Origin of the sequence: Sphingobium sp. Ant17 (assembly GCF_000588875.1) — a bacterium.
Taxonomy (GTDB): Bacteria; Pseudomonadota; Alphaproteobacteria; order Sphingomonadales; family Sphingomonadaceae; genus Sphingobium.
In genome coordinates this window covers 1-57,671 of sequence record NZ_JEMV01000025.1, presented here as the reverse complement: position 1 = coordinate 57,671, position 57,671 = coordinate 1, and the positions used below count along the sequence as shown (strand labels likewise).

At 61.5% G+C, this 57,671-nt stretch carries 44 protein-coding genes and 3 pseudogenes (1 of these 47 running past the window's edge); 21 read left to right on the top strand and 26 right to left on the bottom strand.

Annotated elements, in window-relative coordinates:
- The 7 genes and pseudogenes from BF95_RS12740 to BF95_RS29195 all read right to left on the bottom strand — a co-directional run.
- A protein-coding gene (locus tag BF95_RS12740) for an NAD(P)/FAD-dependent oxidoreductase (RefSeq protein ID WP_043151758.1) crosses the window boundary here: on the bottom strand, positions 1-243 show its start. 1,035 nt of this gene lie to the left of the window's left edge; 243 of the gene's 1,278 nt are visible here — the first part of the coding sequence; it begins with the start codon at positions 241-243; its stop codon lies beyond the left edge, outside the window.
- 10 nt (positions 244-253) lie between these two features.
- A complete protein-coding gene (locus tag BF95_RS12735; RefSeq protein WP_051520004.1) occupies positions 254-1,156 on the bottom strand; it encodes a GNAT family N-acetyltransferase in 903 nt (300 codons plus the stop codon).
- Positions 1,138-1,356 carry a hypothetical protein gene (locus tag BF95_RS30705; protein ID WP_327195457.1) on the bottom strand — a complete coding sequence of 73 codons (219 nt, stop codon included), beginning with the start codon at positions 1,354-1,356 and terminating at the stop codon, positions 1,138-1,140. Before BF95_RS30705 ends, BF95_RS12735 begins: the two co-directional genes overlap by 19 nt.
- Before the next feature lie 32 nt (positions 1,357-1,388).
- Positions 1,389-2,354: a DUF1624 domain-containing protein gene (locus BF95_RS12730; protein WP_327195456.1), complete on the bottom strand. Its 966-nt coding sequence runs from the start codon at positions 2,352-2,354 to the stop codon at positions 1,389-1,391.
- 25 nt (positions 2,355-2,379) lie between these two features.
- The gene (locus tag BF95_RS12725) at positions 2,380-2,796 is read right to left on the bottom strand and encodes a RidA family protein (RefSeq protein WP_051520003.1); all 417 of its coding nucleotides are present in this window, start codon (positions 2,794-2,796) and stop codon (positions 2,380-2,382) included.
- A complete protein-coding gene (locus tag BF95_RS29200; protein WP_235209733.1) occupies positions 2,790-3,200 on the bottom strand; it encodes a hypothetical protein in 411 nt (136 codons plus the stop codon). The genes BF95_RS12725 and BF95_RS29200 overlap by 7 nt, the downstream gene beginning before the upstream one ends.
- Before the next feature lie 66 nt (positions 3,201-3,266).
- Positions 3,267-3,871, bottom strand: a pseudogene (locus BF95_RS29195) (alanine racemase); the annotation flags it as partial.
- 200 nt (positions 3,872-4,071) lie between these two features.
- Between BF95_RS29195 and BF95_RS12715 the strand changes: the two are divergent.
- A complete protein-coding gene (locus tag BF95_RS12715) occupies positions 4,072-4,989 on the top strand; it encodes a LysR family transcriptional regulator (protein WP_043151756.1) in 918 nt (305 codons plus the stop codon).
- Between the two features lie 268 nt (positions 4,990-5,257).
- Here the strand turns inward: BF95_RS12715 and BF95_RS12710 are convergent, their stop codons facing one another.
- The gene (locus BF95_RS12710; RefSeq protein ID WP_161774296.1) at positions 5,258-6,292 is read right to left on the bottom strand and encodes a LacI family DNA-binding transcriptional regulator; all 1,035 of its coding nucleotides are present in this window, start codon (positions 6,290-6,292) and stop codon (positions 5,258-5,260) included.
- Between the two features lie 260 nt (positions 6,293-6,552).
- Here BF95_RS12710 and BF95_RS29190 point away from each other — a divergent pair, with 260 nt between their 5' ends.
- The 9 genes and pseudogenes from BF95_RS29190 (at position 6,553) to BF95_RS12675 (ending at position 18,277) form a co-directional block, all read left to right on the top strand.
- The gene (locus BF95_RS29190; RefSeq protein ID WP_235209731.1) at positions 6,553-7,110 is read left to right on the top strand and encodes a TonB-dependent receptor plug domain-containing protein; all 558 of its coding nucleotides are present in this window, start codon (positions 6,553-6,555) and stop codon (positions 7,108-7,110) included.
- Complete coding sequence (locus BF95_RS12705) at positions 7,026-8,942, top strand: TonB-dependent receptor (RefSeq protein ID WP_235209730.1); 1,917 nt, start codon at positions 7,026-7,028, stop codon at positions 8,940-8,942. The genes BF95_RS29190 and BF95_RS12705 overlap by 85 nt, the downstream gene beginning before the upstream one ends.
- Before the next feature lie 73 nt (positions 8,943-9,015).
- Positions 9,016-10,710: an arylsulfatase gene (locus BF95_RS12700; protein ID WP_235209729.1), complete on the top strand. Its 1,695-nt coding sequence runs from the start codon at positions 9,016-9,018 to the stop codon at positions 10,708-10,710.
- Positions 10,707-12,416, top strand: coding sequence for a glycoside hydrolase family 3 protein (locus tag BF95_RS12695; RefSeq protein WP_051520000.1), 1,710 nt, complete (start codon positions 10,707-10,709; stop codon positions 12,414-12,416). Before BF95_RS12700 ends, BF95_RS12695 begins: the two co-directional genes overlap by 4 nt.
- A gap of 430 nt (positions 12,417-12,846) precedes the next feature.
- Positions 12,847-13,622: pseudogene (locus BF95_RS31055) on the top strand (glycoside hydrolase family 3 N-terminal domain-containing protein); the annotation flags it as partial.
- A 48-nt stretch (positions 13,623-13,670) separates the two neighbouring features.
- Positions 13,671-14,333: a glycoside hydrolase family 3 C-terminal domain-containing protein gene (locus BF95_RS31050; RefSeq protein WP_443018364.1), complete on the top strand. Its 663-nt coding sequence runs from the start codon at positions 13,671-13,673 to the stop codon at positions 14,331-14,333.
- Positions 14,334-14,341: 8 nt separating this feature from the next.
- A complete protein-coding gene (locus BF95_RS12685) occupies positions 14,342-15,274 on the top strand; it encodes a formylglycine-generating enzyme family protein (protein WP_043151781.1) in 933 nt (310 codons plus the stop codon).
- Positions 15,271-16,911 carry a sulfatase family protein gene (locus tag BF95_RS12680; RefSeq protein WP_043151755.1) on the top strand — a complete coding sequence of 547 codons (1,641 nt, stop codon included), beginning with the start codon at positions 15,271-15,273 and terminating at the stop codon, positions 16,909-16,911. The genes BF95_RS12685 and BF95_RS12680 overlap by 4 nt, the downstream gene beginning before the upstream one ends.
- A 91-nt stretch (positions 16,912-17,002) precedes the next feature.
- On the top strand, positions 17,003-18,277 hold the full coding sequence (locus BF95_RS12675) for an MFS transporter (protein ID WP_051519999.1): 1,275 nt from the start codon (positions 17,003-17,005) through the stop codon (positions 18,275-18,277).
- A 25-nt stretch (positions 18,278-18,302) separates the two neighbouring features.
- On the opposite strand, the gene BF95_RS29175 is transcribed toward BF95_RS12675, so the two are convergent.
- Positions 18,303-19,445 carry a GGDEF domain-containing protein gene (locus BF95_RS29175; RefSeq protein WP_235209726.1) on the bottom strand — a complete coding sequence of 381 codons (1,143 nt, stop codon included), beginning with the start codon at positions 19,443-19,445 and terminating at the stop codon, positions 18,303-18,305.
- 228 nt (positions 19,446-19,673) lie between these two features.
- Here BF95_RS29175 and BF95_RS12665 point away from each other — a divergent pair, with 228 nt between their 5' ends.
- The gene (locus tag BF95_RS12665) at positions 19,674-20,069 is read left to right on the top strand and encodes a hypothetical protein (protein WP_043151778.1); all 396 of its coding nucleotides are present in this window, start codon (positions 19,674-19,676) and stop codon (positions 20,067-20,069) included.
- Between the two features lie 142 nt (positions 20,070-20,211).
- Here the strand turns inward: BF95_RS12665 and BF95_RS12660 are convergent, their stop codons facing one another.
- The 8 genes from BF95_RS12660 to BF95_RS12625 form a co-directional block, all read right to left on the bottom strand.
- Positions 20,212-21,402, bottom strand: a complete 1,191-nt coding sequence (locus BF95_RS12660; RefSeq protein WP_043151754.1) for an MFS transporter — start codon at positions 21,400-21,402, stop codon at positions 20,212-20,214.
- A 12-nt stretch (positions 21,403-21,414) separates the two neighbouring features.
- Entirely contained in the window at positions 21,415-21,948 is a 534-nt protein-coding gene (locus BF95_RS12655) for a DUF3237 domain-containing protein (protein ID WP_051519998.1), read from the bottom strand.
- A gap of 54 nt (positions 21,949-22,002) precedes the next feature.
- A complete protein-coding gene (locus BF95_RS12650; protein WP_043151753.1) occupies positions 22,003-24,372 on the bottom strand; it encodes a TonB-dependent receptor in 2,370 nt (789 codons plus the stop codon).
- Between the two features lie 73 nt (positions 24,373-24,445).
- Positions 24,446-25,696 (bottom strand): SGNH/GDSL hydrolase family protein, encoded by a 1,251-nt coding sequence (locus BF95_RS12645; RefSeq protein WP_161774294.1) that lies wholly within the window; start codon positions 25,694-25,696, stop codon positions 24,446-24,448.
- Entirely contained in the window at positions 25,681-27,432 is a 1,752-nt protein-coding gene (locus BF95_RS12640; RefSeq protein WP_051519996.1) for a tannase/feruloyl esterase family alpha/beta hydrolase, read from the bottom strand. Before BF95_RS12640 ends, BF95_RS12645 begins: the two co-directional genes overlap by 16 nt.
- Complete coding sequence (locus BF95_RS12635; protein WP_081764151.1) at positions 27,429-28,343, bottom strand: ROK family protein; 915 nt, start codon at positions 28,341-28,343, stop codon at positions 27,429-27,431. The genes BF95_RS12640 and BF95_RS12635 overlap by 4 nt, the downstream gene beginning before the upstream one ends.
- On the bottom strand, positions 28,331-29,455 hold the full coding sequence (locus BF95_RS12630) for a glycoside hydrolase family 68 protein (protein WP_043151752.1): 1,125 nt from the start codon (positions 29,453-29,455) through the stop codon (positions 28,331-28,333). Before BF95_RS12630 ends, BF95_RS12635 begins: the two co-directional genes overlap by 13 nt.
- 321 nt (positions 29,456-29,776) lie before the next feature.
- The gene (locus tag BF95_RS12625) at positions 29,777-30,781 is read right to left on the bottom strand and encodes a LacI family DNA-binding transcriptional regulator (RefSeq protein WP_043151772.1); all 1,005 of its coding nucleotides are present in this window, start codon (positions 30,779-30,781) and stop codon (positions 29,777-29,779) included.
- Between the two features lie 238 nt (positions 30,782-31,019).
- On the opposite strand from BF95_RS12625, the gene BF95_RS12620 reads away from it, so the two are divergent.
- Entirely contained in the window at positions 31,020-32,414 is a 1,395-nt protein-coding gene (locus tag BF95_RS12620; protein ID WP_235209725.1) for an MFS transporter, read from the top strand.
- A 10-nt stretch (positions 32,415-32,424) separates the two neighbouring features.
- On the opposite strand, the gene BF95_RS29170 is transcribed toward BF95_RS12620, so the two are convergent.
- The 3 genes and pseudogenes from BF95_RS29170 to BF95_RS12605 all read right to left on the bottom strand — a co-directional run bounded on the left by BF95_RS29170 (position 32,425) and on the right by BF95_RS12605 (position 37,109).
- Positions 32,425-33,414, bottom strand: coding sequence for a nuclease (locus BF95_RS29170; RefSeq protein ID WP_235209724.1), 990 nt, complete (start codon positions 33,412-33,414; stop codon positions 32,425-32,427).
- Between the two features lie 16 nt (positions 33,415-33,430).
- Positions 33,431-34,609, bottom strand: coding sequence for a YdcF family protein (locus tag BF95_RS12610; protein ID WP_043151751.1), 1,179 nt, complete (start codon positions 34,607-34,609; stop codon positions 33,431-33,433).
- Positions 34,609-37,109, bottom strand: a pseudogene (locus BF95_RS12605) (TonB-dependent receptor). The gene BF95_RS12610 and the pseudogene BF95_RS12605 overlap by 1 nt, the downstream one beginning before the upstream one ends.
- Positions 37,110-37,244: 135 nt before the next feature.
- On the opposite strand from BF95_RS12605, the gene BF95_RS12600 reads away from it, so the two are divergent.
- Positions 37,245-38,357, top strand: coding sequence for an ROK family transcriptional regulator (locus BF95_RS12600; protein ID WP_043151750.1), 1,113 nt, complete (start codon positions 37,245-37,247; stop codon positions 38,355-38,357).
- Positions 38,358-38,462: 105 nt separating this feature from the next.
- A complete protein-coding gene (locus BF95_RS25635; protein WP_081764150.1) occupies positions 38,463-40,916 on the top strand; it encodes an MHYT domain-containing protein in 2,454 nt (817 codons plus the stop codon).
- Positions 40,917-40,937: 21 nt separating this feature from the next.
- Here BF95_RS25635 and BF95_RS12590 read toward each other — a convergent pair whose 3' ends face one another.
- The 4 genes from BF95_RS12590 to BF95_RS12575 form a co-directional block, all read right to left on the bottom strand.
- Positions 40,938-42,572 carry a response regulator gene (locus tag BF95_RS12590; RefSeq protein WP_200866958.1) on the bottom strand — a complete coding sequence of 545 codons (1,635 nt, stop codon included), beginning with the start codon at positions 42,570-42,572 and terminating at the stop codon, positions 40,938-40,940.
- A gap of 49 nt (positions 42,573-42,621) precedes the next feature.
- Positions 42,622-44,130 (bottom strand): ATPase domain-containing protein, encoded by a 1,509-nt coding sequence (locus BF95_RS12585; RefSeq protein ID WP_043151769.1) that lies wholly within the window; start codon positions 44,128-44,130, stop codon positions 42,622-42,624.
- 116 nt (positions 44,131-44,246) lie between these two features.
- On the bottom strand, positions 44,247-45,059 hold the full coding sequence (locus BF95_RS12580) for a DUF1206 domain-containing protein (RefSeq protein WP_051519994.1): 813 nt from the start codon (positions 45,057-45,059) through the stop codon (positions 44,247-44,249).
- Positions 45,060-45,145: 86 nt separating this feature from the next.
- Positions 45,146-45,916, bottom strand: coding sequence for an N-formylglutamate amidohydrolase (locus BF95_RS12575; protein WP_043151749.1), 771 nt, complete (start codon positions 45,914-45,916; stop codon positions 45,146-45,148).
- Positions 45,917-45,930: 14 nt separating this feature from the next.
- On the opposite strand from BF95_RS12575, the gene BF95_RS12570 reads away from it, so the two are divergent.
- The 4 genes from BF95_RS12570 (at position 45,931) to BF95_RS12555 (ending at position 50,635) form a co-directional block, all read left to right on the top strand.
- Entirely contained in the window at positions 45,931-46,860 is a 930-nt protein-coding gene (locus tag BF95_RS12570) for a transglutaminase family protein (RefSeq protein ID WP_043151748.1), read from the top strand.
- A 15-nt stretch (positions 46,861-46,875) separates the two neighbouring features.
- On the top strand, positions 46,876-47,691 hold the full coding sequence (locus BF95_RS12565) for a transglutaminase-like domain-containing protein (RefSeq protein ID WP_043151747.1): 816 nt from the start codon (positions 46,876-46,878) through the stop codon (positions 47,689-47,691).
- 111 nt (positions 47,692-47,802) lie between these two features.
- Positions 47,803-49,689, top strand: a complete 1,887-nt coding sequence (gene htpG / locus BF95_RS12560; RefSeq protein WP_043151766.1) for a molecular chaperone HtpG — start codon at positions 47,803-47,805, stop codon at positions 49,687-49,689.
- Between the two features lie 64 nt (positions 49,690-49,753).
- The gene (locus BF95_RS12555; RefSeq protein WP_043151765.1) at positions 49,754-50,635 is read left to right on the top strand and encodes a Rossmann-like and DUF2520 domain-containing protein; all 882 of its coding nucleotides are present in this window, start codon (positions 49,754-49,756) and stop codon (positions 50,633-50,635) included.
- Between the two features lie 31 nt (positions 50,636-50,666).
- Here BF95_RS12555 and BF95_RS12550 read toward each other — a convergent pair whose 3' ends face one another.
- Entirely contained in the window at positions 50,667-51,521 is an 855-nt protein-coding gene (locus BF95_RS12550) for an alpha/beta fold hydrolase (protein WP_043151746.1), read from the bottom strand.
- 2 nt (positions 51,522-51,523) lie between these two features.
- Positions 51,524-52,369 (bottom strand): SDR family NAD(P)-dependent oxidoreductase, encoded by an 846-nt coding sequence (locus BF95_RS12545; RefSeq protein ID WP_152542702.1) that lies wholly within the window; start codon positions 52,367-52,369, stop codon positions 51,524-51,526.
- Between the two features lie 169 nt (positions 52,370-52,538).
- On the opposite strand from BF95_RS12545, the gene BF95_RS12540 reads away from it, so the two are divergent.
- The 3 genes from BF95_RS12540 to BF95_RS12530 all read left to right on the top strand — a co-directional run bounded on the left by BF95_RS12540 (position 52,539) and on the right by BF95_RS12530 (position 57,625).
- Positions 52,539-54,254 (top strand): flavin-containing monooxygenase, encoded by a 1,716-nt coding sequence (locus BF95_RS12540; protein WP_235209722.1) that lies wholly within the window; start codon positions 52,539-52,541, stop codon positions 54,252-54,254.
- Between the two features lie 213 nt (positions 54,255-54,467).
- On the top strand, positions 54,468-55,844 hold the full coding sequence (locus tag BF95_RS12535) for an aromatic ring-hydroxylating oxygenase subunit alpha (RefSeq protein ID WP_043151744.1): 1,377 nt from the start codon (positions 54,468-54,470) through the stop codon (positions 55,842-55,844).
- Positions 55,841-57,625: a thiamine pyrophosphate-binding protein gene (locus BF95_RS12530; protein WP_043151743.1), complete on the top strand. Its 1,785-nt coding sequence runs from the start codon at positions 55,841-55,843 to the stop codon at positions 57,623-57,625. The genes BF95_RS12535 and BF95_RS12530 overlap by 4 nt, the downstream gene beginning before the upstream one ends.
- Positions 57,626-57,671: the final 46 nt, after the last annotated feature.

Here is a 57,671-nt window from a genome sequence, read left to right as displayed (position 1 = left end):
GCCGGCATAATCCTGTGCAAAGCCATTATTGCACATTCCGCCATTGCGCCCGGATGCGCATCCGCCTAGCTGCCCGGCTTCCAGCAAGACGACGCGCGCGCCTTTCTTGGCGAGCGCAATCGAAGCGGAAAGGCCGGTAAAGCCACCGCCTACTACCGCCACATCATAGTCGCCTTCGACCGGTCCATTTTCCGTACCCAGGAAGGTAGGCGCCGTATCGTGCCAATAGGGGGTAAGTTTCATGAGATTTGCCTCAACCGAAAGACTGGCTTGCAAGACCATAGATACGGGCTTGTCCTGCCGCAGGAGGGCGCTGCCCCCGGATCATGGTGGTGACGTGGCCGACTTCCGGCAGGCCCTGCGCCGTTAGCCAGTCGCCAAGGCCGCTGTCGCCGGTGGTATCGACGCGCAGGAATCCGCCTGGCTTTTCTACCATGAAATGACGAATCAGCGATTGGGCATCGCCTGCCGTTGCCGCGACGACAGGCCCGACTGCATGGCCCAAACCAAAGGGGCGACACATTGCGAACCCTTCAATTGAGCCATTACGTTCGATGACTGCAGAGGTGCCAATGCGGTTGAACGATTCGATTAATCTAGTCCGCTCTGCGCCGAAGGCCTGCTCATCCATCTTGGCGATTGCGGGCAGGTCGCCTGCTCGCATATTCCGCACAGGTCCGACCGGGAACGCGGAGAGCACGTCAGGCAATTGGGCCTGATGCTGATGAACGGTGCTGATATCGCTGAACCCGAAGCTTTCGTAGAGGCGATGTCCCTCTTCCGTCGAGTTCAGCAGAAGCGCGCGGTCGCCAGTCGCTTCAAGCATATTTTCCATCAATGCCCGTCCCAGCCCACGGCCCTGCATGGCGGGTGACACGATGATGATTCCACAAGTGGCGAAGGCATCGCCGTAGGACCACCAGAGCGTGGAGGCCACAATCTGGCCATCCACCTCCGCGAGCAGACCCTGACCGAGTTCGAGGGCGAGGCTCCAGTCGTCCCGGCAGTAGGGCCAATGTACCGCCTGCGACAGCGACAGCGCACCGTCGAGATCGCGATCCGTACCCGTCATCGGCCGCACCAGTACGGAAGAGAAGGTGGAAATCGCTCTATCCTTGCTCTGAGCCGTGACGTCGTTCACAAATATCGCAGCCATTTTTTGTCCCTATGGTCGCGCTTATACTGGGCGAACCATTTGGATGGGTAATAGAGCGGCAGGATCAGGGCGACAGACCAGATCCAGACCCAGCCAAACCATTCGACACCGAATGACGGGCCATGGTTCGGCCCCCAGATCAACAGCGCGCCATTATAAAGAGTGCGCAGAACATAAATGTGCAAGATGTAGTAGAACATGGGCGCGCTTCCCAACGCTGCGAGCCATGCCGTCACCTTGCCGTCGTTACGCATTTCGTAAAAGGCAGCAGCACAGCGCCCAGACCTAAAGTAGGTAGCAGGAACAGCAATGAGGGCGGATATTTGGTGAGCGCCAGGAAACTCATCACCGTGCGTACCGTGTCGTCGGTGTAGAACCATGGCTTGTCGCCGTATAGATTAGAGAAGCGCAGCGCGAAGAAGCCCAGAATGAAGGCGAGACCAAGGGTCATAAGACGCCGCCGCCGTTCGGCGGGATCGACGTTCGATGCGAACCAAGGACCGATAGCGTGCCCGAGCAGGATCACCCCGATCCACGGCAGGACCGGATAGGTTGTCTTGGCAACGAAGCCCGCCCCCAGATCAATCGCAGCGCGCTGATGCAGCATCGCCCAAGGCGCAAAGAAGCTGTCGCCAGGCTGAAGAATGATGGAGTCGAGCAGATTGTGGCCGAAAAGGATCACGAGGCCGATGGCAAGCCGTACCCGCGACGGCAGATGTATCAGCCCTGCCAGAACGATCATACAGATGCCGATGGTCCAGATGACCTGCAACCAAAAGATCTTGGGCGGGAAAGTCGTCGACCAAGCAAAGGTGATGAGGGTGACATCCACCACCATCAGGAACAGGCCGCGTTTGATCAGGAATAGCGACGTTTCCGTTTTGCTATGCGTCTGGCCGAAAAGCCATGCGGACAATCCCGTCAAGGCCACGAAGACCGGCGCGCAGATTTGGCTGGTTAACCGCGTGAAGAAAAGCGCGGGATCGACCGTCAGGGCGTTCATCGGGTCTGTGACCTGATGATGAAGGAACCAGGTTTCCCGCACATGGTCGATCAGCATGATGATCATCACCAATCCACGCAGTGCATCAATCGCGAGCAAACGGGTTTTGGCTTTGGCTTGAGCGACCGGTTGCGACAGCGCCTTGGCGGGCGTTCGTCCACTAAATGTTGCGGTTGCCATGGGCGCTTCCTTCACATCGAGTTAAATCAGGCCTGAGAGATCAGCCTGCACAAGCGGCAATGGCGTCAATCTCGACAAGATAGCCGTAATGCAGATGCGGTACGGGGACGACCGACCGGGCCGGGTGAATGTCGCCCAGCATATCGGCATATACCGCATTGAAGCGAGGCCAGTTTTCTATGCCTACGATATAGACGGTCACCTTGAGGAGGTTCTCGACTGAACTGCCAGCCGCCTGCGCGACGGCAAGCATGTTGCGGATCGCGAGGCGCGCCTGATCGTCAAAATCCGCTTCCGGACGGTGGGTGCCATCAGGCTCGATCGGCAACTGGCCGGAGATGTAAGCCAGCCCCGCATGTTTGATGGCCTGCGAATAATGCCCCCCCGCAGCAGGGGCGTTCGCGGTGGTGACCGGTATCGGGGCCGCGCCGGTCGCATTGATTTCCTTCATCACCATCCTCCGAAGCGAGGCCAGACGGCCTCGATCTTGTCGCTTTGCCCCCGAACGACATGATAGCTGTCATGCTGCGCGCCCGTTGCGCAGGCATGGTTGGGCAGAATGCGCAAACGCGTGCCGATCGGCATCTCCGGGAGCGCTGCCGTCGAACCGGGCCGAACCGTGATGATGCCATGCTCCTGGTTTGCTTCGGATAGAATTAGATCGTTCAGAGGCTGGCCGTCTATATCACAGACCAGGCCATAGCCCTGATCGACCGCTTGTTTGGCGGTGCCACGATCGCGCGACATCGCCATCCATCCGGCATCGATCAGTATCCAGCCCTTGTCCGGCTGGTGTCCGATCACGGTGCCCAGCACGGAAACAGCGATATCTTCGATAGCGCAAACCCCGATCCCGGCCATGACCAGATCGAAAAAAACGAACACGCCTGCGCGCACCTCCGTCACGCCGTCCAGCGCTTCGGCGAAATGCGCAGTCGGCGTGGACCCGACACTAACGACCGGACACACGAAGCCGGCTTCCCGCAAAAGAGTAGCAGCCTGAACCGCGGCGGCGCGCTCGCCCTCAGCCGCTGCGCGTATCGCGTCGTCGTCGGTCGCGCTGTAGCTGGCACCCGCATGGGTCAGCACCCCGCGTAGATTGCCACCATTTTCCAGCGCTTGGGCGATGGCGACAAGGAGCGCGCGATCGCCGGGCAGGACGCCCGACCGATGGCCGTCGCAATCGATCTCGATCAGGGCGGAATGATGTCGCCCGCCTGACGCGAGGCTTCAGCGACAGCGTGTGCCTGCTCGACGGTGTCCAGCGTGACCGAAAGATCGACGCCCGATGCGCGAAGGGCGAGAACCCGGTCGATCTTATCAGGGGAAATGCCTACGGCATAAGTCAGGTCGGTCACTCCGGCTAGGGCGAACTGCTCGGCCTCCTTCAGCGTCGAAACCGTCGCCGGCCCGGCGGGAGAAGTCATGACCCGCCGCGCCGCATCGACGGACTTCGCCGTTTTAAGATGTGGCCGCAACTGCACGCCGAGCCGGTCCAGTCGCCCACGCAGCCGCGCAACATTGCTATCCATGCGATCCTGATCAAGGATGAGGCAAGGGGTGCCGACATCCTTGAGCGTTGGGCTGCCGACATCGGCGGCATATCGGGTCATTTCATCCAGCAAGGCTGATTCCGTTTCACTCTTTAGGGGCGTGACAGAGCAGCTAGTCTATGGAAAGTGCACCAGTCTTCAATTAATCAATTCGTCATTTTAAATTAAGGTGAATATTAATGCTTTCGAGCGAGGATTTCCTTTTCTTTGGGGTCATTGCCAGGTCGGGCTCATTGGCGGACGCGTCCCGTCGGCTCAATGTTTCGGCACCGGCCGTGACCCAGCGACTGAAAGCGCTCGAACGGCGGGTCGGTGTGCGGTTGATCGATCGCTCGTTGCGCGGGCTCACCCTGACGGATGAAGGCGAACTCTTGGCGGCCGAAGGCGCGGCGATCGTCGATGCGATCGAACAGCTTGACGAGCGACTGGGCCGAAGATCGACCACGGTCAGAGGAAAGTTGAGGATTGCGGCACCCTATGGCTTCGGCCGGGAATTTGTCGCGGCTGCCGTGAGTGAATTTGTCCAGCTTTATCCAGAAGCCACGGTGGCGCTTGAATTGTCGGACCATCCAGCGTCGCTATCATCCGACAGTTGGGATGTGGTCATCCATATCGGGGCGCTGAATTCAACTAACAGGCTGGTCACGACGTTGGCGCCCAACCGTCGCATCGTCTGCGCATCGCCGACCTACCTTCAGGACAATCCTGCTATCAAAAAGCCTGAAGATTTACAGCATTGCCGCTGTTTGGCATTGAGAGAAAATGATGAAGACGTCACGCTGTGGCGTTTTTCCCGGCCAAAGTGCAGCCCAGAAACGATCCGGATAAAGCCTTTCATGTCGACAAACGACGGCGCCATCATGCGAAGTTGGGCGCTTGCGGGATTGGGTGTGATCATGCGATCGGAATGGGACCTTGCCGATGACTTGGCGTCTGGCAGCCTTGTGCAGATTTTGTCCGATTGGCGGGCGCCTGATGCGGACGTGGTGGCTTTGCTGAGTGCGCGCGATGGCCGCAGTCGGCGCATCACGGCGTTCCTCGAAATCATGCGAGGGCATCTTCATCCTGTGCCATGGCGAGTGCCTGCACAATCCTGACAGTACATCTTCTTGTAAAATCTATAATAATCTAACAACATGCGTGAGCGCGGACTGGTAGGAGACTGTCAGTTCCGCATCTTCCCAATGCCTAGAAACGACAAGAACTGCCTTGCGAACGCCTATAATTGGTGGCGGATCGCCACCATACTTTCATAAGCATCTCGAACTGTCGTCGAAACGGTGCTTCCGTAAAAGGCCACGGCCCACCGCTCTGACTGAAAAAATAAGTCGCGAGCCGCATGCAAACAATCCTTGCAGGCGCTGCCTATCCCTGCGGTGGTGCAGTCGATTCCCGGATGGCAAGCATATAGTCAAGATGCGTCGTGCTCTTGGCCGGAGCGGCACCACCCCGTGCCAGCATGATGCCCAAGGTTGCCGCTTCCGAAGCGATCCTCGCTCCGGGATGGCGCACGGTCGTGAGGGCAGGCCAGATCTTGACCGCGATCGGGGTATCGTCGAACCCTGCGACTGACAGATCATGCGGGATATCAAGCCCCTGACGATGCGCCAGCGATGTGACCGCAGCCGCCACATCGTCATTGCTGGCGAAAATGGCGGTGGGCCGGACGGCCAGGCCAAGCAAGGTCTTGGCGGCATCCAGACCGGAGTCAAAACTCATGTCGCCATCGACAACCAGTTCGGGCCTTATGGCAATCCCGGCGTCGCGTAGCGCAGCCATATAGCCATCCCGCCGTGTCCGGCTGATCAAATGATGCTCGGCCCCGCGAATAAAGCCAATATCCTTGTGCCCCAGGCTGATGAGGTAGCGCGTCATGTCGCGCGCCGCGGCGAAATCATCGATGCGGATACAATATTCGTCGCGCAGGTCATCCCCAGGTGACAAGGCGATGATCGGCACCGGAGTATCGCGCGTCAAGCCATGGCTATTGGCGATCTCGCAATAGGGCGGGGCGATCAGGATGGCATTGGCCCCATTGCTAAGCAGGGTCCGAATGCCTTCGGCCACTTCGCTGGCATCGCCCACTTCCAAAGGCTGCAACAATAATTGTGCGCCCATGCGATTGGTCGTTTCCAGGCTGCCGATCAAAATTGAGCTGAGAAACGCATTTTCGATATTGCGATACATCAGGCCGATACGGGTCATGCCGGACCCAGCCAGCGATTTCGCCGCCGGATTGAGGGAATAGTTGAGCGTCTTGACGGCATCCATCACCGCTTGTCGTGTGCTTTCGCGCACCTTGTGCCGGTTGTTGAGCACATTCGACACGCTCATCGGCGACACGCCTGCGAGGTCGGCCACGGTCTTGATGGTGATCGTCTTGGTCGGCCGTCTGGTCATCGTCTTTCCATACCCATGACCTTCCATAGCTTAACGCGCTTGCCCTTCAATCCTTGAATTGCATAGCCGGATGCACCCTGTGGTGAAAATGCGACAGGCGCGCCCAGAATAAAATGTAGCGCTACATTTTTGTTTGACTCAGGCGACGGGACGGAACATGTACCGCTACAACATCAGTGGGCGCTTCGGGTCGCACAGTCCATTCCAATTCGTTCGCAAGTGTCGGAAATCAATCCGACTGGTATAAAAGGGGAGGTACTATGAAAGCTTCTAAGGTCACTCAGCGTCTGTCCGGCTCGTCCATGATCGGGCTGATCGCGACGCTCGCCGCCGCCCATCTGGCGCCAGCCTATGCTCAGGATGCGGCGACCGCCGCAGTCGAGGGCAATAACGCCAGCACCGACATCGTCGTCACTGCGCAAAAGCGCGCCGAGCGGCTTCAGGATGTCCCCCTCGCGGTCACCGCCGTGTCGGCCGACACGCTATCCAACCGTCAGATCAATGATAGCGCCTCGCTGGTGCAGGCCGTGCCATCGCTGACGTTCCAGCAAGGCGCAACGCCGACCAACAGCAGCTTCCGCATCCGCGGCATCGGCACCGCCCTGTTCGGTCAGGGCGTAGAGGCTTCCGTGTCCACGGTCGTCGATGGTGTCGTCGCTGTGCGCCAGACGCAGGGTTTTACCGACCTTGCGGACATTGAGCGCATCGAAGTGTTGCGCGGCCCGCAGGCACGTTGTTCGGCAAGAATGCTACCGCCGGCGTCATCAGCGTCACGACCGCGCGTCCGTCGCGCGAATTTGAAGGCCGAGGCGAAGTGACCATCGCCGAGCATGACGAATATCGTGCTCGTGGCACCGTGTCCGGCCCGATCAGCGACACGCTGCGCGCCCGCGTCACTGGTTTCTACAATGATGTGCGCGGCGTCGCCCGCAACATCGCCACCGACAGCTGGGATAATGGCTCCAAATCGTGGGGCGTTCGCGGCAAGCTGGAATGGGACGCGACAGAAAATCTCAACCTGTTGTTTACAGGCGAATATCGCAAGACCGACGCCGACTGTTGCGCCTCGACCTGGATCGCGATCAACAACCCCAATCTTCAGACGCTGGTTGGCCCAATCAACGCCACCCGCAACAACCGCACCCTCAATGACGAGACGGTAACCTATTCCAATAGCGAGCAGCAGACCTATTCGCTGCAGGCCGACTGGGATCTGGGCGCGGCGACAATCACCTCGATCACGGCCTATCAGAAATATGATCTGGAAGTGAACCAGCCGATTGAGCGCATCAACAGCACCGTGCCGCTCTTTGTCGGTGCTACCGCAGCCTATGCTGACTGGAGCCGCAATAGCGGCATCGTCGATCTGAGTGCGTTCAGCCAGGAACTGCGCATCGCCAATAACGACAGCGGCGACTTCAACTATGTCGCGGGCGTCTTCTACATGCACTCCGACATCAAGCGGCCGTTCGACCGGCGTCGCGCGCGCTGTACGGCTGGCACCTTTGGCCAGCCCTGCGCGCCTGGCAACACCATCTACCAGTCTTCGGCGAGCAATATTCGTCTGAAGCAGGACAGCGTTGCTGCCTTTGGTCAGGTCGAATATCGTATTGTCGGTGGCCTGAAGGCGATCGGTGGCCTGCGCGTACAATATGAAAAGGGTACCAATAGCGGCAGCCGTATTTCGCCCCTCGTTCCGGGTGACGCGGTCCTGCCGGGCAACGCGCCCGTCAGCGGCTCGATCACGGCCGACGACACGGCCGTCACCGGCAAAGCGGGCCTGCAATATGAATTCAGCCGCGACGCGCAGGTTTATGCCAGTTATACCCGTGGCTATAAGGGTCTCGGATATGAAATGGAGATCGGAGCCAATCTCGCCAATCAAAGCGTGCTTGAGCCCGAGCACGTCAACGCCTATGAAATCGGCTTCAAGGGCCGCACGTCAGATGGCGTCTTGAGCGTCAGCACCGCGCTGTTCCTGGCAGATTACTCCAACCTTCAGGTTCAGGCCAATCGGTCGGACCTAGCCGCCGGTGTGGTGCAGTTCGTTTCGACCAATGCAGGCAAATCACAGACCAAGGGTTTTGAAATCGAAGCAACCGTGCGTCCCGATGACAATTTCAGCCTGACGGGCGCCGTGACCTATTCGGATGCCACCATCGACATTGATGGCCTCAACTGTCCGCAGCAGTTCAACGCTGGCGCTCCGGTTCTGTCGGGCATGCCCACGAACATCTGCTATCGCTCCGCGCCGGGTGTCACGCCAACCCAGAATCTGCGTGGCGCGACGCTGCCGGTCAGCCCACGTTGGAAGATCAGCTTCGCCCCCCGCTATGAAGCGGATATCGCAGGGACGGACTTTGCCGGCTTCGCGCAGGTTGGCGTCAATTTCCAGAGCGCGATGAACTTCTCGGTCGAGCAGGATCCGCTGCTGGAACAGCCCGCCTATACGTTGGTCGATGCCAGCATCGGCGTGAAGCAGATCGATGGCCGCTACAGCCTGACCCTGTTCGTCAAAAATCTGTTTGACGAAAACTATCTGACCAGCATCGGCCACACCTCGTTTCTGGGCGGCAATACCGACCTGGTCGGCACCTTCAACAAGGATGCGGATCGGTACTTCGGGGCCACCCTCGGCGTGAAGTTCTGATCGAAAGGCGCGGCGGCGAGTTGCCGCCGCGTCACCGTTCTTGGTGGGAGCTGGACCGATGAAGAAATGCCTGTTGTTGACAGCATCCATGCTCGCTGCGGGACTGGGTCTGTCCGGCGCCAGTGCCGCGCCCAAAGCGGCACCGGTGGCAAAACCCAATATCGTTCTGATCGTTCTTGATGATGTTGGCTTTTCCGATCTGGGTGCTTTTGGCTCCGAAATCCGTACACCCAATATCGATGCGCTCGCTGCAGCAGGGCTGCGGTACAACCGGTTCGACAGCAAAGCGGTTTGCACGCCGACCCGCGCGGCCTTGCTGACGGGCCGTAACAACCAGACGGTGCGGATGGCGGACCTGCCGACCAATCAACGCACCGACGACATGACCCGCGACCGTGGCGAAATCGCGCATAATGCGCAGATGCTGCCCCAGGCACTCAAAGCGGCGGGCTATCGCACCTATGGTGTGGGCAAATGGCATCTTGGTCCCGAATATGAGGACGGAAAGCCCGGCAACAATGCCTCCTGGCCGCTCCAGCGCGGGTTCGACCAATTTTATGGCTTTTATCTGGGTTGGACCGATCAATATCGCCCGGACCTCATCGAAGGGAATGAGAAGCTGCCCAAGCCCGACAAACCGGGCTATCATTTCTCTACCGATATGGCGGACCAGGCCATTGCTAATATTGACGACGCAGCGGGCAATCCCTTCTTCCTATTCTTTTCCATGGGCGCGGCCCATGCGCCGCTCCAGGTGCCACGCGCCTATATAGACCGCTATCGCGGCGTTTATGAAAAGGGTTGGGACGCGATCCGCGCCGAACGCTTTGCGCGGATGAAGAAGATCGGCATCATTCCGGCCGACACCGCCATCACCCCCCGTGCCGCCAGCGATCGCCCATGGGATGCGCTAAGCGCTGACGAAAAGGCCGTATTCGCACGCTATATGGCGACCTATGCCGGCTTCATCGATCATGCCGACGAACAGATCGGGCGGGTGGTGCAACGGCTCAAGGATAAGGGCCAGTATGACAATACCATCATCATGCTCATTTCGGACAATGGCGCTGCAGCCGAAGCCGGACAAATGGGCGGCTTTGAAACCATGTATCGGCAGACCAAATTGAGCTTTGCCGAGCAGCGGGCGCGGATCGACGATATCGGTACGGTCAAGCTGCACTCCGAATATCCCCAGCCCTGGGCCTGGGCAGGCGGCACGCCCTTTCGCCGCTACAAATCCTGGCCCTATGCCGGAGGCGTTCGCACGCCCATGATCGTTTCCTGGCCTTCCGTCATTCGCGATAGCGGAGCAGTGAGGACGCAATTTGTCGACACGATCGACCTTGCCCCCACTTTGCTCGACGCGGCGGGGACCAGCTTCGCCCGGACGGTCGATGGCGATGCGCAAATTCCCGTTGCCGGGCGATCGATCCGCAACACCTTTCGGGATGAAGCGGCGAAAACACGCGCGGTCCAATATTTCGAATTGCGCGGCCAGCGTGCGATCACGTCGGGCAATTGGCGCGCGGTCGCGATGCACAAATACGGCACCGATTTCGCCAAGGATAAGTGGGAATTGTTCAATATTTCGAAGGATTATTCTGAAAGCACGGACCTTGCTGCGCGTTATCCCGCCAAGCTCGAAGAGATGAAGGCGCTGTGGTGGCGCGAAGCGCGCAAATATAGCACCCCGCCGCTCGGCGAGCCCCTCGAAATCTTCGCCAAGCGCGGGCGCTATGTTGACGCTTTTCCCGAAACGCCCAAATGAATTCTCGCCTTGAAACCCTATCGTCCAGTTGCGTTCAGCGTGCAGGCCCCCTGGCCTTGTCGCCGGAGGATGCACGCTGGGTCGAACGCACGCGCGATGCCCTGAGCGTCGAGGCGCAGATCGCGCAGTTGTTCATCCTGTCCTCGCGTCATGATAGCGTGGCGGAAACCGACGAACTGCTCGCGCACGCGCCCGGCGGTGTCCATCGCTTCCCGACCCGCAATCTGGACGACGCCTGGGCGGCGGCCCGCGATGCGCTGGACCGGTCTGAAGTCCCGCTGATCCTGTCGGGCGATATCGAAGGAGGCACCGTCAGCTACCCCTTCACCACGGCCATTCCCAACCAGATGGGTATCGCCGCCTGCGACGATATGGAGCTGAGCACCCAACTCGCCACAATCGTCGGCCAGGAAAGCCGCGCGCTCGGCTATAACTGGTCGTTCACCCCGGTGGTCGATATCAACCGCGCGTTCCGCAATCCGATCGTCGGCACACGCTCCTATGGCTCCGATCCCGAGCGCATTCTGGACCAGGCAAAAGCCTATATCCGCGCATTGCAGGCGCAGGGCGTCGCTGCCTGCGCCAAACATTGGCCGGGCGATGGACTGGACGATCGCGACCAGCATCTGGTCACCAGCGTCAACGACATGGACCTCGCGGAATGGGAAGCGACCTTTGGCCGCATCTTCCGGTCTCTGATCGACGATGGCGTGATGACGATCATGTCGGCCCACATCGCTCTGCCTGCCTATGTACGGGACAAGTTGCCGCGCGCGGGCGCACAAGCCTTCGAGCCGGCGTCCGTGTCCCGTCTGCTGAACGAAGAACTGTTGCGGGGGCAGCTTGGCTTTGACGGACTGATCGTCTCCGATGCCACCGTGATGGGCGGCCTGACGAGCTGGATGGCGCGGGCTGAAGCCGTACCCGCCATCATTGAAAATGGCTGTGACATGTTCCTGTTCAGCCGCGATCCGGCGCAGGACATGGCGCTGATGCTGAAGGGATTACGCGAAGGCCGCCTGTCGGAGCGTCGCCTACATGAAGCGGTCACCCGCTGCCTGTCGCTTAAGGCGAAGCTCGGCCTGCACCGCATGACCCTCGATGAACGCATCGCGCCTCTTGCCCAGGTGCGCGAAGCGCTGCGTCGTCCCGACCATTTGGATGTCGCCCGACGCGCCGTTGCGGACAGCCTGACCCTCGTAAAGGACCGCGACACGCTGTTGCCGATTAGCCCTGTGCATCATCAGCGCGTCGTTGTGATATCGGATGAAGGAACGAGCTTTTTTGCAGGCGCGCCCGATCGCGACTTTACACCGCTCGTACAAGGTCTGGAAGAGCGCGGCTTTAACGTCCGCAATTTCGATCCCGATGCCATGCCGACACCCGAGGACACGGATCTCGTCCTCTATCTCATTGGTCAGGAAGCAACGCCAGGGCTCAGCCATATATTCCTCGACTTCGCCAAGCTGCACGCCGGGCCGCGCAACGCGATGATCCAGTATAATCAGGAAATTCCCACATTGCTCGTCTCCTTCGGCCAGCCCTATTATCTCTATGACGCGCCGAACTTCTCCACCTATATCAATGCATACGCTTCGCTGTCCGATGTTCAGACAGCGTTGGTCGAACGGTTGGTAGGGGAGGCCCCCTTTACCGGGGTCAGCCCGGTCGACGCGTTTTGCGGGAAGGCGCAGTTACGATGGTAGGCTTGGGCAAATGGCTGGCGGCGTCCGTCGGGGTTTTGACCCTGAGCGCTGCCGCTGCGCCACAGCCCGGCTGGCGCGACCTCAATCATAATGGCCGACTTGATCCCTATGAGGATAAAAGCGCCCCGATCGATCAGCGGGTCGAGGATCTGCTGGGGCGCATGACGCTGGCGGAAAAAGCCGGGCTGATGTTGCACGGGACGTTGCCGACGCCCGGATCGTCGATCGGCTTTGCCGGACAGGCCTATGATCAGGCCGCGACCACCCGCCTGATGCGCGATCGCCATATATCCAGCTTCATTACCCGCCTCGTCGTGCCGCCCGCGCAACTGGCGGCCCAGAATAATGCGATCCAGAAACTGGCGGAGGCCGGACGCTTGGCATTCCAGCAACGATCAGCACCGACCCGCGCCACCATTTCCAGGCGACCTTGGGGGCCAGCACGACGGGCGGCGGCTTTTCGCTCTGGCCCGACATGCTCGGTTTTGCAGCACTCAATGACCCGGCCGTCACGCGCCGTTTCGGCGATATCGCCCGCGCCGAATATCGCGCCGTCGGCATCCATATGGCCCTGTCACCCCAGGCTGACCTTGCCACCGAACCCCGTTGGGCACGTTTTTCGGCGACCTTCGGTTCCGACCCCGACACCGTGTCGCGCTGGCAGGGGCCTATGTCGATGGGTTCCAGCAGGGGACAGAGGGCGTGACCGCACAGGGCGTCGCAACCGTCGTCAAACATTGGGTCGGCTATGGTGCGCAACCAGAGGGTTTCGACGGGCATAATGTCTATGGCCGCCATGCCACGCTGACCGACGCATCCTTTGCCGACCATATCCGCGCATTCGATGGCGCGCTGGCCGCGCGCAGTGCAGGCGTCATGCCGACCTATGTCATCGTCCAAGGGCCAAAGATCGCAGGGCAGCCGATCGAGCCGGTCGGCGGTGGTTTCAGCAAGCAATTGCTGTCCGGCCTGCTCCGCAGCGACAAGGGTTTTCGCGGCCTGATCCTGTCGGACTGGTCGATCACGCGTGACTGCCCACAGGCCTGCGTCGCGCCCGATGCCGCCAACCCACAGGCGCCCGCATCGATCGGCATGCCCTGGGGCATGGAACAGGCGGACAAGACAGCCCGCTTCGCCAAGGGCATAGAGGCGGGTATCGACCAGTTCGGCGGTGCCGACGACCCCGCGCCCATCCTCGACGCCGTCGCCAAGGGGCTGGTCGGCGTCCAGCGGATCGACGAGTCCGCCCGCCGGGTGCTACGCCTGAAGTTCGAACAGGAGCTGTTCGACAACCCTTATGTCGATGAACGGGCCGCCGCACGGATCGTCGGCAATCCTGAGGCCCAGCGCCAAGCCGATGCGGTCCAGCGCGCCAGCCAAGTGCTGTTGCGCAACGATCGCGCAACCCTGCCAGTCGCGCAGGGCCAGCGCATCTGGCTGCACGGCGTCGATCCGGTTGCGGCCCGCGCCGCTGGCTTCATCGTGGTTGACGACCCCGCCCAGGCACAGGTCGCGCTGGTCCGCACCGCGACGCCGTTCGAAACCTTGCATCCCCATCATTTCTTCGGCTCCCGCCAGCATGAAGGAAGGCTGGACTTCCGCCCCGATGATAAGGATGTGCAGGCAATTGCGCGCGCCGCCGCGCACGTCCCCACCATCGTCGCGGTAGAAATGGATCGCCCGGCCATCCTGACGGCGATAGAACCCATGGCCCGCGCCCTGATCGTCACGTTCGGCGCAAGCGATGCCGCCGTGCTGGACGTGGTCGCCGGCCGCGCCGCGGCACAGGGCCACTTGCCCTTCTCGCTGCCGCGATCGATGGCCGATGTGGAGGCGCAGCGCCCCGATCTTTCCGATGATGGCGCACCCCCCGCCTATCCGCGCGGCGCTGGGATCACGGTGGACGGCGGCCAATGACCGACAGCATGCGCCATGTGCCCGGCGGCGCGTTCCAGATGGGGTCGGACCAATTCTATCCCGAAGAAGCGCCCGTGCGCCGCGTTCAGGTGGATGGTTTCTGGATCGACGAGACGCCGGTAACGAACGGGGATTTTGCGCGCTTCGTGGCGGCGACCGGCCACATCACTTTGGCCGAAATCGCGCCGGATCCCAAAGATTATCCCGGCATGGATCCGGCCTTGGCGCAGCCGGGGTCGTTGCTGTTCCAACGCACGCGCGGCCCGGTGGATCTGGCGGACTATAGCCAGTGGTGGCAATTCAGCTTCGGCACCGACTGGCGGCACCCCCATGGACCCGGCAGCAGCCTCGACGGGCTCGAGGATCATCCCGTCGTCCATGTCGCGTTCGACGATGCGCAAGCCTATGCGGGTTGGGCAGGAAAATCGCTGCCAACCGAAGCGGAATGGGAATATGCCGCCCGTGGCGGCCTTGATGGTGCCGATTTTGCTTGGGGTGATGAGCTTGCACCGGGCGGCGCGATGTTGGCCAATTACTGGCAGGGCGCTTTCCCCTTCGCCAACACGCTGGACGATGGCTATGAGCGGACATCGCCGGTCCGCACCTATCCCGCCAACGGCCATGGCCTGTTCGACATGATTGGCAATGTCTGGGAATGGACGACCGACTGGTTCGCCCAGCCCCGGATCGAGCGCAAGGCCAAGGGCAGTTGCTGTGTCCCCGCCAATCCGCGCGGTGGCACGAAGCGCGAAAGCCTAGACCCCACCACCCCCGATGCACCGATCCCGCGCAAGGTGCTCAAGGGCGGGTCGCATCTGTGCGCCGCCAATTATTGCCAGCGCTATCGCCCGGCCGCCCGCCACCCACAGGCGGTGGACAGTTCGACCAGCCATATCGGCTTTCGCTGCATCATCCGCGACAAGAAGGAAAACCGCTCATGAAGAACGCCCGCCGCGCGCTGCGCGCCGCCGCCCTTGCCGCTTGCACCTTGTTGGGACCGGGCGTACTGGCCAAGCCCGTCAATGCGCCGCAAAAGCCGACCAACATGATCTTCGTGCTGGTGGATGATCTGCGCTATGATGCGATGGGCTTTCTGACGCCGGGGCTCCAAACGCCGAACATAGACGCGCTGGCCAAGAATGGCGTCTATTTCCCCAATGCCGTCGTCACCTCCTCGCTGTGCTCGCCCAGTCGAGCGACGATCCTGACCGGCCAGACCGCGCGCAACCATGGCGTGGTCGACAATAATAATAGTTCGGAGGAAGGGCTGACCTTCTTCCCCAAATATCTCCAACAGGCAGGCTATCAGACCGGCTTCTTCGGCAAATGGCATATGGGTTTCGACACCGATGCACCGCGCGAAGGCTTTGACAAATGGGTCAGCTTCAAGGGGCAGGGCACCTATTTTCCCAACGAATTGCTCTCACCCGAACGACTCGCAGCGGGCGATCGGCAAATGCTCAACGTCGATGGTACGGCGGTGAAGCGCACCGGCTACATCACCGATGAACTGACTGATTATGCGATGAACTGGCTGGAAAAGGGCCGCGACACGGCCAAGCCCTTCTTCCTCTATCTCAGCCACAAGGCCGTTCATAGCGACCCGCTGCCGCCCGAACGCTACAAGAGCCAATATAGCAAGCTCGACATCAAGCTGCCCGCCAGCATGGCGAACACGCCGGAAAATAATGCGGGCAAGCCTCTGTGGGTCCAGAACCAGCGCAACAGCTGGCATGGCGCGGACTTCCCCTATCATACGGACAATCCCATGACCGAGCAGGTCCGCGACTATTATCGCACGCTCAGCCCCGTCGATGACAGCCTGGGCCGCATCATGGCTTATTTGAAGAAGAACAAGCTCGACAAGAATACCATGGTCGTCTTCTATTCCGACAATGGTTTCATGATCGGCGAACATGGCCTGATCGACAAGCGTAACGCCTATGAACCCTCGGTCCGCGTGCCGATGATCGTCTGGGCACCGGGCATGGTGCCCAAGGGCGTCACCAACCCGGCGGTCGTGCGCAACCTCGACCTCGCGCCCACCTTCCTCGATATCGCCCATGTCGCCAAGCCGCAGCAGATGGAAGGCAAGAGCTTCCTGTCCGTGGCCGAAGGCAAGATCGACGAAAAAGCCTGGAATCCCGGCGATTTCGTCTATGAATATTATTGGGAATGGAGCTTCCCGCAGACCCCCACGACCTTTGCGATCGAGCGGGACCGTGTGAAATACATCCAATATCACGGCGTCTGGGATCTGGAGGAACTATATGACCTCAAGACCGACCCTGACGAGATGCATAATCTGATCGAAGATCCGGCCTGGCTCGACACCAAGATCACCTTGCGCAAGGCCTTGTTCGACCAACTCGGCAACCGCAACGGCCAGCATGTCGTGCCCTATACCCGCAAGACAAGTTCGGGGCTGGTCCATCGCAATATCAACGGTTCTCATGCCGCCGATTTCCCGGCCGACTGGTATGTCCAGCCCAACCTGCCATCGAAGATGAACGACCTGTTTGCCGACACGCCCGCCAAGCTGAAGGCAGATGCCGCTGGCAAGGCCTATCGGCCGTGATCGGCGATAGCGTCCATTCTATCGGGGCGATGCGACTGCACGCGCATCACCCTGTCGCCGACATTGCGGCCTATGGGAAGGCGAAGGCAGGATGAACCCCATCGAAACGGCCATGATCGGCGAACCGACAGAGCATAAGGCGCGTCCGCCCGTGTCGCTCGGCTTCATCGCCATCTATGTGCTGGCCCAATTCGGCATCTGGATCGCGCTGCTGACGCCGGTCGTCATCACCATCGCGCTGCGCGTCAGCGAAATTGCCGGTGAAGCTGAAAAGGGCCGCTGGCTGGGCATCATCCTTGCCATTGGTGGTTTCGTCGCGCTCGTCATCACGCCGATCTGCGGCGCCCTGTCGGATCGCACCCGCAGCCGGTTCGGCCGCCGTCGTCCCTGGTTGCTGGGCGGATTGTTGGTCAGCGGATTGGGGTTGACGATTCTTGGCACCGCGCCAAACCTCCTGATCCTGGGCATCGGCTGGGTCATCTGTCAGGCTGGCTTCAACGCCATGCAGGCGGCCTGCCTTCCCATTTTGCCCGACATCATCCCAGTCCGTATGCAGGGGCGCGTTGCAGGCATGCTCGGCATGACATCGACGGCAGGCACCTTCGCGGGCAGCTGGATCACCCAATATACCCAATCCTCGGACCTGATGATGTTCCTGGTGCCCTTTGCCATCACGGTCGTCAGCATCCTCACCTTATGCGTCATCCTGCCCGATCGTCCGGCGGTCAGCAGCGACGTCAGGATGAGCCCCGGCCTGATGTTCCGGTCCATCTTCGCGCCGTTCCGTGATTGGGATTTCAGCTGGGCCTTCGGCAGCCGCTTCCTGATCATGATGGCCTGGTCCTTCCTCCTGACCTATCAGCTTTTCTTTCTGACCGACCAGTTGTCGCTCAGCCGATCGGACGCGACGCAGGTGATGGTCAAGTCGATGGCGATCATCGCGTCGGCCACCATCGCCATTTCGCTCGTCGGCGGTTTCATCACCGACTGGACGGGTCGCCGCAAGCCGCTCATCTTCGTCGCAGCCGCGTTGGAAGCGTCGGGGTTTCTGGTCATCGCGCTCGCGCCATCCGTGTCGCAATTTCTGGTAGGCGTGGCCTTGGCGGGGATCGGCAAGGGCCTCTATTTCGCCGTCGATCTGGCGCTGCTGGCGGCCATCCTGCCAAGCGAGGAAGACCGTGCGAAGGATATGAGCGTGTTCCAGATCGCCAATTCCCTGCCGCAATCCCTGGCCCCGGCAATCGCCCCGATCATCCTGGCGGTGGGCAGCGCGGGCGGCAAAAATTATGCCGCCATCTATCTGACGGGCGCGGTGTTTGCCCTGCTGGGTGCCTTCGCGATCAACCCCGTGCGCCGCTCGCGGTAGGGGGGAAGAAGATGCGCTGCCGGTCTCAGGCTACCGCCAGGCCGGACTGGTGGAGATCCTCCACCGTGCAAAAATGCACCTGCGCCTTTCCTTTGGCCTTTGATCGATACAGGGCAGTATCGGCAAAGGCCATCAACCGCTCCAGTTCCAGGCCGAACTCCGGTGCCATCGCGATTCCGACGCTGACCGTTATGCGCATCTCTATTCCATCGATCAGATAGGGCTCGCTCAGTTGCTTGATGATGCGCCGTGCGAGCAGGTCGGCTTGATCCGGATGCCGCACCTGGCATTGAAGCAATAGAAATTCGTCGCCCCCCAGACGGCAGGCGACGTCTTCTGTTCGGATCATGAGTTGAAGACGCCGTGCGACCTCTCGCAGCATTGCGTCCCCGGCAGGATGGCCATATCGATCATTGATTGCCTTGAAGCCGTCCAAATCGAGATAGTGGATCGCCATCTGTTCGCCAGTTTGCGACGACTGGACGTTGGCCTGAAAAGTCTCGCGTAGCAGGAGGCGGTTGGGCAGTCCTGTCAGCGGATCAAAACGCGCAAGTTTGGCAAGGTCATGTTTGGTCGTCAGATGCTCGACGGACGAAGCATAAAGATGTCGCACGGACTGCAAGCTCATCAACGCCACCGTGACAAGAAAAAATGCCTGCAACGCGAAAAATTCGGCATGAAGATGTTGCTCGAATTCGTTCATGGCATGCATCATCATGGCGACGGCGGTCGGCAGAACCACCAGCGACAGGCTTGTGACGCATAGCCGCGGGCGCGATGCGTTGCGCGATACGATCCCGGCACCGAAGGTGAAGATGAGGCTGATCGTGGCAATATGAACGAGCGGTTCGTGCGCGACCAAGGCGCGAATATGGAGCGCTGCGAGTAGAAGCGCAAAAATATAAGTCAGAAACGCATAGCGCCTCTCCCAGGCTTTTAGCGCTGGGACATCCTGCGTGGTGCTGCCCGCTGCATTATAGGCTTTGATGAGCCAGACACGCGCAACGGTAACAACTATGGCGGTGCCGGTTAGAGTCGCGATCAGCCCGTCCTGCCACTTGAGATAGATAAGCGTGCCGACGAGGGCGTAGAGGACACCAAAGCCCATAATCGGCATGGCCATCGTAAAGAGCGTCGATACCAGATCACGATATACCGCGTCCGGCAACGTGACGCCACCAGCCGTGCCGAATGCCGAAAATCGGCGATGCGATCCATTACGCGCCCGTCTCTCCATACGCCACCATGCCAGCAAGACTATTAACAGCGTCCTACCGATGCGCCGAACGGAAAGGGCAAGGTACAGTGGCGACGAGGCCTGGACCTATCAATCGGTGACACCCCGTGCTGATCGCGCTATCGGGCCACAACTTTGGCCATGGGATGGAAAGGCGTCATGCTGCCCGCACGCACCTACAGCATATCGATCGACCGGGATTGGCGCGCACTTTACGACAGCATCTGGCTACCGGATGTCTTTCCCAAATGGGCTTCAGGCCTCGCCGAATCCAATCTTCGTCAGGAAGGCGACCGATGGATGGCCGATGGACCGGAAGGCCCGGTTACGATCCGCTTCACGCCGCACAATGCGTTCGGGTTGATGGATCATTATGTCGATGCCGGAAATGGCCAGGAAATCCATGTCCCCCTGCGCGTCATCGCCAATGGCGAAGGGGCAGAGGTCATGCTGACGCTTTTCCGTCAGCCCGGTATGGATGATGAGATGTTTGCCCGCGACGCCAAATGGATCACCCGTGATCTGCGCGCGCTCAAGGCATTCGCAATGGCCTGATCGGTAATGGCTGCTACGCCAGATTCGCGCGCATCGTCGCTGCGGCTCTTTAAACACAGCCTTCGCTGACCTTCTCGCCGGACACTGATGCGTCCAGGACGTGTCGCGCGCCTGGATCGCCATCCTGTCCCTCGACCCGCGATCAATAATCAATCGCGCCCCGCCGCGCCAACTCGCCGCTCGCCGGATCGAAGATCATGTTGAGCACCAGCCCCACCGCCAGCATGGCCGCAAGCAGCGTCGCGAGGTAGAAGCCATAGATGGCGTCGCCGAAATAATCGCCGATCAACCCCATCGCCAGCGGGGCCACGACTGCACTGACGCAGGTGAAGAACAGGATGACGCCCGAAATCGCGCCATGCTGGGGCTTGGGAAAACAACTGATGCCCTTGGAATTGAGCGTCGGATACAACACCGACATGAACAGGCCCGACAAAGGCAGCGTCATCACCGCCATCGGCCGACCGCCAAAAATGGCAAGCGCAAAGCACAGCAGGATGGCAATGCCGCACGAGCCCAGCACGGCGGTCCAGTTGAACCGCTCCAGCAGCCAGAAACCGGCAAAGCGGCCAATGACGCGCAGGATGAAGAAGATCGACAGCGCATAGGCCGCCCATTGCCAGCCCGGCCCGGCATAACCCGCCAACAAGGTTGGCATCCACACATAGATGGCGGTCTCGACGCCGACATAGAGCATGATCCCGCTGCTGAAGGCCAGGGCATAGCGGTTGCGCATCATCGCCAGCATGTCGGCCATCGGCGCGCTGTCCGCCTTTGCCTGCACCGGAGGGTAGGGCACGCGCCAGGCCAGAACCATGAGCAGGCCGCACAGCGCGGCGGCGATCAGATAGAGCCATTTCCACGACGCATCATGCGACAGCAGATAGGCGACGATCGCCGGCCCGATAATCGCACCGATGCCGAAAAAACCCTCCACGACGTTCATAGTCGCCGTATGCGCGCGCGTCGATGTCGATATGTCGCCGATCAATGCCAGCGCCGCCGTCTTGAAGATGCCGACAGCCAGCCCGCCGACGAACAGCAGGACCAGAAACAGGCCGAAACTACTCACCCAGGCGAACAAGGAGGCGCTCAAGCCGAACAGCGCGAGGCCCACCAAAATCGTCGGCTTGCGTCCGAACCGGTCCGCCAGCGATCCCAGCAACACGCCACCCAGCGCAATGCCGCTCATCGTCGCATAATGAAAGGCACCGCCTGCCGTCATGCCCAGGCCGAATTCGCGGATCACCGACGGAATGATCACCCCGACCGATTCCGATGTCATCGCGAACATCAGGAACATCAAATAGGTGAGCCAACGAATGCGTGCCATTTGTCTGCGGTCCTAAACCAGCTTGTACATGCGTATGCGCACGGCGGGGGTATCCATCTCCGGCACCGGGCCTACGGTCCCTGCGAACACGGCCTCGTTCAACCAAGCATGCGGCCCATTGGGGACTTCGAACACGGCGCTCGTCCGCGCATAGCCCTTGCCCGCCACGCCCTTGTTGCGGATGTGGATGACGGTTCCGTCGGCCTCCCGCATCAGATAGGCGGCCTCCAATTCGGTCATGCCGTCCGGGCGGATCAATTGCCAGTCCATGCCTTCGGGAAAGATGGTGCCGCTGATCCGTGGCCCCTTGAACGTGCCGCCGGTGATAGGAATACGAACGCGTTTGCCGTGCGGCGTCTCGCCAATTTCTTCGGGCGGCCCCAGCGTGACGATCGCCTCATAGACGAATTCCGCCTTGGGGATGTCCTCTGCCACGGGCGTAGGCGATGCCGCTTTAGCCATGAGCGGAACGGCGGCGAATCCGCCGGCGGCCAGCAACAGGCTGCGGCGTGTCTGCGGGTCGTTCGGGAATTGCCTGTCAGCCATGATGCTACCCTTTCCGAAAAATGGGACGTCCCCCACGGGACGCCCCATCCTAGCTTAGAATTGCATGCCCAGGCGCACGCCATAGGTACGCGGCGGATCATAGTTGGCGGTGGTCGAACTCCACACCGTCACCAGATTATTGGCCACGCACTCATCTTCGAGATTGTTGACGAAGCCGGTGATCGACAATTGTCCATCTTCGGTTTCATACCGCAGGTTGAGGTCGGTCTTGGTATAGGAGGCCCGGCGGCTTTGCGCATAATTTTGGATGTCGCTGAACGTCCGCGACTGGACATAGAAGTCCACACTCGGCGTCAGGCTGCCTGCACCGCCCAGGTCGAAGATATGCGCATAGCTGACCCGCGCGCTCCACTTGGGCGCATTGGGCAGTTCATTGCCCGACACGTCACGCACGACATTGGTGGGCAAAGGCAGGTTACCGAACGCACCGGTGACGCCGTTATAATTGCCGCTGGCCGAATTGAGATTGTCCGATGCCGTCGGGAAGGACCGGATCTTCGCGTCGAGATAGGAAACGAACCCGCTGATCCGGTCATTGCTCGTCGGCCGGACGATCGCTTCCAGTTCGATCCCGCGCAGCCGCGCCGTCGCGGCATTGGTGGTCACCGCCGACACCTGATTGGTCAGCGGATTGAGCACGATGCTCGATACCTGCAGATCCTTATAATCCATGTTGAACGCCGTGGCGGCAAGGTAGAGCTTGCCCCCCATCAGCGAGCTGCGCACGCCGATTTCGTAATTGGTCACGGTTTCGGGCTGATATTCCCGGAACTCCGGCGCGTTGCCTGTGGCTTCTAGGCCACCGCCACGAAAACCCGTGCCGACGCTGGCATAGGCTAAAGTTTCGGGCGTCAGCTCGTAATTCACGCCCGCCTTCCAACTGACGTTGGAAAATTTCGCTTCCGGCCGGTTGGTGTCGTCGGTCAGGGCATAGACGAAGGGAATGCCGGGACAGGTCGTTGGCGTGATATTCTCCAGCGTGATCGTGTCGCCAGGACAGACCAGTTCGATATTGCGCTGGTTGACCTGCTCCCAGGTCGACCGCACGCCGCCCAGGATCTTCAAACCCGGTGCCAGTTCATAGGTGCCCTGCCCGAACACCGCCTGCGACTTGCTCCCCTGACCGCGATAGGAGGTCACGACATCGACGCCGCTGATGGTCGTGATATTATTGCCCGTGCCCGCGACCTTGGCGATTCCAGCCGCATTGAGGATGCTGCCGAACGGTGCGGGCGCTGTATCGCCGGCATGCAGCAGGCGCGTGCCCGATGGCTGCTTGTCCTGATAGAGGAAGCCGCCCAGCACCAGGTCGAACCGGCCCGCATTATAATTGACGTTCACCTCATGCGATTGGGTTTCGGTACGGCGGTTGATATTCTGCTGCGTGAACACGCCGGTCGCGGAATCCACGCCATTATTCTTCAGCACCGAATAGCCCGCCAGATAGGTGAGCGAGAGCGCGTCGGTCGCCTGCCAGGTCAGCCGCGACCGGGCGGCGTAATATTTCAGGTCCATCTGATTGTCGGTGACCAGATCCTGCCCCGGATTGACGACTTCATCATAGATGGTCTGGATCGGGCCGAACGTGCCCGCCGCGATGTTGGCGTCGGGATAGACGTTGCGGCTGCGCATATAGGTCAGCGGGATCGTGCCCTTATTTTCCCCATAGTTGAGTGACAGGCGCCAGGTCAGGCTGTCGCCCAGACGCAGGATGCTGTTGACGCGCAGCCCGGCCTGGTCCGTCTTGTTGTAATTCTGCCGGGCGCCATATTTGCCCTCGAACCCGTCATCGACCTGACGATAGGCGGCAATACGCAGGGCAAAAGCGTCACTGATCGGCAGGTCGACGGCGGCGCGGGCGCGCACTTCGTTGAACCGGCCATATTGGATATCGGCATTGAAGCCCATATCCTTGCCCGGATCGGCGGTGTTGATGTTGACGACGCCTGCGGTCGCATTGCGCCCATAAACGGTACCCTGCGGCCCGCGCAGAACCTCGACGGAGCCGAGGTCGAACAGGCCGAGCGTCAGCACGGCGGCGGACGGATCATAGATGCCATCGATCTGCGTCGCGACCGTGGAATAGCCGCTGAAGCTGTTGTTGCTGCCGATGCCGCGAATGGCAAAGCCGTTCTGGCTCGATTGCAGGCCCGGCACCGTGCTGGTCAGCGCTGCGGCGGAATCCACGCCCTGCCGGTTCAAACTGTCCTGCGACACGACACTGATGGCGACTGGTGCCTTGGACAATTTCTCGGAGGTTTTTTGCGCGGTGACGATGATGTCGCCGCCATAATTATCGGCCATGTCCGTTTCAGCCTGCGGCGGCGCTACATCCTGCGCTAGCGCGGGGAAGGACAAGGCGGCGACACTGGCGCCGACGAACAGAAATGAGAAATGCTTCACGATACTCTCCCTTTTTATGGAGGCTTGGATCGTCACCCTGTTTCGATCCAAGTCCTTGTTTTCATGCTATGATTTAAAAGTTGAAATGGTCCCATGCGGCCTTGGCCATGACGGCATAGCCCGCGTCCGACGGGTGGAGCTTGTCGCCACAATCATATTGGGCGAGGATATGGTCGGGCGCGGCGGGATCGCGGACGGCGGCGTCGAAATCGATCACGCCGTCAAACTCGCCGCTGGTGCGGATCCACTGGTTGATCGCCTGGCGGATCACTTCCTTGGCAGGCGTCGCATAGCCCGGAAAGGTCGAACCCAGGAACGGCGTCAGCGTCGCGCCATGGACCCGGATGCCCTGCGCCCGCGCCCGCGCGATCATCTGGCGATAGCCAGCGATCAGGTCATCGGCAGTAATCGTGTCATGGAGTCCGTCGGTGCGCGGATTGTCCAGACCGCTCAGCCCCAGATCGTTGATACCTTCCAGTAGCACGATGTCGGTAACGCCAGGCACGGCCAGCGCGTCGCGGTCGAACCGCGCCAGACCGCTCGGCCCGACTTCTTCGCGCAACACCCGATTGCCGCCGATGCCCGCATTGGCGATGCCGACATTGGCGATCCCCTTCGCGTTCAGCATCTTGGCCAACTGCCCTGGCCAACCGCGCAGCAGCGGATCTTTGGCCCCAAAGCCATCGGTTATGGAATCGCCAAAGGCGACGATCGTCCGGGCGTCCTTATCCGACTGCACGAACACCGACGTGACGATTTCACGCATGGATATCGACTTGGTATTGCGCAGCGTCGCCACCCCGGTCTGGTCGTCACCGACCGCCCACTCGGCGCTGTGATTAGGGTCGGCCTGCGGCATTGTGACCTTGGCGGGCAGATAGACGCTGACGACCGCGACTGCGCCCGGCTTCACCTGCAAGGGCAGCGGGTCGGACAAGAGGGGCGCCCCTGCGGGCAACCGTACCGATCGCGCCCCCGAAAAGGTCAAAGGCTGGATGCTGGCCGCATCGATCCGACCCTGCGCGTCGGCCAGGGCAATGGTCGCACTGCCGATCGCGACGTCGGTCGGCTGGGTGTCGCCTGACAGGCGCACCTGAACCTTGGTTCCGCCCGCGCTCAGGCGCAGATGATAGCGGATGGTCCCCTGCACCTCCGGCGCAGGCTCCCAGAAATCGAACGGCAGCTTGGCCACGGGCAGGGAAGGGCTGGACGCCCAGCTTGCCACCCACCGGCCATCGTCCGCCGCCACCGCCTGCATCGGCAGCAACGCCGCCTGCATCGCGATGACCCCAAGGGCAAGCCGGCCTATCATCCTCTTACGCATTCGAAGCTTTCCTTTTTCTCGACATCGCCCTGGCCCTTGTACCGGGCATAGGCGGGGTATCGGCAGATCGGACGGGTACGGCCCGGCCATGGACTGGCCGCAGCGGCCACGGCATTCAACTGTTCGGGCGCACGGCCCTGCTCGACCCAATCGACCATCGCGGCAAAGGCGTCATAGCGATCGGTCGATGGCCCACCCTCGCAATGGTTCATGCCGGGCACAGGGAAGACGCGCACGGTGTCCGCGCCTTTGCCCGCATAACGGGCGTCGACCTCCCGATACCATTGCAGCGTGTCGTCCAGCGAGAAGACCGGATCGGCCGCGCCATGCGGCACGATCAGCTTGCCGCCAGCGGCCCGGAACCCATCGATATCGGGCGATCGCGCCGACATCATGTCCCAGCCCGAAGCCGGGAAGGGAGCCTGCGCGCGATAGATGGCGTCGGCGTCCCGATCGAAATCATAGGCCATCTGCCACTGCATCATCCCCTGCGGATCGGCGGCAACCAGCTTGGGCGGTGTCTGGAAGATGGCGGACAGGGCTGATCCGCCGACGACGATGCTCAGCGCCGGAACGCCCTCCTTGGCCAATCCCAATTTCCATACCGCCCAGCCCGGTTCGCCGACCCCGCCGTCCCAAGGGAAACGGACATAGAGGGGTGACCCATCGCTCTTGCGCGGACCGGACATGGACCGGACAAGCGCATCGATCTGCAAATTGGACAAACACTGTCCGTTTCGCTGTCCGGTACAGGCGAAACCGCGCAGCACCGGCAGCACATCTTCATTGCCGCACTGGCCATAATGCGCGACCAGACCATCGGCCAGGCCATCCTTGGCATCGCAGGCCTTCAGGATAGCCTGCCGAACGATCCCCAATTCGCTGGTGGAAAATGTGCCCGCCAATTGCCCGAACGGCCGCACGCCATCGGGGCCGGGGGGCACCAGGCGTCCAAATGTCTGCACGTCCCAGGCCTGCGCCAGCGCCGCGCGCGGCAGCGACATGCCCGGCGCCGCCGCGACGATCCCGTCGAATGCATCAGGATAGCGATGGGCCACCGCCAACCCTTCCTGGCCACCCTTGGAACAGCCCGCAAAATAGGAATAGCGCGGCGCCCGGCCATAAAAGGTCGCGATCGCCGCCTTGGCCGCATCTGTCACGGCACCCAAAGAGGCATAGGCATAATTGCGCCGCGCTTCCGGGTCGAAGCCGAACGCCACCGCACCGCCCTTGGCTGGATCGCTGTTGATAGCATTGTCATGCCCGGAATCCTGGCTGACGACCGCATAGCCCTGGGCCAATGCAGGCGTGACGAGGCCAACACCAGCCAGCGCGCCCAACGCATTGCCAATGTCGCCATTGGTCCCACCGCCGCCTTGGAACAGGAAACGCCCGTTCCACGCCATCGGCAGGCGCAGATGGAATTTGATCGCATAGCTCTCACCGTCCACGCCTGTACGTTCAGCCATCACCGCCTGAACGTCGCAATGCGCTTTCAGCGGAACCGCGCTGTCATATTGAAAGCCCTGCGGATCGGGCTTGGGCGCTGGCCCTTCCGGAACGAACACCGCACTGGTCACGCGCGTCGAGGCATCGGGCCAATGGCCTTGCAAGGCCGATGCAAAGGCGGCGCAGCGATCCCCGACCGCTGCGGTCGGCGCGACATCGGTCAACGACGTGCAGCCGCTCAGCGCCACGATCGCCGCGGCTATGCCGGAATAGCGCCATCCGCTCATGCCTGGCTCTCCATCAGCGCATTGTGCCCCACGACAATTGCACCCAATGGTCCCGCATCGCGCCCCAGGGCGGGGGGCACGATCAGCGTCTCCAAGGCGGCTAGATCCAGGCCCGCCAGATAGCCGCCCAGATTGGCGGCGACCGCCACCTGTATCTTGGCCAGCAGCGTCGGACGGAAATCCAGCACCCCGCCGCCGATCACCAGGCGTTGGGGCGACACGCACAGGATCAGCATCGCCACCCATTCGCCCAATTCGCGCGCCACCCGATCCCAAAGCGGATCGTCATCGGGCATATCCGCCAGCGCGCCGTTTGCCCGCGCTGCAAGCGCTGGACCGCCCACCAGTCCCTCAAGGCAATCGCCATGGGCAGGGCAGGCACCAGCGAACATATCGCCCGGCGTCCGCCGAATGCGCATATGCCCTGCTTCGGGATGAAGGCGGCCATGCACCGCCTTGCCATCGACCACCAGGCCAAGGCCAACGCCCGTCCCGATCGTCGCATAGCCATGCACTGCGCATCCCATCGCCGCGCCCCATTGCCCTTCGGCCAGCGCCGCACCACCGACATCGGTGTCGATGCCGACGGGCAGGGCGAAGCGCCGCGCGAAATGCCCATGCACATCCGCCCCCGCCCAGCCGGGCTTGGGCGTATTTTCGATCCGGCCGAAATGCGCGTTGCCAGGGTCCAGGCATAGCGGGCCAAAGCTGCCGATTCCGATTGCCTCGAACGGCACTTCGTCCTGCCACCCCGCCAAGGTCGCCGAAACCCGGTCCAGCGTCTCCGGCCCCTCGGTGGCCCAGCGCTGCTGCCGCAGGATATCCTTCCCCCGCGCCAGCGTCGCGATACATTTGGTGCCGCCCAGTTCGACGCCCGCGATCATGGTTTCCGGTGCCATCATGCTAGCCATGCCTTCTCACCATTGATGATAAGGCGCAATTCAGGGGCAGGGGTGCCGCCGAAATGCGCTCGCGCCTGCGCGACATCGCGCGGCGGCTCCGCCAACCCGACCAGGTCGGCAAAGCTCTGCACGCATAGATCAGGGAGCACCAGCCAGCTATAGGCCTGGAATGGCGCGGACGGTGGATTGCCGAAAACCAGCCCCGACCCGTTGAGCGGTCGCCAGGGTCCAAAGAGCCTGTCCGCGACCATCCCGTAAAGCCCGGTCGGCCCAGCCGGACCATCGGCCGCGAACACCTTGGTCTGCGTCGACCAGAACAGATAATAGCGCCCGTCCCGCATGATGACGTGCGGGCGTTCCAGCTCATTGTTCAGCCCATCCGCCTCGACGAGCGGCGGCAAGACCTCCCACTCCTGGTCAGCGACCTGGCGCGCAATGCCAACCGCCCCATTCCATGCCGAGCGCGACCGTGCGATTGATCCGGCAAATAGGATATAGTCTTGATTGTCGGCCGGATCGCGGAAAAAGGCCGGATCGCGAAATGCCTTGATCGTGCCGACCGCGCCGCCGCCTGCCATGTCGCGGCTATAATGGAGATCGTCCGGCTCCAGAAACTCGATAGGCTCCGACCAGGGCGAAAGCGCTATGGCGCCATCCTGAACGGTCAAGGCCGCGCAGGTAAAAAATAGCCGCTGGGCAAAGCTGGTTTCCACCTCGCCCCGGACGCCGGCCACGGTATAATAAAGCGTGATCGTCCCGCCGTCGGGCGAAAGGATGGCCGAACCGGACCATTCGCGACTGCCGGGCGAAAAATCGTCCGGCAAAACCGGCCCTAGATCGCGCCACTCACCCTCAACGCGATGCAGCATCTGCATCCGCGCCACGGCATGTCTGGCGTCCGGATCGGGCAGAATGGGTGCCGACAGCGCGATGAACAGCGTGCCGCCTGCAATAGCGGCCGGGTGGCCATCGACGTCCTGAACCGGCCAATAATCCCACAGGTCCAGCGTCTCGATCACGCGGCGCTGCGTCGGGATGATCGGAGCGCAAGGCGCTGTAGCTGGATTGATCCGCTGGACGTCGCCCGCGGTCCAAGGGCTGGTGAAAGGCACGTTACTCATGCGCCGATGCCCGCTGGTGTTATGACCCCCGCCAAAGCGTGCAGTCCTTGGCGGAGGCCCGACTTCGGCCCGGCGGCAAGAACGGCCGGAGAAGGCGTTGGGAAAGGACGCAAGACGAGGGAAGCGGCAAGATCGTCGCGGCGGCCATGTCGCCCAGCCAAATATGGCGCAGCCTTTGCCTTAGCCTTCAACGATCATCCCCTATGCGCAGCTATCTTGTCGGTCGACAGATATTTCAAAAAACAAACGTTTGCAACGACAAATGCAAACGTTTGCAAAACTTGCATACTAAGGTGCTACCTGCCTGATTTCAAAGCTGGTTTATGCCGAAGCGCGGAGCACAAGTGTCGGCTGCAGAGAGATGGAGGCGGCATCCTCTCCCGCTATGCGCTGGAACAGCAGGTCGACCATCATCTGCGCGCCAAGCACCACATCCTGCCGGATGGTCGTCAATGAAGGCGTGGTTTGTTCGGCAATGAACACATCGTCATAGCCCACAACAGCCACGTCATCGGGCACGCGCAACCCATGGTCGGCAATCGCCCGCAGCGCGCTCAGGGCAATCACGTCGGACGCAGCGACGATGCCATCGGGCACGGCTTCATCCCTCAGATAATCTCGCACGGTCGCATAGGATGCTTCGGGTGTCACATGCGACGGCAGGACTGACCCTTGCGGCGCACCGCTTTGCGCGATCGCGAGGTTGAAGCCTGCAAAGCGTGCCTCGAATTCCGGCACGGCGGGATTGCCAACGAAAGTCAGCTTCTTCCGGCCCTGAGACAGGAGGTGTTGCGCGGCCAACCGTCCGCCCTCGAAATTGTCGGATCCGACGGTCAATTGGCTATAACCGGGGATCGATGCTCCCCAGACGATCAGCGGCCCATATTGTGCCGACACTTTCTCGATCACATCGATCTGGTCCGATTGCCCAACGATGATTACGCCATCGACCTTGCCCGATTCGACAAAGGCTTTGAGCCATGTGTCATTGGATGGAATGATGCGCGACAGCAGCAGATCATAGCCCTGATCGGCCAGTGCATCGGCCAGCGACGCGATCAGGCTCATGAAGAAGGGATCAGTCAGATGCTGCTCGGTCTCATGGCCGAGCGGTAGGATCACCCCCACCGCACCCGTCCGCCGGAGCCGGAAATTGCGCGCAGCGACATTGATCTGGAAATCATGCTCGCGAGCCAGCTGCTTGATCTTGTCCCGGGTCGCGATCGCGACAAGCGGATTGTCGGCCAAAGCACGGGAAACCGTCGATATGGAAACGCCAGCAAGCGCGGAAAGGTCGGCAAGGCTGGAGGCTTTCTGGCGTTTCATCCACATATCCCAAATCGACCGCCACACATGATTCCGGGTCTCGTCTTCCCGTTACAGGTATTTGGCTATAGGGCGATTTGGCGGATCGGCGCAAATGGCGGTTTCCTGCCCTGCCGGTGGCCTTGCTCTCTCACGCGCGAGAGTCGCGAGAGTCTCCAAACTGTAAGAGTGCGCCACTAGGCGCCGTCCCCGGAATGTCGGCGCATCCGCGTGCAGGCATGGGTTAAGCGGACACAATGTGCTGACATCGTCGCGAGCCTCAACGCAGAGCCTGCACCGGCGGGCATTGCTGCGCGAACGGGCGGGGCGCGAAGGTCGATTGCTCGCTTATTCCTCTGGCAACATGGGCAAGGCGCTGCTCTTTTCTGGAGCTGATCTTACCATCCTGTTTCTCCTGACCGACCTGCTCGGCCAATCGCCGACAAGCGCTGGTTCCTTGATGCTGGTCGCGGTGCTGGGTGATCTCGTCTTTGATCTGTTGGCGGCAAAGCTGGTTATTCGCCTTCGTCGCGCCGGGCGAGGTTATCGCTGGATGGTTGCGGCGGCCGCCATTCCCTGCGGCGCGGCCTTCGCCTTGCTCTACGCACTGCCAGCCCTGGGCGTGCGCGATCTTTGGATCGTGGCCGCCGGGCTGCTGCTGTTTCGTGGGGCCTATGCGGTGATCGATGTGCCGCATAATGCGCTGATGGCGCGGGTAACCTCGGACAGCCGATCGCGGGGTCGCGTGTCGGGCTATCGGCTGTTCTTCAGTACGATCAGTTCGCTGGCGATTGCGATCATCCTTGCGCCTATGGTGCAGGCCGCGGGGCGAACCGGGGACTTCGACCGCCTTGCCATGACCGGGGTCATCGCCTGCATCCTGTTTGCCGTGACGATGATCCTGAGCGCGTTGGCTTCGGCCAGCGAAGCAACGCGGCCAGATAATCCGGCGATTGCGGGGGACGGCATTGCCATACCGCTACGCGACCCCTTGATCATCGCGCTGGCGCTGCTCGCCTTCATCACGGGATTTGCCATGCCGATGTTCGGCAGGATGCTTTTATACATCGGCACTTATGTGATCCAACGCCCTGATCTGGTAAAAATGCTGCTGCTGGGGCTGACGATTGGCCAGTTTCTGGGCGTGCTCGTCTGGACATCGATGACCGGCCGTTTCAGCAAGACCGCCCTGCTGGCGGCGGGTCATGCCGTCGCCATCATCGGCATAGCGTTGTTCGCTCTGTCCCTCGCCTCGCCCAACGCCCTGATCGCGTGCGCAATGCTGATCGGCTTCGGCTTCGCCAGCATCTTCATGCTGCCTTGGGGCTTGCTGGCGGATGCCGTCGATTTCGTTGCCTGGCATCACCATCGCCGGTTCGAAACCGGACTGTTCGCTTTCTACCTGGTGGTGGTGAAGGCAAGCGGCGCCGCCTCCACCGCGCTGATCGGCTGGACGCTCGGCTGGCTTGGCTATGCGCCCGATGCCAGCCAGCCTGCGTCTGTCCAGACGGGGATGCTGGTCATGGGATTGGGCATACCCGTGGTCGGCAGCTTCGGTGCGATATGGTTGATGCGCGTCAGCGAGATCAGCCACGACCGCCATGCGCGCTTGCTCCGTGCCTTGGCATATAGGAGCAAGCGCGCGTTTCGGTAACCGCGATCGTTCAGCCCGGTGCCGACCCGGTTTCCGGGTTGAAACGGGGATTGTTGGCATCAAGCGGCGATGGGGTAATTTTGGCTGGCGGCGAGGCGCTTTCGGCCCAGGCGCGACACAGCATGTCGCGCAGCATCGCGGCTCCGGCCGTGGTCCGGTCATAGACGAACGCGCGCACATCCTTGTCGGCGAAATCGGCAAAGCCGTCGCGTTTCTCCAGCTTGTAGAGATCTTCCACCATGTCGCCCGCTTTGTTCAGGAAGCCCAGCACCGCGTCGAACATGTCGCCGCTCTGGCGGCGCGGTGCGCCGATGCGCGGCGCGATGTCCGCCGTGGTCAGGCCCATGCCATCGACGAATTGGCTTTCGAACCGGCCATGAACGGACCGATCGGTGGTGTAGCCCTTGGGATTATCGCCGCGCCATCCGTCGGAATGGATCGAGTCATGGTGCGGCTGCGCCCCATCGCCGATATAATGGCCCAGGCGTATGACCTGAAAGGCGCAATGTTGTTCGGGGATCGACGCATCGCCACCTTCGGCCTGGGCCTTGCGGACATAGCGCATGCAAGTGATCAACCGTTCATAGGCCTCCATCGCCGCATAGGGTAGGGTGCCTGTCCAGCGCACATTGGTCCGCTGCGCGGTCTGCGGATCGCTGTCCTTGATCGTCTGATAGTGTTTGTAGAGCGCTAGGACGAATTCGTGGCGTGATCTCGGGATGGGGTTTACGAAAGTGAATTGTTCCCGAAACCAGCCATGATTGGGGTCTTCATCCATCTTGGAGAAATTTTCCGCGTCACCCCGCCAGCTATCGGGCAGTGAGGCCGAGCGCGCGATATAGTCGACATGCTTGCGCAGAAAGACGGGGCCATCATCCGGGATGGCCTCTATCGCCGCACGATCGATCACGGCATGGGCGGTCTGGCCCCAAGCATGGGCGGCGGTCGGATGCAACGCCAGCGCGCTGATCGTGGTGAGGGCAAGGAGAAGGGGTCGCATCGTCTTGGCTCCGAAATCAGGGGTCGAGGGGGTCGCGCGGGTCGACCCGCGCCGATGCGCGGGACGGGCGAAACAGCAATTGCGTGGGCGACAGGCGGCGGCCGACTTGCCCTGGCTGATAGCCAAGCTCCCGCTGGTTGCGTGTGACGAACTGCGGGCTTTCGATCGAAGCGCTCTGGCCGGGGTTGCTGACGATAACCGCATCGCGATCCATCGGGGCATCCATTGCCATCAACAGGCGCGTCGCATTGCGCAAATTGGTGGTCGTATGCCGGGCATAGGGTTCGATCAGGATCGCGTTGGCCGGAACGCCATAGCGTTCGATCAGCGCGTTGCGCATCTGCTCGGCCTCGGCAAAGCGCGTTGCGCGGGGATGCGCCTTGCCTCCCGTCACGATGATGAAGGGGGCGTCCCCCTGAGCAAAGCGGCTGGCGGCCAGCCGAAGATGATATTTGCCAAAGGGGCTGATCGCCATGTCCGGCACCTCTGGCCCTACGCCCGTGACGATCAGCGCGGAATAGCGATAGCGGCTCCAGTCGAGCTTTTTCGCGCGTGCCATGGCGGCTGCATTCGCGCCGCCTGTCAGCGGTTCGAAGCCGATCGCGTCGGCCCGGTCGCTGCCGTCCAGCAAGGCGAGTGCATAGTCGATGCTCGGGTCAAGCGCCTGCGCCGACGCGATCCGTGGGGTGCGTGACAGCCAATAGGCGGCCTGAAGCCGGGACTGGCGTTCCCGGGGGTCGATCGTACCGGCCCCGTCAATCTCGGCATAGGCGGCAGGATGGCCCAGGCCATAGGTGCGCAATATTATATTGATGCCCTCGATCTCGCGCCGGGCTTGCGCTGCCACTCCATCGTCGGGCGTGTTCAGGCCCGCTGGCGCGGGGATGGCCTTGGCCAAGGTGTCGACCTCCGATTCCGTCCAGATCAGCGCCTGGGCAACGCAGAACATATCCTGCGCGCAGCCAGCGACACGCTGCCGCCGACCGTCCAGCAAGGCGGTCATGCCGGACCTGGATATCAGTGCCCGAACAGCAGCCGGGTCTCGCCCCGTCCCGTCCAGAAGTGGAAAAAGCCGCTGCGAAAGCCGTTCGGTCACGACGTCGCGAACGGCCCCGGCTTGCGCCGGGACCGTCGCGAACATAACCGCAGCCATAGCGGCGACCAGAGTCGCCGTCCGTGCTACGTTCCCCCTCATTACCAGGACTTGCTGATGACGAAGCGGAAGTTGCGGCCAAAGATCGGCCGACCGTAAATGGCTTCCGCGCTGCCCTGACCACTCAGGGAGTCAGTGCGGGTGTTACCTTCGGTCAGGCCATGGGCATTGAACAGATTGTCGCCCACAATCTGCATCTGCCAGCTGCCATGGCGCGCCGTCACGCCCGCACCGATCGTGCCATAAGCGGGCAGGGCGGTGTTGTTGTACAGATCGACGAAACGCTTACCCATATAGGTGTAGCGGCCATAGACCGAGATATCCGTCTCGCCCGTCTGGAAGTCGAAGCTCGGACGGATATTGCCATAAATCTTCGGCTGGCGGACGATCTGGTTGCCCTCGGCCTGTTCCGGGTCCGCACCGGTCGCGCTCTGGAAGTTCTTATATTTCGGGTCGCTGATCGTCAGTGCCCCGTTGAGCGAAAACCAGGGGGTGACCGCGACTGATGCGTCGAACTCTACGCCCTTGACCTGGGCTTCGCCGATAAAGGGAATGTTCACGTCGTTGCGGCCCGTCGTCGGGTCGAAGGCGAGGAACGAGGCGTTCAGCGGATCGAAATTGGTATAGAAGCCCGTGACATAAAGGTAGGAACGGCCCGAGGCCAACTTCAACCCGACCTCAAACTGGTCGCGACCGTGGTGATGATCGTGGGATTGATGCTCATCACCGTCTGGACATTGGGCGGGGTCTCCAGATGCGACGCGCGGCCATAGACGCCGACATTCTGGCTGAAGTCATAATTTGCGCCGACCGTCCAGTTGGTGACGTTAGGCTTCAGCTTGGAATTGACGATGACGCCGCTGAAACCGCGCGTGGTGTCGTCGGCCAATGTCGTGGTATCGCCCAGATTGACCTGTTCGGTCAGCGCCGCCCAGCCCTTATAGCTGTAACGTTCGTGACGGACGCCGGCGTCGATGCGCAGGCCGGGAATGATCTCCCACGTGTCGTTGGCATAGAGCGCGAACATGGTGGCGTCCGAATCGCCCTGGTTGAGTGTCGCGGCATAGTTGAGCACGCCATTGTCGGTGACGCGGCCGATTTCGGTGCCCGCCGCATTATAGGCAACCAGGTCGAGCGTGCGCGGCTGTCCTGCCACTTCGATCAGGTAATTCTGAAACGTGGTGCGGCTGCTTTCGCCATAGGCGCTGGTGTACAGGCCAAGCTTGATGTCGTGGCTGCCGATGCCGGTATCGAACTTCTTGGCGACCGAGAAATTGCCCTGCGCCGAATAATATTTGGAATGAATGTCGCGATACTGGCCCTGCATGATCAGGCCAGAGGCGGTGTCAGGGTCATAAACGGTGTTGGTCCCCGCCAGCGTGAGGCCGAAGCGGCTGGCCGTGCCGAAGGCGGTGTTCGCCCGGTTGCGGATGCTGTTGGTGCCACCGGCATCCAGGAAGGCGGTCAGGGTCGTTGGGTTGGTGGTCGAATAGAAGGCGGTGAAATCCAGCTGGCCCTGGGTGTAGCCGGCCTTGGCCGACACCAGCCAGCCGTCGAATTCGGCTTCATATTGCGCGCCGATGTTGATCATCTGCATGTGGCGGCCATCGGCCAGATCACTTGTGCCGCTCTGGATCACGCCTGCGCCATCGCGATATTTCAAATTGACGTTGCGCAGCGCGGGCGAGTTCATCGTCCCTTCGAAAAAGTCGATATATTTGTTCAGCGAAACGCTGGGGTCGCGCGGGTCCGCCGTCGGGATCGGCAGATAGAAGACGTTGTGATCGTTGACATAGTTGAGGCTCAGCTTGATCGAGCCATTGTCCAGATCATGCTTGATGTTGGCGCGGATCTGGCCGCCCTTGTCGTTGGGGAAACCATTGTCCCGATAGCCATCATGCTGACGCAGGAAGCCGCCAATCGCATAATAGGTATTTTCGCCCAGCGGTCCGGCCTGATAGGCATCCAGCCGATAGAGGCCGGTATCGCCCAGCGTCACTTGCGCCTTGCCGCGCGGCGTATCGCTGCCCGTCACGGTGATCGCGTTGATGATCGCGCCCGAATAGCTGGCATAGACCGGGGCAGGGCCGCCGCGCACGACCTCGACATGGTCGGTCATCAGGTCTTGCTTCAAAATGGCATCCCCGCGGAAGAAGACGCCGTCATTTTCGTGGAAGAGCGGCAGGCCATCCTGCTGGAAGCTTACAAAGCCACCATCATTGGGCAGGCCGCGGATACGATAGATATTCTGCACTTCGCCGCCGGTGATTTCGGTCTGGAAGCCTGGCAGCTGGCCGATCAGATCGGCGAAGTTGACGGGTGCGATCTTCTCCACGTCCTCGGCCGAGATCGTGTTGATCGCGTAGGATACGTCGAAGCGACGCTGGGCGCGGGTCGAACCGGTGACGATAATGTCGCTCTGCTCGCCGCCCAGTTCGGCCGCCTGTTCGGCGGGGACGGCATCCTGCGCGAAGGCGGGCGTAAGGAAAGTGGAACACAGCGCCGCAAGGGCGGTGCCGGTGGCAAAAACGGTCTTGATCATGAGAAGCCCCTCTGTTGTGGTCGAGCGGCCCGTGGTCGATGAACATGACGTTTTTAATTATTGTTGTGAAAATAAATAAATCCGCTTAGCGCGCCTCTGATCCGGCTGCTGGGCCGGTATGACGAAGGGCAGGCCATGCAATTTCCCTCCATCGACAAGGACCAGCGCCGCATCCTTCAACGGCTGCGCAAGTCTGGCCCGCTGTCGCGATCGGCGCTGTCGGGCGCGCTCGAAATCAGCGGTACGGCGCTGACCCGGCTATCCCGCGATCTGCTGGCGCTGGGCCTGGTCGAGGAAATTCCCGACGTCGATGTGCAGCGCCGGGGCAGGCCGGCCATCCCGCTCCGCTTGGCCGCGCGCGGGGGATATGCGGTCGGGGCCACCGCGCATAAGGGGTTGATCGAAATTGCGCTGGTGGATTTCACCGGCACCACGATCACGACCCATCATGAAGCGACCGAGCCGCTCGACCCGAAGGCGTTTGCGCACAAGGTTCGCCGCATAACCCACATGCTGGTCGATCGCCACGGTCTGCTCGGACAAAGGATGCTGGGAATCGGCATCGCCGTCCCTGGCCCGGCGCTTTCGCTGGCGGGCGACCGGTGGGCCGTGGTCGATGTCCTCCCCGATTGGCGGGACGCGCCGTTGCACGACATATTCGCCGCTGAATTGGCCTGGCCGCTGTGGATGGAGAATGACGCCAACGCTGCGGCGATCGCCGAATATTATCTCGGCGGCCTGGTCCGGGATCTTTCCTCCATGGTCATATTGCTGCTCGGGTTCGGCATCGGCGCTGGCGTGATTTTGGATGGTCGCCTTGTGCGCGGGCAATTTGGTGCAGCGGGCGAAATTGGCGCCTTGTTTCCTGGCGATCGGCCGCGCCCCAGTCCGCTGGACCTGCTCGCTACCCTGCGAGCGGGCGGTTGCGACATTTCCTCTGTTACACAAATTGATTTCGATGCCGCCGACCAGGCTCCCATTATCGAAACCTGGCTTGATCGCGCCGCACGGCAGCTGGAAATCGTGTGCAACTCCGCCTTTGCCTGGTTCGATCCCGGCGCGATCATGCTGGCGGGCACTTTGCCGCGCTCCATTCTCGACGGCCTTGCCGATCGTCTGGATCGCGCCGATCTGGTCACCATGTTCGGGCACCGACGCCCGCCGGTGCAGGTGTCCAGCCTGGGCGGTTCTCCCATCACATTGGGTGCGGCCCTCCTGCCCATCCATGCGCTGTCTGCAGAAATCTAAAGGGATGATGAAATCTTTGGGCAAAGACTACAGCATCGGCATTTTCGGTCGATATGAAAATCCAGGTTGTTGCGCTGTTTGACCGCCTATGAGACTAGATCGCCCATGATGATGCACGGCACTCACGACATGTTTCTGGTCATCCTATCGATCCTGATCGCCATGTTCGCGTCGTTCACGGCCCTGAGCCTTGCAACCCGCATGCGGACGTCGCGCGGCTGGATGCGGGATATGTGGGTCACGGCCGCCGCCATTGCCCTGGGCGGTGGCATCTGGTCGATGCATTTCGTCGCGATGCTGGCTTTCACCATGCCGGGCCTGGTGATGCGCTATGATCTGGCGCTCACCCTATTGTCGTTGGTGCTGGCCTTGACGTTCACCTGGGCTGGATTTTGGGTGGTGAGCAGGTCGGCCATATCCCCTATGCGGGTGATGGCGGCGGGGCTTTTGATCAGCGCGGGTGTGCTGGGGATGCACTATCTGGGCATGGCAGCGATGCATATGGCAGCGACGCTCAGCTATGATCGCTCGTGGCTCTTGCTTTCCGTCCTGATCGCTGTTGGTGCGGCCACCGCCGCGATGTGGCTCGCTGCTCGCGATCATCAGCTGTCGCATCGGCTGGTCGCTGCCACTATCATGGGTGTGGCGGTCGCCGGCATGCATTATGTCGGCATGCGCGCGGCGATCTTCACCGCCGACACCGGCATGACCATGACCGGCGGTGGCGGCAATCTGGGGCAGACCTATCTCGCCATGTTGATCAGTGCGGTCACGGTCCTGATCCTGCTGTTGGCGCTTGGGGCGGCAGGGCTCGAAAGGCTGTTCCGGAATATCACGCGGCGGGAGGCGCGCATCGCCTTGCGCCTCAAGATCGCCGACGTGCTGCGCGGCCGCAATACCGAGGAAGCCTTGCAGGAAGTCGCGGCGCTGATGGGTACGCATTTCGGCGTCGCCCGGACCGGCTACGGCCAACTCGACCCGGTCGAGGATATCTTCCATTATGACATCTGCTGGACAGATGGAGCCGCGCCGCCCTTGCTCGGCCGTTATCCTGCCAAAGCCTTTGGTCCCAAGATCGTGGCAGCGCTCCAAAAGGGGCAGACCATCGTCATCGATGACCTGTTCCGGTCCGAGCTGAGCGACGATACACAGATCCACACCGACGCCAAATCGGTCGATACCCGCGCGATCCTCGTCGTTCCCTTCATCCGTGACGGCCGCCTGCAAACCATTGTCTATCTGAATGATCGCCGTCCCCGCGCCTGGCATCGCGACGATACCGCCTTCATGGAGGAAATCGCCGAACGCACCCGGTTGGTGATCGAACGCGCCGCAGTCGAAGAACAGTTGCGCGAACTCAACGCGACCTTGGAAGGGCGGGTCGAAGCGCGCACGCGGGAACTGCGCGATACGCAAGAGGCCCTGCTACACAGCCAGAAGCTCGAAGCCATCGGCCAGCTCGTATCGGGCATGGCCCATGATTTCAACAATGTGCTCGCAGCGATCGTGGGAGCCTATGACCTGATCCTGCGTCGCCCCGAAGACTTGGACCGGGTTCGGCGCTACGCCCAGGGCGGGCTTGACGCAGCCGAACGCGGCGCCAAGCTGACCGCGCAGTTGCTCGCCTTCGCCCGCGCGCAACGCATCCAACTTCAGCCGCTATTGGTATGCGACGTGATCCGGCCCTTGCACGACCTGCTAGCGCGCACCCTAGGGCCGATGATCAAGCTCAATTTTCAGCTCAATCCCAACCCCGTACCAGTACTGGCAGACGCTACACAGCTGGAAATGATGGTGCTCAACTTGGCGATCAACGCGCGCGACGCTATGCCGCATGGCGGTTCGCTCACCATCTCGACATATGTCCGCACCATAGCGGGCGACAGCGAAATCGCCGATAATGATTATGTCGAAATCGCCGTGCGCGATTCCGGCACTGGGATGGACGACGTCACCTGTCGCCGCGCCATGGAACCCTTCTTCACGACCAAGGCGGTGGGCAAGGGGACGGGGCTGGGGCTCGCGCAAATCTATGGCAGCGCGCGGCAGGCCGGCGGCACTGTCCGGCTCGAAAGTACTCTTGGCGAAGGCACAACCGTTCGCGTGTTGCTTCCTTGCACGACGCGCGAGCCGGTTGCGACCTTGCCGACATCTGCCCTTGCGCCCGTGTCGGACTATGGCGCGGTGCGGATACTCCTTGTCGATGATGATGACAGCGTGCGGACGATGGTCGCAAGCGCGCTGGAAAGCCACGGCCATCATGTCGTCGAGGCGGCCAACGGTAATAGCGCACTGACCCTGCTCGACACGCAAACCGTCGACATCGCCATCATCGACTTCGCCATGCCGGAGATGAATGGTGCTGAACTGGCCGCCAGGATCGCGCAGACATGCCCATCCTTGCCTGTCATGTTCGCCAGCGGCTTTGCCGATACCGATGCCATCGACGCAGTTATGGGCGGCAATGCCATCATGCTGCGCAAGCCATTCCGTATGGACGAACTGCTCTTGGCAATCGACGGATTATTAGCACCTCGACCGCTGGATAGCGTCGCATAACGGCCCGAAGGCGCTAAACCTTCACCCCTCTGCGCTGATCATCATCCCGGTCGCCATATCCAGCACGCCGACCAGCGCATCGATCTTGAACGGCTTGCGCAAGATCTGCGTGATGACGCCCGCGTCGGCGGACACACCCTCTTCGGCATAGCCTGTCACCATGATGATCGGCATATCGGGCGCGCGCTTTCGCGCGGCTTGCGCCAATTCGATCCCGGTCATGCCCGGCATGGCGAAATCGACGATCATGACGTCGGGAATAGCAGCATCAAGCAATGTGGTCGCTTCCGCACCCGACGCGGCCTGCGCGATATGATAGCCATAGCTTTCAAGCCCTTCCGCGACGAAGCGGCGCACGCCCTCGTCATCATCGACGATCAGAATATTGAGCTTCCTGCGCACCCGGTCGGAAGTTGATATCGGCTTGACCAATTCTGTGTCGAGATCGGGTGTGGCGGCGAGCGGCAGCCATATGCTGACGATCGTGCCTTCGCGTTCGATACTCTCGATATGCGCGATGCCGCCCGATTGGCGGGCTATGCCGAACACCTGGCTCAGGCCAAGGCCAGTGCCCTTGCCCAGCGGCTTGGTCGTGTAGAAGGGGTCGAACACTTTCGACAACAGCGGCTGGGGAATGCCGAAGCCATTGTCGCGCACCCGCACGACGCCATAGTGGCCCGGCTTCGCACCCTCGGGCGCATATCGCCCCGCATCCGTCTCGATCGTCAATATGCCGCCATCGGGCATTGCGTCACGCGCGTTGATCGCCAGGTTCAACACGGCCAGTTCAAGCTGATGGACATCCGCCATTACCCAGGGCTGGCTGTCCGACAGGACGCGCCGCTGGTCGATGCGCGGGCCAATCGTCCGCGCGAGCAGGTCGCCCATACCCTCGACCAGCGCATTGAGGCTGAGCGGCGCGAGGGCCAATTGCTGTGTACGCGAAAAGGCCAGAAGCTGGCGTGTCAACTTCGCAGCCCGATCCGTCGCTTCGGCCGCAAAGCGGGCATGGCGCAAGATTTTCTCATCGTCGCACCGGCGCTCGATCATTTCAAGGTTGCCCGAGACAACGGTCAGCAGGTTGTTGAAATCATGCGCGATGCCGCCGGTCAGCTGACCCACTGCCTCCATCTTTTGCGACTGGACCAATGCGGTCTGGGCGCGTTCGCGTTCGGCCACTTCCTCCATCAACATATTATTGGCGCGCGACAATTCGCTCGTGCGCTCGGCAATGCGCGTTTCGAGATTGGCGTTGAGATGCGTCAGCCGCTCTTCGGCCAGCTGCAGCGCCGCCAACCGTTCGCGCGCCTCATATTGTCGTCGCCGCACCCGCATCGCCGACCGCACGGCGCTGCCCAGCGTCTCGCTATGGATCGGCCGTTCAAGGACAATCACATTGCCCAGCCGCTCCAGCACCAGCATGGCATCGCGCGGCCGGTGGCCCGCCCGCCGCGTGGCGAGCAGGATGAAAGGGAAATCGGACCATGGCGGCTGTTGCGTGACCCAGGCATCGAGCGCGCTGCGATCCGCGCCGGCCAGCGACTCTTCGGTGATGATGGCCGTGGCCGCCCCGCTCACCAACTCTTCACTCAACGCACAGGCGTTGGCGCACACCGTGCTCACATAGTCCTGCTTTGCCAACAGTGCTTCAATCACGGCGCGTCCCGACCCCTTAAAGCCAGAACAAGAATGCGGTCTTCCATCCTTATCCCTCGCTTGCCGCAGGCTCGGCAGCAAGCAGAGGGGTCTTCCCGCTATAGGTCGGCACGCCCGTCAGCACCCCGTCGAAATCGCGCAATGGTTCGCCCACGGTAATGCCATTACGTCCCAATCGATATTCGCGAATGGTCGCTTCATGGGCCGTCGTGCGGCTTTTGACGACCGACACGGCTTTGAGCATCTCGCCCTTCGCCTCAAAATAGCGGAACAGGACGATCGTGTCGGACAAATAACTCAGATCGACGTCGGAGCGCACGTCGCCGATAATACCATGCTGCCCCAGGATCAGGATGGTGATGACGCCCTGTTGGTTAAGGTAGCTGAGCATTTCATGCATTTGCAGGACCAGATATTTCTCGCCCGGCATCGCCTGCAAAAAGGCGTTCAGACTGTCGATCACGACGAAACGGACACCGTCCTCCTCGACGGCCCTGCGCACCCAGCTGGCAAATTCGCCGGGCGAAATCTCCGCCGGGTCGATCTGCGTCACGGTCAGCGCGCCGCTGTCGAGATGGGGCTGTAAATCCATGCCCATTGCGCGGGCGCGGGTGATCATCGTCGGCCGCCCTTCGTCGAACAGGAAATAGGCCGCCTTTTCGCCGCGCGCGATGGCGCTCAGGCCAAATTGCACGGCTGTCGTCGTCTTGCCGACGCCCGACGGCCCGTTGAACAACAAATTGGTCCCAATCGAGACGCCTCCGCCCAGCATCCGGTCGAGAGGGTCCAGGCCCGTTGACACCAGATGCTCAACATAATGACTACGGTGTTCGGATGCGACGAGCCGCGGGAAAACCGCCACGCCGCCCGTTTCGATTACGAAATCATGATAGCCGCCGCGATATTTGACGCCGCGCATCTTCACCACGCGCAGGCGACGGCGCTCCGTTCCATATTCCTGCGCCGCCTGTTCCAGCGTGATGACGCCATGGGCGATGCTGTGCAGCTGCAGGTCATTGGGGTCGGAACTGCGATCGTCCAGCATCAGCACGGTACAGTTGCGCAGCGAAAAATATTGCTTCAACGCCAATATCTGACGGCGATAGCGCAAGGAATTCTGCGCGAGCAGGCGCATTTCGGACAGACTGTCGAACACTACCCGAACCGGTCGGATGCGATCGACACATTCCATCACGCCCTGGATCGTTTCACCCAGTTCGACTTCGGAAGGCTCCAAAATGGACTGCTCGGTTTCGGGGTCGAGCCCCTCACCGCTCACCAGTTCGAACAGGTCGATATCGTCCAACGCCCAATCGTGGCTCCGTGCGACCTCCTTCAATTCCCCTGACGTTTCCGACAGAGTGATGTACAGGCCGCGCTCGCCTTGCCGCGCGCCTTCCAACAGGAATTGCAGCGCAATCGTCGTCTTGCCGCTGCCCGGCGTTCCTTCCAAAAGGTAAGCGCGATTGGCCGTCAACCCACCACCCAATATATTGTCCAGATCCGCAATGCCGATCGATATCGTCGTCTTGCCTTCACCGGTGACCTTGTCAGTCATATCATCCTCAAACATTTGCGCTCACAATAAGCTGGTTGTTTCAGAAACGATTTGACCGCAATTTTGGTCCATGAACGGCTGTTCAGCTGAATGCCAATTGGCCGAAAACATAGGGCTCACCGCAGAAAATCGGGCTTTGCAACCCGCATCCGGCGATAGCGGGCCTCGATCAGGCTGAAGACCCCAAACAGCCCCAATCCAAAGGCAACAACGCTTAGGATGATGGCACCTTCCTCTTGGGCGCGGAGCTCCTTGAGCGCTTCTCCCAATCCACCCGCTTGATCGGCGTCATGATTCAGGGCTGCCGAAATGATGAACCAGCCGATCAATGCAAAGATGAGCGCGCGGGCGGCATAGCCGCAGCGCCCGATCCAGCGCACATAGTCCGGCGCAGGAACATCGCCGTCCAGTTCTTGAAACTCCGCCTTATAGGCTTTGATGGCTTGCGTGGCGGCTACTGCAAAGAGAACGACCCCCACCAGCACCAGCAGGAACACACCGCCGGGCTGTCCCAATATCCAGGCCGACCAGCTTTCGGCGCTGGCGTCGCCAGGGCTGCCCTCCTGCGCCGAGGCGGGACGCATAGCCAATCGTGCAGCGGCAAGCGCCAGAATGATGTGGGAAATGCCACTCATGGCATAGCCCACTCGCTTGAACTTGCCCTTGAGCGTCCGGCTGCAGTTTTCAGGATCCACCGCTGCTTCGGTCAACCGCCACACGGCGTAACCGGCAAAGCCTAAAGCGCAGATGGCGAGCAGTATATGGCCGAGCGGCGCATCGGCCATGCTGCCCAGCGCACCCTGATTGTCCTTCACCTCGCCACCGGTCGACGCGACATCCAGCGCAAACCAACCGATAAGAATATAGACGAGGCCCCGCGCGGCAAAACCGATGCGTGCGAATAGGGTCATACGATCACTATAGGTCATGAAGCCTCCTGTTCGGGGGCTAATGCGCGGTAAGTGCAGACGTTCCCTTGGAATTTTTTCAATCGATCGGTCAATGGCGGGGAACGCTAAGCGATCGCCCGCCGCGCAGCCTGCGCAATGCGCTCCGCCCAAAGCGCCTGGCCTTCGATATCCGCGATCAGGTCTTGCCGCACCTCGATTTCCGCATAGCGAAGCGCCTTGGGAAAGGCATGAAAAGGCACCGTATAGTCGGTGGCATCCATCGCATAGGGTTCATTGTCGCCGACGACTATGCCACCCATGGTCCGCAGCTGGTCAAGCATCGACAGCGCAAAATCCGCCCGCCCACGCCAATGCAATATGCCTACATCCCAGGGACGCACATCACCGTTCAGCACCGGCGTAAAGCTGTGCAAAGAGAGCAGGATCGTCTCGCGTCCGGCGTCCGTCCGGGCCGCGATCAGGTTCGCCATGGCGGTATGATAAGGCCGATGGATCATACCGACGCGGAACGCTTTTGCCCCTTCATCCAGGTCGCGATTAGCACGGATCCTAGTGCCGTCGGAGGAGGCAGGGATCGCCTCTTCATGCGCCGGGTCGCGATTGCAATCGATAACCAAACGCGAATAGGTCTGATGTAGAAAAGGGGCCTCGAGCAACCGCGCCATTGCATGGCCAAGCCCATATACGCCGATATCCAGCGCAATGTGACGGGACCGATCCGCAGCGCTCAACCCCAGGTCACCCAGCGCCGCCGGGATCGTTGACCCGGCATGATCGCCGATCAGCAGGAACGGGGAGCCGCCTTCTGCGTTGAACAGCTCGAACGGCACCGGATCGTCCGGACCCAAGAGACTTTCCGCCGTGCGCCCGGCCATCAGGACATGCCCCTATGCCGTTGCTCACCATCCGTCACAGCACCATCTATCATTATCAGCAGCTGGTATCCTTGGGTGAACATCGCATCATGATGCGCCCTCGCGAGGCATTTGACCAGCGGTTGCTGTCGGCCCGGCTCGACATCGATCCCGCGCCCAGCCAATTGCGCTGGCTGCACGATGTCTTCGGCAATTCGGTCGCCATCGCCACATTCAAGACGCGCGCTGCGCAACTGGTGGTCAACAGCGAAGCCACATTGGATCATGCGCCGCTCGCTCAGAAGCAAGTCGACGTCGAACCCTATGCCCGCCTCTTTCCCTTCACTTATTCGTCAGAGGATATGCCCGATCTGCTGCGGTCGATCGAACGGGAATATCATGATCCCGAACGCATCGTCGATAATTGGGCGAGGAGCTTCGTCAGCAACCATGGCAATACCAGCACGATCGCCCTGCTGACGGAGATCGCGACGGGCATCCAGCGGGAATTCACCTATGTGCCGCGCCATGAAAAGGGCACGCAGTCGCCCATCGAGACGCTCAAGCTGCGCCAGGGCACCTGCCGCGACTTCGCCGTCTTGATGATCGAGGCGGTGCGGGCTCTGGGTTTCGCCGCGCGGTTCGTTTCAGGCTATGTGTATAATCCTTCCCGATCCGAAGATGTGGTGGGCGGCGGCAATACCCATGCCTGGGTCCGCATCTTTCTGCCTGGCTCAGGCTGGGTCGAATTTGATCCCACCAACGGCATCATCGGCAATCGCGGCCTCATCCGCGTCGCCGTCGCGCGCGATCCCTATCAGGCGCTGCCCCTGTCCGGCACATGGTTCGGCCCGCCCGGCAGCTTCCTGAACATGGATGTGTCGGTCGATGTGCTGCGCGCCGACTCCAGCCTGTTTCCTTCGACCAATCATGGTGCCATCAACAGCCGACATATCGGCGCTTAAGGAAAGTACCCGCCCATGCTGATCCGCTGCGGATATGATATTGCCTTCAATACCGATGCGAAGACCGCGATGGTCGCGCTGTTGAGCGTGCATCCGTCACGCCACCAGGATCTAAGGACGCCCCAGCGGCTGATGGCCAGCCCTGATATTCCGCTCTATCAATTTGAAGATGGGTTCGGAAATGTCGCGACCCGCTTTGCTATCCCGCCAGGCGGCGTAACCCTGTCATGCGATTTCGTGATCGAGGATAATGGCGAGCCCGACGTGCGCGCGCCCGATGGCCCACAAATTCCGGTCGAAGATTTGCCCGACGCAGTGATGCCCTTCCTGCTCGGCAGCCGCTATTGCGAAACCGATCGGCTCATGGATGTCGCCTGGGGCAATTTCGCCCATTATGCCTCTGCCCGCGACAGGGTCGATGCGATCGTCGATTTCGTCCATAATCATATCGAGTTCGGCTATCATTATGCCCGTTCGGACAAGACCGCCTGGAACGGCTATCAGGAACGGCGCGGCGTATGTCGCGACTTCGCCCATCTCGCCATCACCCTGTGCCGCTGCATGAACATCCCCGCGCGCTATTGCACAGGCTATCTAGGCGACATCGGCATACCGCCCGTTGATGCGCCGATGGATTTCAGCGCCTGGTTCGACGTCTATATCGACGGCAACTGGTACACCTATGACGCCCGCCACAACCGCCCGCGTATCGGCCGCATCCTCATGGCGCGCGGACGCGATGCGACCGACGTTGCCCTGACCACGGCCTTTGGCCCCGCCAACCTGGTCCGGTTCGACGTCCATACCGATGAAGTGCAATCGATAGAGTAAGGGGCCAAGCCACCCCGTTTCTCCTCATGAAAGGTCAAGCATCGATCTTGCAAAATGCACGACGAGCCGCCATTTGCCGCGCCGTTGACGCATTCAAAGGGTAAGCCTGCCATGACGACTGAAACCGCTACCGCGCCCGAAACCCATGCTTTCGAGGCGGATGTTTCGAAGCTGCTGCGCATGATGGTGCATTCGGTCTATTCCGACCGTGACGTCTTCCTGCGCGAACTCATCTCCAACGCCGCCGATGCGTGCGAGAAGCTGCGCTATGAAGGCATCGCCACGCCATCACTGCTGGGCGATGACCCGCAGCCGCGCATCCGCGTCATTCTGGACGCCGATCAGAACCGGCTGACGATCGAGGATAATGGCATCGGCATGACTGCGGCCGAAATGGGCGAAATCCTGGGCACCATTGCCCGGTCCGGTACGAAGGCGTTCATGGAACGACTGGCTGCTGAAGCGGGCAAGGAAGGATCGCAGCTGATCGGCCAGTTCGGCGTCGGTTTCTATTCGGGCTTCATGGTGGCGAGCCAGGTCGAAGTGTTTTCGCGGCGCGCAGGTTCGGATGCCGCCGCCAGCTGGACCTCGGACGGCCAGGGGACATACACGATCGCACCTGTCGATCTCGCCGACGCCCCTACGCGTGGCACGCGTGTCGTCCTGCACCTGATGGAAGACGCCAAATCCTATGCCGAACGCTTCACGGTCGAGCGCATCATCAAGGCGCAGTCGGGTCATGTCCCCGTCCCGATCATGCTGTTCGAAAAGCCGGATGCGGAAGGCGTCGACATCGCCGATGGCGCTGCGCTGTGGCTCAAGCCCAAATCGGACATCAGCGAAGAGGATTATGCCGACTTCTATCGCAGCGTCGCCGGCCAATATGACAAGCCCGCGCACACGGTCCATTACCGGGCCGAAGGCCGCTATGAATATTCGGTTCTGACCTTCATCCCCGAAACCAAGCCGTTCGACCTGTTCGACCCGGATCGCAAGGGGCATATCAAACTCTATGTCCGTCGCGTCTTCATCACCGACGAAGCACCGATCCTGCCTCGCTATCTGCGCTTCGTGCGCGGCCTCGTGGATTCCGCCGACCTGCCGCTCAACATGTCGCGCGAGATGATTCAGGACAGCCCGGTGCTGGGCGCCATCCAGAAAGGCGTGACCGGCCGTCTGCTCGGCGACTTGCAGAAGCTGGCAGACAATGATGCGGAGGCCTATCAGCGCATCTGGGAGAATTTTGGACCCGTCCTCAAGGAAGGGCTGTATGAGGATTTCGAACGGCGTGAGGCGCTGCTTGGCCTCGCCCGCTTCAAAAGCACGACATCGGGGGAAAGCTGGCGCTCGCTCAAAGACTATGTCGCGCAGCTTAAAGAGAATCAGACCGCCATCTATTATGCGACCGGCAGCGACTTTGACCGGCTGTCCACCTCGCCCCAGCTTGAAGGCTTCCGCGCGCGCGGCATCGAGGTGCTATTGCTGCCCGACCAGGTCGATAATTTCTGGACCACCATGGGCGTCGATTATGAAGGCAAGCCGTTCAAGTCGGTGACGCAGGGCGGCGCGGACCTCGGCCTCATTCCGCTGGTCGAAGGCGCGGACAAGCCGACCGAGCCGGAAAATGCAGCCGTCGCCGACTTCCTCGCCTTCGCCAAGACGACCCTCGCTGATGCCGTATCCGATGTGCGCGCGTCGGACCGGTTGACGACCAGCGCTGTATGCCTCGTCGCGCCCGAAAGCGGCATGGACCGGCAATTGGAAAAGCTGCTCGCCAGCGCAGGCCAGCTCCCGACGGCGGCGCTCCCCGTGCTGGAGATTAATCCGCGCCATGCCCTGATCCAGAAACTGGCGACGAGCGACGATGCGGATGGCCTCAAATCAGACCTCGCCCATTTGCTGCTCGACCAGGCCCGCATCGCCGATGGCGAACAGCCCACCGACGCGCGCGCCTTTTCGGATCGACTCGACCGGTTGATGAGCCGGGCGGTCGGCTAAAAAACGGCATTGGCCCGTCATCCATGCGATGACGGGCCATCCTCCGTGGGTTAAGGTGGCGATCATGGTCAGCACATCGCCCTACCGCCGGATCGGCATCATCGGCACCGGCCGCGTCGCATCCGCGATCGGCTGTGCGCTGGCCGCGCATTCTAATGACCCGCTCCTGATTTGGGGCCGCAACCCAGAGAAATGCGCCGAGGCTGTCGCCGTCATCGGACGGGCACAGGCGGCCGGAGATGTGGCCCAGATCGCGCGCGACTGCGATCTCATCATGCTCGCCGTCGCGGACGATGCACTGGCACCTTTGATCGCCGCACTGGCAAAGGCCGAACCCACCGACCGGCCACGCTTCATCTTCCACGTTAGCGGGCGCAGCGGCGCGGCCATATTGGAACCGCTGCGCAGCGCCACGTCGATGACGGCGGGGATCCATCCCGCCATGACCTTCACCGGCAAGCCGACGAGTGAAGTCCGACATATGATCAACGCCCGCTTCGCCGTCACTGGATCGACTGAACAAGCCAACGCGGCAGCCCAAAAGCTCGTGACTTTGCTGGGCGGCATCATGGTGCCGATCGAAGAGGCGCAGCGCGCGCTATATCATGCCGCTTTATGCCACGGCGCCAACCATCTGGTCACGCTGATCGCCGGCGCCTGCCAGGCACTCGCCGCCGCCGGCGTCGCCGAACCCACAGCACTCCTCGCCCCCCTGGTGCGCGCCGCGCTGGACTCCAGTCTCGATAAAGGCATGGCAGGCCTCTCCGGTCCCCTGCTGCGCGGCGACGACGAAACGATCGCCAAACATCTCACGGCGCTCTGTCAACAATGCCCAACGCTCCTGCCGCCCTATAAGGCGATGGCGCTGGCGACCCTGGACGAACTGGACAGGCACAATGGCGCGCCGCGATCCACCGCCGCTTGCCGAACGCTTCTGGAAGAGTAAGAATTAAAACAGACGGAGGACGCGCAAGCGCTCACGTCGCCTGCCGATCGGCAAATCGGAACACCGCATCATTGAACGCATCATTGGCGTCGCCCGCCACCATATGATGCGCACCGTCGATATGGACATAGTCGGCATGCGGCACCATTTCCAGGAAAGTGCGCGCCCCTTCCTCGGTCACGATCCGGCTGCGCCCGCCCCGTATCAGCAAGGTGGGGATGGTCAGCGCCCGCGCCGCCGTCTCCAGTACGGTCGGCCCTTCCGCCTCCTGCTTGGCATCCACGCCCATCGTCATGAAGGCCGGGTCCCAATGCCAGTACCAGCGCGCGCCGCGCTGTCGCAAATTCTTCGCCAGCCCCTGGCTGCTCTGCGGCTTGTCGCGATGTGGAAGATAGGCCGATACTGCGGCCGCCGCTTCCTCGATCGAGGCAAAGCCGTCCGACCCGGCGTTCATGAAGGCGATCACCTCGTTCGCGCCCTCCATGTCGACCGTCGCGGTGATATCTACCAGCACCAGCGCCCTGATCGCAGCGGGATCGGCGGCGGCCACGATCATGCCGACGATCCCGCCCAGCGACGCGCCCACCACCACCGGCGGCCGCTCCATTTGAGCCAGAACGGATCGCAGATCATCGGCAAAGACGGTCAGGTCATAGCGTCCATCGGGCGACCATCCGCTGTCGCCATGCCCGCGCAAATCCATGGACAGCGCGCGAAACCCATGGCGCGCAGCCTCGACCAGCGCCTTGCCCCAGCTTTGCCGCGTCTGCCCGCTGCCATGCAGGAACAGGATGGGCTGGCCATCCACCGGCCCGGTCACGTCGGCGGCCAAGTCAACGCCTGCGCCCCGCAGGGTCTGTCTCTCGATTGCACTCATGCCGCTCATTGTTACGCCTTTATCGCCGCACGGAAATCCTCATTCTTCAGGAACAGTGATGTATTGTCGGCCCCCAGATGCGTCCATTTGAGGTTCAACCCGCCATCCACCAAGATCGTCTGCCCGGTGATATAGCTCGACAGGTCGGACAATAAGAAGGCGATCGCACCCGCCTGTTCCTCCGGCTGGGCACGCCGTCCCACGGCGATCGCCGCCTGGTCCCGCGCCACATCCTCATCGATATAAGCGCCCGATCCCGGCGTGATCGTCATGCCCGGCGCAACGGTATTGACGCGGATATTATCAAGTGCCAATTCGGTCGCCAGCGTGCGTGTCGCCGCGACGATCGCCGCTTTCGCCGTGCCATAGGCGATGTGATAGGGCGCGCTGTTCATCCCGCTGATCGACGAAACTCCCACGATCGCGCCCGGATTGCCCCGTGTCCGCAATTCCCGCGCCACCGCCTGGCTCATGAAGAACATCGTCTCCAGATTCTGCTCGAACAAAGCGCGCCAGTCCGCCCGCGTCACCCGCTCGGCCCGCATCCAGGTCTGCGGCGCGGCCCCGCCCGCAACATTGGCCAGGCCATGGAGCGTGCCGGGCGCCGCCACCGCCGCCTCCATCACCTTGGCCACGCCGTCGTCCGTCCCGACATCGGCGATCACCGGCACGATCGCCAACCCCTGCGCGATCAGCGGCGCGATATGCGCGTCGAACTTGGCCTGGGTGCGCCCAGCGGCAATCACGGTCGCGCCCGCCTGCGCCAGCATCTTCGTCGTCGCGGTGCCGATGCCGCCGCCCGCCGCGCCGGTGACGATGATCGTCCGGCCCGTGAAATCCATCAATTGCTGCGCCATGTCCGACATCCTCATCCCGCTTTTCAGGCGCTCAACCTAGCCTGCGCGGCCAAGCCCTAAACAGGGGGCAAGGCGAAACATCGCTCTGGCGCTAACCACGCAGGCCGCATTGCAAATGAACAGTGTTGTTGATTAGTTGCCGGAAACAACAAGCTGCCATGGAGCGGATATGAGTTGCACTCCCACCCGGACGCCAGCGCCCGATACATTCGATATCCCGACGCTGCGCGCAAAATATCGCGAGGAGCGCGACAAGCGTCTGCGCGGTGACGGGCAGGCGCAGTATCAGCCGACCACCGACGACATGACGCACAGCTATGATGTCGATCCGCACATGGCCGTCACCTCGCGCGACCCGCTGGTCGAGGAACTCGACGTGCTGGTGCTGGGCGGTGGCTTTGCCGGGGTGTTGGCGGGCTATCATCTGACCAAGCAGGGCGTCACCGATTTCCGCAATATCGACCATGCCGGCGACTTTGGCGGCGTCTGGTACTGGAACCGCTATCCTGGCATCCAATGCGACAATGACGCCTATTGCTACCTGCCGCTGCTCGAAGAAACCGGCTTCATGCCGTCCAAAAAATTCGCTGATGGCGCGGAGATTCAGGCCTATATCAAGCAGATTGCCCAGCGCTTCGGCTTCCATGATCGCGCCCTGTTCCACACCCTCGTCACCGCGCTAAAATGGGATGACGCGCTCCAGCGCTGGCATGTCAAAACCAGCCGTGGCGATCATTTCCGCGCCCGCTTCGTCATCATGGGCTGCGGCGTCCTCAACATGCCAAAGCTGCCGGGCATCGAGGGGATAGACCGCTATCAGGGCAAGATCTTCCACACTGCCCGCTGGGACTATGGCTATACCGGCGGCAGCTACGAAAATCCGGTGCTGGACAAGCTTGCCGACAAGCGCGTCGCGATCCTGGGCACCGGGGCCACCGCGATCCAGGCGGTGCCGCATCTCGCCCGCTATGCGCAGCAGCTTTACGTCATTCAGCGCACGCCATCGACGGTCGACGAACGGCCCAATCCCCCGACCGATCCCGACTGGGCGGAATCGCTGCAACCGGGCTGGCAGGCCGAACGCCAGGCCAATTTCCACCGCGCCGCGATGGAATTTTTCCTGCCCGGTGAGCAGGATCTGATCTGCGATATCTGGACCGAAATCGCGCGCAACCTCCACGCCGAACTGGAAGCCGAAGGCTGGCCGGAGCTATCGCCCGAAGAATTCATGGCCCGCCGCGAAGTGGTGGATTATCGCGTCATGGAGCGGCTGCGCGCCCGCGTCGATGAAATGGTCAAAGACGAGGCGACCGCCGCCTCGCTCAAGCCCTGGTATCGCTTCCTGTGCAAACGCCCGCTTTCCAGCAACGACTTCTACGCCGCCTTCAATCAGCCCAACGTCAAACTGATCGACGTGTCGGATGCCAAGGGGCTGGAGCGGATGACGGAGACCGGCTTCGTCTCGAACGGCGTCGATTATACCGTCGATTGCATGATCTTCGCCAGCGGCTTTGAAGTCACCAGCGACCTCAAGCGCCGCTGGGGCATCGATGTGGTGGAGGGGCGCAATGGCCTGTCCATCTATGATCATTGGGCGAACGGGCCAAAGACGCTGCACGGCACCATGACCCATGGTTTCCCCAACCAATTCTTCATCGGCTATATTCAGGGCGGCCTCAACGCCAGCGTCACCGAACAATTCGGCCGACAGGCGGAACATATCGCCCATATCATCCAGGCGACAATGGCAAAGGGCGCGCCTCGGTCGAAACCACGGCGGACGCGCAGGACGCCTATGTCCAGCATTTCCACGACGTGGAATATGACATCTCCACCTTCCAGATCGAATGTACGCCAAGCTATTTCACCAATGAAGGCCAGGTAAAGGCGCCTTGGGCGCTGTTCCGCAGCTACGGTCCCGGCTGGGGCGCGTTCCAGACATTGTTGCAGGATTGGCGCGCGCGCGGTGACCTTGCGGGCATGGAATTGCGATCATGATCGCCGGGGGGATGATCTCGTCCTGCCACCGGCTTTCGCTTGGGATTGCCCCGTCGTTCGCGATAATCGGACTGCACGGAACAGGCTGCGGGAGCATGGCATGAACAGCCCGACCACCATCTCCGTCGATGATCTGGCCAAGCCGCTGACCTATCCGGTCGAGGCCTTCCTGTCGCGCGACTATGCGCTCGCCGAAAAGGAAAAGCTCTGGCCCAAAGTGTGGCAGGTCGCCGCACGGGTCGAGGAATTGCCGGAAGTCGGCGACTGGCTGACCTATGATATTTGCGACGACAGCATCATCGTCATCCGCGTCGCGCCTGATCGGCTCAAGGCCTATCATAATGTCTGTCCGCATCGCGGGCGGCAGTTGGTGGATGTGCCCGAAGGCGCGCACTCGGCCAAGGGCAACAAGCGCCGCAACTTCATCTGCGGTTTCCATGGCTGGACCTTCGATATTGACGGCAATAACAGCTATATCCTCGATCCGCAGGACTGGCAGGGCACCCTAACGCCCGACTGCACGCACCTTTCCGAAGTGAAGGTCGACCTGTGGGGCGGCTGGATCTGGATCCACATGGATCTGGACGCTGAACCCGTGACCGAATTCCTGGGCGACGCCGGGCGCATCCTGTCCTATTTCGAAATGGACAAGATGCGCTACAAATGGCGCAAATGGGTGGTCTATCCGTCCAATTGGAAGACCGCGCTCGAAGCCTTCATGGAACCCTACCATGTGGCGGGCACACATAGCCAGCTGCTCGCCTATGGCGACTATTATGCCTATAGCGCGGCTTATGGTTTGCACGGGGTGAGCGGTTTCGACCAGCGCGATCCTGCCTTCGCGATGAGCCAGAGCAGCAGCGTCACCCGCGCAGGCAAGGGCGACGATCCGCGCCGTTCGACCTATGAGCTGATCCGCGAAAATTACGAAACGCTCAATTATGCCGCGTCCACGCAAACGCTGGTCAATGCAGCCAGTCGCCTGGTCGATGAACTGCCCGAAGGCACGGCGGCCGCCGACGTCATCGCCCACTGGTTGAAATCGGCGCGGGCGGACGATGCTGCACGCGGCGTCTTCTGGCCCGACATTCCGCCCGACGTGATGGCCGAAGCAGGCCTCGCCTGGCACGTCTTTCCCAACATGTCGGTGTTGCAGGGGATCACCTTTGCGCTCTGCTATCGCGCACGGCCCTTCGGCGACGATCCCAACATGTGCATCTTCGAATCCTACGCGATCGAGCGCTTTCCCGAAGGCCAGGAACCGGCGACCGAATGGGAACATGCCGAACCGACGGCCGAAGGATGGGGCGCCGTCCTCGCGCAGGACTTCTCGAACATGAAATGGGTGCAGAAAGGTATGAAATCGCGCGGTTTTCGCGGGCCGCTGCCCAATCCGCACCAGGAACGCAAGATCACCAATTTCCACCGCAACCTCGCCGCGTACATGGGTACGGGCGCACCGAGGCTATTGAAATGAGCTACGACGATCCCAAGCCTGCCACCGCTGCAACCGCATCGGACAAGCCAGGCACGCCAGTCTATAAGCGCGTCCTCGATCTGTTCGAGGCCGAAGGCATCAACACCCTGTTCGGCATTCCCGACCCGAACTTCGTCCATATGTTCCTGGAGGCCGAACGGCGCGGCTGGACCGTGGTTGCGCCCCATCATGAAGCCGCCGCAGGCTTCATGGCCGAAGCCGCCTCGCGCATCACCGGCAAGCCCGCCGTCGCCATCGGCACGTTGGGGCCGGGCATCGCCAATATGGCGCCCGCCATCCAATGCGCGCTGGTCGAACATTCGCCCGTGATCTTCCTGTCGGGCCAGCGCGCCCGCGTCACCGAACAGCGCGTCCGGCGTGGCCGCATCCAGTTCGTCAAGCAAATGCCGCTGTTCGAAAATTCGGTGAAATATGCGGCATCCATCGAATATGCCGACCAGACCGACGAAGTGATCCGCGAAGGCATCCGCAAGGCGATGGGCGGCACCCCTGGGCCCGTCTATATCGAATATCCCAGCCACATCATCCTGGAAGAACTGGACCTGCCAGCGCCGCTGGTGCCGGAGCGCTATCGCCTGGTCAATCAAGGCGCCGACATCGACCGCGTCCACGAAGCCGCCAAATTGATCCGCGAAGCCAAGAACCCGATCCTCCTCGTCGGCCATGGCGTCCACACATCACGCACCGGCGCAGCGGTCAAGCAACTGGCCGACCTGATGAACTGCCCCGTCATCCAGACATCGGGCGGCACCAGCTATATCAAGGGTCTCGAAGACCGCACCTTCCAATATGTCTTCTCCAAGGCGTCGATCGAGGCCGTCACCGAGTCCGACCTCGTGCTGGCGCTCGGCACTGAACTGGGCGAGCCGGTCCATTTCGGCAAATGGCGCTACTGGCAGAAGAATGAAGCGATCCGCAAATGGATCTATGTCGAACAAGATGCCTCGGCCATCGGCGTCAACCGTCCGATCGACGTACCCTTGGTCGGCGATCTGCGCGGTGTCGTACCGCAGCTTGTCGCCGCGCTCAAGGACACACCGCGCGCACCGGCCCCGATGCTGGAGGCCTTCATGCGCGACGGTCAGGCCGAACTGGACGAACTGGCCGCGGAATCGCTGACCAAGAGCGACGGCACCGGTGACGTGGCCATTCACCCCGCGCGCCTCGCGGTCGAAGCGACGCAGGCCTTCCCCAAGGACGGCATCATGATCCGCGATGGCGGCGCGGGCGTCATCTTCCAGTGGACCTATTCGCAGTGCAAACCGCATGACGTGATCTGGAACCAGAATTTCGGGCATATCGGCACGGGCATCCCTTATGCCACCGGTGCAATGCTGGCGGACAAGGCGGCAACCGGCGTATCGCGCCCGGCCATGCTGCTGACGTCGGACAGCAGCTTCCTCTTCCATATCGGCGAGCTGGAAGTCGCCGCCCGCTGCAAGCTGCCCCTGGTCTGCGTCGTTGGCGTCGACAATGCCTGGGGTCTGGAAGTGGGCGTCTACAAGCGCACCTTCGGTCTGGGCACCGAAGAAACCGGCACCCATTGGAGCAAGGATGTCCGTTTCGACAAGATCGGCGAAGGCTTTGGCTGCCACGGCGAATATGTCACCCGCGCCGAGGACATCAAACCCGCCATCGAACGCGCCTATGCCAGCGGCAAGGTCGGCGTCGTCCATGTCGTCATCGACCCTAAGGCCAATTCGGAAGAAATGCCCAAATATGCCGAATTCCGCACCTGGTACGCGGAAGGCACGCAGTAAGCCGGAAAAACACCTCCCCTTGCAGGGAGGTGGCTGGCCGTAGGCC

Bases quoted from the DNA above. Each gene is read 5' to 3' on its own strand.
- BF95_RS12735 (WP_051520004.1), bottom strand. From the start codon at position 1,156: ATGGCTGCGATATTTGTGAACGACGTCACGGCTCAGAGCAAGGATAGA.
- BF95_RS30705 (WP_327195457.1), bottom strand. From the start codon at position 1,356: ATGTTCTACTACATCTTGCACATTTATGTTCTGCGCACTCTTTATAAT.
- BF95_RS12725 (WP_051520003.1), bottom strand. From the start codon at position 2,796: ATGGTGATGAAGGAAATCAATGCGACCGGCGCGGCCCCGATACCGGTC.
- BF95_RS29200 (WP_235209733.1), bottom strand. From the start codon at position 3,200: ATGGCCGGGATCGGGGTTTGCGCTATCGAAGATATCGCTGTTTCCGTG.
- BF95_RS12715 (WP_043151756.1), top strand. From the start codon at position 4,072: ATGCTTTCGAGCGAGGATTTCCTTTTCTTTGGGGTCATTGCCAGGTCG.
- BF95_RS12710 (WP_161774296.1), bottom strand. From the start codon at position 6,292: ATGACCAGACGGCCGACCAAGACGATCACCATCAAGACCGTGGCCGAC.
- BF95_RS29190 (WP_235209731.1), top strand. From the start codon at position 6,553: ATGAAAGCTTCTAAGGTCACTCAGCGTCTGTCCGGCTCGTCCATGATC.
- BF95_RS12695 (WP_051520000.1), top strand. From the start codon at position 10,707: ATGAATTCTCGCCTTGAAACCCTATCGTCCAGTTGCGTTCAGCGTGCA.
- BF95_RS12685 (WP_043151781.1), top strand. From the start codon at position 14,342: ATGCGCCATGTGCCCGGCGGCGCGTTCCAGATGGGGTCGGACCAATTC.
- BF95_RS12680 (WP_043151755.1), top strand. From the start codon at position 15,271: ATGAAGAACGCCCGCCGCGCGCTGCGCGCCGCCGCCCTTGCCGCTTGC.
- BF95_RS12675 (WP_051519999.1), top strand. From the start codon at position 17,003: ATGAACCCCATCGAAACGGCCATGATCGGCGAACCGACAGAGCATAAG.
- BF95_RS12665 (WP_043151778.1), top strand. From the start codon at position 19,674: ATGCTGCCCGCACGCACCTACAGCATATCGATCGACCGGGATTGGCGC.
- BF95_RS12660 (WP_043151754.1), bottom strand. From the start codon at position 21,402: ATGGCACGCATTCGTTGGCTCACCTATTTGATGTTCCTGATGTTCGCG.
- BF95_RS12655 (WP_051519998.1), bottom strand. From the start codon at position 21,948: ATGGCTGACAGGCAATTCCCGAACGACCCGCAGACACGCCGCAGCCTG.
- BF95_RS12645 (WP_161774294.1), bottom strand. From the start codon at position 25,696: ATGCGTAAGAGGATGATAGGCCGGCTTGCCCTTGGGGTCATCGCGATG.
- BF95_RS12640 (WP_051519996.1), bottom strand. From the start codon at position 27,432: ATGAGCGGATGGCGCTATTCCGGCATAGCCGCGGCGATCGTGGCGCTG.
- BF95_RS12635 (WP_081764151.1), bottom strand. From the start codon at position 28,343: ATGGCTAGCATGATGGCACCGGAAACCATGATCGCGGGCGTCGAACTG.
- BF95_RS12630 (WP_043151752.1), bottom strand. From the start codon at position 29,455: ATGAGTAACGTGCCTTTCACCAGCCCTTGGACCGCGGGCGACGTCCAG.
- BF95_RS12625 (WP_043151772.1), bottom strand. From the start codon at position 30,781: ATGAAACGCCAGAAAGCCTCCAGCCTTGCCGACCTTTCCGCGCTTGCT.
- BF95_RS29170 (WP_235209724.1), bottom strand. From the start codon at position 33,414: ATGCGACCCCTTCTCCTTGCCCTCACCACGATCAGCGCGCTGGCGTTG.
- BF95_RS12610 (WP_043151751.1), bottom strand. From the start codon at position 34,609: ATGAGGGGGAACGTAGCACGGACGGCGACTCTGGTCGCCGCTATGGCT.
- BF95_RS12600 (WP_043151750.1), top strand. From the start codon at position 37,245: ATGCAATTTCCCTCCATCGACAAGGACCAGCGCCGCATCCTTCAACGG.
- BF95_RS25635 (WP_081764150.1), top strand. From the start codon at position 38,463: ATGATGATGCACGGCACTCACGACATGTTTCTGGTCATCCTATCGATC.
- BF95_RS12585 (WP_043151769.1), bottom strand. From the start codon at position 44,130: ATGACTGACAAGGTCACCGGTGAAGGCAAGACGACGATATCGATCGGC.
- BF95_RS12580 (WP_051519994.1), bottom strand. From the start codon at position 45,059: ATGACCTATAGTGATCGTATGACCCTATTCGCACGCATCGGTTTTGCC.
- BF95_RS12575 (WP_043151749.1), bottom strand. From the start codon at position 45,916: ATGGCCGGGCGCACGGCGGAAAGTCTCTTGGGTCCGGACGATCCGGTG.
- BF95_RS12570 (WP_043151748.1), top strand. From the start codon at position 45,931: ATGCCGTTGCTCACCATCCGTCACAGCACCATCTATCATTATCAGCAG.
- BF95_RS12565 (WP_043151747.1), top strand. From the start codon at position 46,876: ATGCTGATCCGCTGCGGATATGATATTGCCTTCAATACCGATGCGAAG.
- htpG (WP_043151766.1), top strand. From the start codon at position 47,803: ATGACGACTGAAACCGCTACCGCGCCCGAAACCCATGCTTTCGAGGCG.
- BF95_RS12555 (WP_043151765.1), top strand. From the start codon at position 49,754: ATGGTCAGCACATCGCCCTACCGCCGGATCGGCATCATCGGCACCGGC.
- BF95_RS12550 (WP_043151746.1), bottom strand. From the start codon at position 51,521: ATGAGCGGCATGAGTGCAATCGAGAGACAGACCCTGCGGGGCGCAGGC.
- BF95_RS12545 (WP_152542702.1), bottom strand. From the start codon at position 52,369: ATGGCGCAGCAATTGATGGATTTCACGGGCCGGACGATCATCGTCACC.
- BF95_RS12540 (WP_235209722.1), top strand. From the start codon at position 52,539: ATGAGTTGCACTCCCACCCGGACGCCAGCGCCCGATACATTCGATATC.
- BF95_RS12535 (WP_043151744.1), top strand. From the start codon at position 54,468: ATGAACAGCCCGACCACCATCTCCGTCGATGATCTGGCCAAGCCGCTG.
- BF95_RS12530 (WP_043151743.1), top strand. From the start codon at position 55,841: ATGAGCTACGACGATCCCAAGCCTGCCACCGCTGCAACCGCATCGGAC.